Raw genomic sequence first — 57,671 nt, forward strand, 5'->3', positions numbered from 1 at the left:
TCGGCCACACAAAAAAGAGTGACGAACGCAGCGCGAGACACAGTGATAATAAGGAGTATCAATAAGACTGATTTGGCATTGACGTGATTGTGGCATGACAGACCATCCGTGGTTGTTTGAACCTTTAAAGCGTAGTTCAAAACTGATTTTTTGCTAATTTATGATGGATGTCCAATTTATAGTCTAATTTACAACGCTCAGACTAGACGCGAATAATCATTGAGTTTAATAAAGAAGAGTACAGTTCAGGCATTAGCGTTACTTTGCATATAAGATTCTAGGCGGTCAGTTTCGGTTTTGACCACCTTATAACATTCACAGGATTGTTCTTCTAAACGAGGACGATCAATTACATGTATATGTCCTCTCTTATAGGTAATAATGCCGAGTTTCTGAAGTTTCCCGGCCGCTTCTGTCACCCCTTCTCGCCTAACTCCTAACATATTGGCGATCAGCTCTTGGGTCATAGTCAGATTACGACCAGCTAAACGGTCAAGAGATAATAAAAGCCAACGACACAGCTGTTGGTCAATACTATGGTGGCGATTACAGACGGCTGTTTGTGCCATTTGGGTAATGAGAGATTGGGTATAGCGCAATAACAAGGTACGCATATCGACTTGACTATTAAACTCCTTACGCAACTCAACAGCCGGCATACGGTAAGCCCATCCAGCACTTTGCACTACCGCTCGACTCGGGGTGCTTTCACCGCCCATGAATACGGCAATGCCGACTAGTCCTTCATTACCAATGACTGAAATTTCAGCAGAGGACCCGTCGACCATAACGTAGAGTAAAGAAATTATACTGTCGGTAGGGAAATAAACATAATCTAGTTTTTCACTTGCCTCATAAATTACTTTGCCTAGCGGTAATTCAATTAATTTTAAATGCGGAAAAATTCGATCTTGCACATCAAGAGCAAAGGCGTTGAGTAACCTATTTTTTACTTTATCCATCTTTTATTCAGTGTCCTTTTAAATGTCCTACCGAAACGACTAAAATTCTGGACAATTGAATGGCCTACGGGCTTATCACGAGGCAAAGCTGACTGGTGTTCAGATTGAATTTGATTGGGTGTTGGATCGCTAATTTTCACCTGAGTTATTACCTGAGCCTTTGGCCAATAAGGACTAATCTCTGATTTTTTTAATGTATTAATTTTTCTGTGACTAATGATTATAATGCTGCCACTGTTGTCCATAAAGTTTTATACACCTTGTGTTATACACAGCATCAACTTGTGCCTTGTATTGCTAACAAACTAACAGTCTGGCTTAATTGAATATGTACGCTAGCACACATAGCTTCATGTGTTCGGTTCGTTTTAATTTTATTTTGATTTAAACGGTGGGATTAATCTGAAATATGGAAAAAGCAAGTGTGGCAGCTATGCTTTGAAAATTTTGGGAGCGACCTTGGCAATAACCTGTTTATAAAGAAGTTTAGTCAAACATATCCAATTGTTCGTCTTTTTCTTTTCTGACTAATCGTTCAATTACAGCAGCGCGGTTTTCACCTCGAGAATCTATCCAAGCTAATATTTCGGGTGACAAACGCAGGCTGATACCCACTTTTGGGTTTTTAATTTTAGGGCGACCAGCACCTTGGCGTTTGCCGCCTCGATTTTCTAACTTCATGATAGCAATCAAGTTTCTATATAAAAACCAAGTATTACACTATTCAAAAATAGTGTAAACCTAAGAGGCTAAAGTAAAGATAGTAGAGGATACAATTTATTGTATTACACTATTCATAAATTAATGTAATACAATATTCAAATTATTAAAGGCTCCTCGAATATTGCGTACAGCTAAATATGTTATGTCGTGGCAAATACGCTTAGTAACAAATTAGACTGAGTATTTTGGTGTGGTCGATGGGCAAATTAAGAAAATAACGTTAGTATAATTAGCAATCATTTAGCAAAGATGCTGTCATATCTGTGTCTTTTCCACCTTATTATTAATTACGCGGTTCATGTCAATACTCTTGCTTACTTTACGTCCTTACCATGTTTTAAAAACTATCCTGATAGCAGGCTTATTATTGAGTGTGTCAGCTTGCTCAAGCATGGGCTTCAAGAACGTTTTCTCGGATTATGCTGACCAATTAAAAAGCGTTCGTTCTGCCCAATTAAATGGTGATTTTAAAGCCGCAGCGGCCATGATAGAAACACCCAAATCAACACAAACAAATTACGCTTTAACTTTACTTGAAAAAGGTCGGCTTAGTTTTTTGGCCAATGATTGGACCCAAAGTCGCAAAGAATTTAATTTGGTTTCAGACGTTCTAGAACAAGAGGCAGTTAAAGCTAAGCTTAGAGTCAGTAAGGGGCTAGCTAACGTCACAGCTTTGGTCAGTAGCGACAATGCTATTAGCTATGATATCCCTGCTTACGAGCAAACCATGTTACACAGTTATCAGGCCCTCAATTATTTATTTTTAGGACAAATTGACGGTGCATTGGTTGAAGTGCGCCGAGCAAACTTAGTTCAAGAAAATGCCTTAAAGGAGTATCAACAAGATATCGATAAAGCGACTGAAAAGTTTGATAAAAAAGCGCTAAATGAAGCTTATCCATCTATGTCTGCCATGATTGGTGATGTTAAAAACGGTTTCCAGAATGCATATACGTTTTACTTGTCAGGTTTACTTTACGAAGCGGCTAAGCAGCCAAATGATGCTTATATTGATTATAAACGAGCTCTAGAAATATATCCTGCCAATCGTTATCTACAGCAAGACGTATTGCGTCTTGCGACTCAATTGAACATGGTTGATGATCTGGCACTATACTCCGCTAAATATGGTCCATCTCAATCTGCTGGTAATGTAGATAAAGGAGAACTGGTGATCATTGTTGAGCGCGGCGTGATCCAAGCCAAACAAGAGGTGGCAATTAGCCTGCCGATTTTTACTAATGCTTATCAAGCACGCTTTTTCAATTTTGCTTTACCGGTTTATCAGGGCAAACTTACTCAGCATGCAATGCTCAGTGTCAATATCAATGAACAGCGTTATGCTGCTGAGTCGATTGCTAAATTACAATCTCTTGCATCTAAACAGTTACAAGAACAAGTGCCAGCCTTAGTCACACGGCAAGCCCTAAGATTGGTGGCAAAAGAACAACTACGTCGCACTATGAGTAAAGAAGGCGGAGATATTGGCAACATTCTGGCCACTATTTATAATATGGCTTCTGAGCAAGCCGACACTCGCAGTTGGCTGACATTACCAGACGAAGTACAGATTATTCGGATCCCTTTGGATGCTGGCAAACAGCAAGTCAAGTTGGTTTATGGTAGTAAAAATGAAACCATTGAGCTCGATATAAAGGCTAAGCGCATTACCTTGCTTAATTTAACAACTATTAACCAATTTGAAGGTCTTAAGATTACACAATTATAGTTGAGTCAATTGTCACTAGGACAAAAACAGCTTGTAACAATAATCTGTTTTTCCTCGCTCTTAGCTGATATCAAGTTAAATTGGCCTCAGGTAAAATAATAGTAATTCAATCTCAATACAGTGGTAGCCAAATTAGGTTATCAATAAAGGATAGACAGGATAACGTGATGAAAAAAATACTTTTAGTTAGCGCCATAGGTCTTTCGTTAAGCCTGTTGTCGGGCTGCGCCAATAAACCCGTAGTACGCTATGGAGATGCAGCCGCTATTGAAACGACAGACATTAACTTTGGTTCGACAGACTTGCAAAAAATCGCAAATGAAATGACAGAATCGCTTTTGCAATCGCCTGTGGTGGGCACTATGACGGCGAATAAGCGTCCTATCGTATTTGTTGATGAGGTTAAAAATAAAACCAGTGAACACATTGATACTGAATCTTTGACCGATTCTGTTTCCACCCAGTTGTTGCGCTCAGGCAAATTCCGATTTGTAGACATGGGCAAAGTCACTGCTGTGCGAGAGCAGTTGAATTATCAAAATGACGGTGGTTTAGTTGATCCCAACAAAGCCATACAGTTTGGTAAGCAAGTAGGTGCTGAATATATGTTGTACGGCAATTTATCGAGCATCGTAAAAACCAATGCTGATAAGTCAGATGTATACTATAAATTTACCATGCGTTTAATGGATTTGGAAAGCGGCTTAGTAGAATGGGCTGACGAAACCGAGATCCGCAAAACCCGAAGTAAAGAGATGGTGGGCTGGTAAAAACAAGGTTGTTAAAAAGTTAAATTAACAATGAGGAAAGGATCATGAAATCGTTGCTGGTGTGTATCATGCTATTTATGGGCTATTCGTCCCCTGCTCTGGCCGATTATCAGCGCAACGAAGCGGTGCCCGTTGATAAAGTTTTATTCGGCAAAGTCAGATCAATACGCCAAATTACGCAGTCAGAATTGATTGAAGATCGCAATCATGGCTGGGAAGTATTTGGCGGAGCTTTAATTGGCGGTACGATTGGTAATCAATTTGGTAGTGGTAGCGGTCGGGTTCTTACCACAATATTGGGTGCCATGTTGGGAGGCTCGTTAGCTGATGAAGGCAAGCAAAAACAACAGCAAGTCACCTTGCAATTAGTTGAATTGATTGTTGCTATTGATGATGGCAGTGAATTTATGGTGGTACAAGATTTTGACCCTAATATGGTTTTTCATGCAAAAGACAAAATACGTATGATTTATTTAGCTGATGGTTCAGTTCGCATTGATAAACAAATGTAGCCTGTGTTTGCGGCTACTTTAACTGCTGAATATCACGCAATATCCAAGTACTATGGTGTTGTTCAAAACCGATTTTAGGGTAGTATTCTTGAGCAAGAGGGGCTGCCAACAAAATCAGATTACAATTTACTTTGAGCTGCTGTTTGGTGAGTCTAATAAGCATCTTACCGATACCCTGCGTTTGATTGTGTTCATCCACCGCTAAATCGGATAAATAACAACAATAATGAAAATCAGTTACTGAACGGGCAATACCGACCAGATTGTTTTTTTGCCAGGCTGTTACCAGTAAATTTGTATTATCTAACATACCTTGAATCGTTGTTGCGTCGCTGAGGGGTCTTCTTTCACCCAAAGAAGTTTGACTTAATAAATCGCAAAACTGTTTGGCCGTAATTGGGTGATTAATCTTGTATTCAATCTTCATTGAAGTTCCTTTCAACAATCAAATCAATAAAAATTATAAGCTCATCAATACATTAACAATTTATGTTAAAAAAGCCATCATCTACAATTTATTGTCCTATTTAAATTGAACTGTGTTTATGCAATATCTATGTGCAAATGAGGAGGTCTACCAGCACCTTGTCTTGTGCTGATACCCTCCTTTATACACTAACTAAAGAATGAATCGATTTCGCGCTTAGCTTCTTCTTTAGTTTTACCATATTTTTGTTGGATTTTACCTATCAACTCTGAACGACTACCGTTGATTTGATCCAACTCATCGTCAGTTAGTTCGCCCCATTTTTTCTGAGCTTTACCCTTCCATTCTTTCCAACTACCTTCGATACGATCGCTATTCATAATCTACTCCTTATATATAATAGTTAACGATTTGCATAATGCACAGTGGTAAAAGCAAAGGTTGAGCCAGCTTTTACCTAAAATAAAAATGCATATTTATCAGTGTATTACAATAAGTTTGACCGTTATGAGATAGCCCGCCGGTCGAAGGCCTGTCAGCACTACACAGCTAATTGTGTAAAATTTACAGGAATGTGTAACAAGTTTATTTGAGCATTGAGTTAACATGCTCAAAATTTGCGCTCAACGCAATTAATCAATAAACACTCAAAGCAGGCTACACTATTGTTCATTGAATTTTTGCCAATCGCACTTTTCGTATTGTTATTCACTTATGGTGTAACTCAAGTCTTTCCTTATCAACGGGATAGCGTTGTCGAAAAAAAGACCAATATAGTCGTACTTAGAGCCTGCTGCAGTAGCAAAAAGATCAAACTTATCTGATAAACAAAGAAATGTGTTTATTATTGTAGCAAAGCTAAAATTGACCTAGCCATGGCAGAATCAGAGAAAAACCAAAGGGAAGTTAGAACCCAAAAAGGTTTTATTTAAAGTAGATGCAGCTGATCTTTTTAGCGTTGTATAAAAGCAGTTATAGCCCTTATCAAAGTATGTTGACTAAAAACCATATTATTTGTCAGTTGCTGATGGGGTTAAAGCAATTACAAGGTAATCATGATATTAATTATCTGGTAATTATGATCAACATTAGTTTACTTGTATAGCCACAGTATCTTTGTCAATAACCACCCTTTACTAACAGCAGAGAAGCTTAAAACGTTATATACTCCAGCGAAATTTTCTACAAAAACGCTTAAAGCGAACAAATCGAGAGCCATAATGGCGATAGCCCATACTCCGTCAAAACTTAGCCTGCCCCAACAAAATCCAGGGGTAAAGACGGTCTTAGAATTCCTTATTCTCAAGTTTCCAGCGATACCCTGTGAGGTTTGGCAGCAGCGGGTTGCCGATGGAAAAGTGCATTGGCATGACGGTTGTTTAATTAATGCACAAAGCGCGTTTGTCGCACAGCAACGGGTTTATTATTATCGTGAAGTTGTTAGCGAGCCTATTATTCCCTTTGCAGAACACATTATCTTTCAAGATGAATTGATTCTCGTGGCATTTAAGCCGCATTTTTTGCCTGTTATGCCAAGCGGTCAGCATGTCGAAGAATGTCTGCAAAATCGCTTACGTCTGACCACCGGCAATCAGCAACTGCAAGCGGTCCATCGCATAGATAAGGGTACTGCGGGTTTGGTTTTATTTGCGACTAAGGCCGAAACTCGGCCACACTACCACAGACTATTTGCAAGCCATCAAGTTAGCAAAACTTATCAGGCAATTGCTTACACAAGTGGCAATACGCCGCTGCATAATCAACAATGGGAAATTAAAAATCGTATAGAGAAATCAGAGCCAAGATTTTTGATGCATATTGTAGAGGGGCCAGCTAATAGTCATTCGCATATTCGCTGTTTGCAACGCGCAGCCGATAAAGCATTATTTGAACTTTCACCCATCACAGGTAAAACTCACCAATTGCGCTTACATATGCAAAGTTTAGGATGGCCACTTTTACACGATAACTACTATCCGACCTTACTGCGTAATAAACCAGATGATTTCTCGAAGCCACTGCAACTATTGGCTCAGCAACTGCAATTTATTGACCCGATTACTCAACAAAAACGGTATTTTTCTAGCAATACTGAACTCAGTTTAAATTAAGCCTAGTCTGTAACAAACCTTGATCTTCTTATTGTTCGAAGGCCACATTATATTTTTTAAGCAACATGTCTTCTATTTTACCCTTTGCTAACATACGCCCTTCATTCCAAATTTTTATTAGCTCTTGTCTTTTAGATACTGGGATTTTCTTAGAGAAAATGGGACGTTCTACCAATTTTTTTTCAAGGCCGGGACGCACAATCTTAAGCTCATTATTTAAATTTAGGCGGTTGAGTACATGCTGCAGTACGAGATCGTTATCTGCATACAAATCAACTCTATTTTCTTTAATCATGCGAAACACGCGGTCTACCACATCATCGTAACCCGCGATCACTTCAACTAAGTTGGCGTTTTTGGGATCGTCAATGTAATTCTGATAATCGATACTCATCGAGCTGTAATCCCAGCCCGGCCCTGTTGCTATGCGTTTACCTTTTATAGATTCAATCCCATTGTATTGCCAAGGATCACTGCGTCTGACGACAAAAGCGGTGGAGTATGCAAAGGTCGCTGCATTGGCATATACAAAATCCTTTTCTAAATTATTAGCAAATAGGTATTCAGGCAACATATCGCACAACCCCTCTGCCACCATGGCTAGCCCTCGCGCTAAAGGAACTTCATAATATTCCAGCGTATAACCTTTTGCTGTGTATATTTGTTCCAACATGTCGATGACAACCCCACGGTCTGAAGACTCATCTGAGGGAAATATGGTCATTGGGGCCCATTGGTCGTAACACACTTTTAAAGTTTCAGTCTCACGTGTTTGGGCGAGACTAACGGCTGGCAGAAAGAGCATAAATGATAATAGATAAACTATATGTTTAGGTTTCAATATACTATTTTTCAACACGATCACGGCCCTTATCCTTTGCCCCATACAACTTTAAATCGGCGCGCTTAAATAGCTCGTCAATCGATTGGTCTTTTTGCTCAGATGAGCTAAGCCCCAGACTGACAGTGTAGCTGACGGTTTTACTGTCAACTTGCAAGCTTGATTGACTAATGGCTTTACGTATTTTATCGGCAAGCTGAAAGGCATCATGTTCGCTTGTATCTGACAGGAATATAGCAAATTCTTCCCCGCCTACTCTGCCAAGTAGATCTGATTTTCTTAAGAAAGTTTGGATGGTATGGGTGAAATGGATCAGCACTTTGTCACCGATAAAGTGACCGTAGGTATCGTTTATCTGTTTAAAGTGGTCTAAATCCATCAAAACAAAGCAAGCTGGCGAATTCTGACGCTGTGACAATACAAGTAAATGCTGAGCCATATCAAAAAAACTGCCGCGGTTTAAGGTACCGGTTAAAGAATCTCTGGTGGCAAGCTCTTTGAGCTTTTTATTTAATATTTCCAGCGCTTCTGTGCGTTTTGCGACTGCGTCTTCTAAGCGATTACGCGTGGTTTGCTCGTCCTCTAATAGTCGCTCTCTATCGGTTTGTATGGCAAAGAGCATCCTATTAATATGTTCCTGAAGCTGACTGAGTTCGTTATTCTCAATATTTGAAAGTTTTATGCGTTTACTCCCATTTTGACTTAATTGAACCTCATCTACTTGCGACATTAACTCTTTCAACGGCCTTGCCAAATAGCGATCAAGCGCCCAAACAAACAACCAAAATAAAATAGATAACTTTATGATTGCGGTCATGGCTATTAAGGAAAAACCAAACAAAACCCGGTCTAAAACCACTTCTGACGATGAATAAATTGTCAACGATCCAAGATAAACGTCTTTCTTATTTAGCGTCCAAATTAGTTCTGATTTGGTTTCGAAGATTGACAAAGGCACTGAATCTAGGGGGTACGAGCGTTTGGAAATTATAATTTGCTCATGTATATCGCCAACATCCACCCCGACAATAATGGGCATCTTAATAAGTCCCGCGATAAGTGCATCTAACTGATTTTGGTTGTATTGCCACAAACTAGTAGCAATCGGCCCACGCACGGTTTCCTCTAACTGTTTTAATTCATTTAAGATGGAATCTTGCGTTTTTAAATATTCAGTTAAAAACTGCATGCTAGTGATGAGGCAAGTTACGCCAAGATAAATTGAAAATATTACACGCAGAACTTTTTTGGATAGATTATTGGGACTTATAAAACTTGCAAACACTAAAACCGACCCTACCCAATAAACATCAACTAAAGACTAAGTTTAGAGCACTATGGCCCCTAATGAAACAAACTTCGCTTTTACACTAGGCCTTAAATTTGTTACCGCCAATAGCACGTTGAAGGTGTTTAGGCCTCTGGCGCATATCATTTGTAGTTGTGCATAGCTAAGGATATGCATCATTGAATGTTCTAAAAAATATAAGAAAAGCTAATCGTGATATAACATTGCGCATCGCTCGAAAGCACAGGAGTTTTAGTGAGGGTAACATTCCTTGGAGAAAGATTTTTATAACATCGACCAGCTCGGACTAACACTTTATTGTGCGTGCGTTTTTCTAATACTGGGTAACATTATTTGCGAATGCCTACCTTTGCTCAAAACAACAGTACACGTTTTATGATACCAGCATCTGTCTGATCAAACTTTCGCAGCCCTCTCTATCTAAGTAACGCGGCACCGCATAAGTAAAACGGGCCTCATTAAGTGCGGCCGCCGCAATCTGCGGAATATCTTTGCGCTGCAAGGCATCTAACTTTTGTGGAATATTAAATTGACGCTGCATTTCGCGAATACGCTCAATAAATGCATCGGCAAGTTCAGCATCAAAGCCATTAGTTGGGCCAATGTTACACGCCTTGGCTAGTTCAGCGAGTCGACGACTACACTTAGACTTTGAAAAATCCAACACGTAAGGCATAACTATGGCATTAGCCAAACCATGAGGCGTATGGTAAAGCGCGCCAAAATTATGGGCAATGGCATGTACGTAGCCTACACCTGCCTGAGTAAAAGCCATGCCTGCCAAATTGGATGCTTTACTCATCGCCTGTCGTGCCGCTAAATTGCTACCGTCATTTACTGCCGTTACCAAGTTAGCCATAATTAGCTGGGTAGCTTGAATGGCAAGCTTATCGGTACGTTGTAATGCATTATGAGAAATGAAAGCCTCTACTGCGTGAGTTAACGCATCCATGCCTGTCGCAGCAGTAATATTAGCGGGTAAACCAATCATGAGTTGACCGTCTAGTGCCGCAGCCACCGGCATTAGTTTTAAATCGATTATTGGTAATTTACTTTGCAGTTTAGGATCTGAAACCACAGCAGCAATGGTAACTTCAGAACCCGTCCCCGCCGTTGTTGGAACAGCATAAAGTGGTAATGTACCGCTAAAATAAACTTTAAAAAGGCCTGCCATCTTGGCAATTGGTTTATTAGTTTTGCCCCGAGCAGCAATAACCTTTGCCGCATCAATAGATGAACCGCCACCAACAGCTAGTACTGCCTCACAACCATTAGCCTTTAATACGCTAACGCCCGCTTCAATTTGTGCAATTGTTGGATCGGGCATTACACCGTCGTAAATCGTAAGCGTGACGCCATGTTTTGCTAATTCCGCCTTCATTCCATCTAACAATCCCAATTTGACTAGCATGGCATCACTGACCAATAGCACTTTTTTGTGCCCCTGGGCAGCAATGTGCCGACACAATTCAAGTGAAGAACCCGAACCCTCAAAAATTCTTGGCCACTTAAATGGCAACATAAAGGTGATGCATTTAAAAATAAACATATAAATTTTTAAGAAAAATACTTTGAAGGCAAACATTAATGATCCTCGAAAAATCGTTTTATGCAGGGTTGAATGCGAAGATACTCATTGGGTGTTTGATAGACACCCAGACATCAAGACTAAAGCGGCCCAATATAGTTTGAATTTTCTATAGATGTTGGGATAAAAACACCAAGCTTCGACCTAATGCCAAGGCGGAGGCTTGCTGGTTGTACATGGCAGGACGGCCCCAACAATTAAAGCCGTGATCAGTCGCTGCATAATCGTGAAAAATAGCATTATTATGTTTAGCAAATGCGGCTTTTACTTTTTGCACAGCATCTTGCGTAATATGGCCATCTTGCATGGCGTAATGGAACATAATTGGCTGGTTTATTTTATCTGCAAGCTGCAGGCAACCATCAATACCGCCCCCGTAAAAACATATGGCAGCATCGACATCACTTAAAGCAGCAGTGCGAAAGGCTAGCTGGCCTCCCATACAAAATCCCACTACGCCAACCTTAGCAGTGACTGCGGGTAAAGCCCGTAAGGTGCTAACAGCATCAACTAAGTGTTCAGCGGCATCAGCAAAATCTAATTTACCATACAAACTAAAAGCTTGTTTATTACCGCCATCATCGTAATCCAAGTTAACTCGATGCTCTAATTGCCAGAAAATATCGGGGGCGAGTACTACATATCCAGCTAAAGCATATTGATCGGCCACTGCTTGAATATGAGCGTTTACTCCCCAAATTTCTTGGATCAATATTAAACCTGGACCGCTACCACTGGGAGGAAGGCTTAAATATCCTGAGTACTCTTTATTTTCTTGCTGTTTAATTGTGAACCAATGACCATTCATAATAATTCCCCTTATAAAGCGATTGAGTTTGCTAAGTTTAGCTGCGAGTAGTTTTTAAACCACCAGGAAATGAGTAACGTATAATACGCCAAAATACGGTTAAGTACTGACCTATAAAGCTGCCAGTATTGTAAGCAATGCCATATTTCTTTGCGAGTTTTTGTACTTCAGGCGCAATTTTAGGGTAGTAACGAGCTGGGATGTCAGGGAATAAATGATGCTCAATTTGACAACTCAAGTGGCCTGTTAATATGTGCAACCAAGTGGGTCCGCTAAAGTTAGAGGAGCCTAACATTTGACGATAATACCAATGGCCTCGACTTTCATTTTTGCACTGAGCCTCACTAAACGTGTGTACATCCTGGGTAAAATGACCACAAAATATGACCGTTGACGTCCACAAATTACGGATTAAATTAGCCAATAGGTTACCCGCGAATACCCATAAGAACATCGGTCCAGCAATTAGCGGGAAAAAAATATAATCCTTGAACAACTGCCGTGCCCCTTTATTAAAAAAGGCTTTCTTTAAAGCTGCGTCACTTATTTGTGAGTGACGTTCGGTTTTTTTTCTCGTACTAAAGACCCGTTGACCGGCTAATTCGTGGTAAGAAATTCCCCACTGAAATAGCAGACTTAACACTAAATAAGTACCGCCTTGCCATAAATTGCGCACTCGCCACGATAAATCGTTACTCAGTCTCAATAAGCCATAACCAAAGTCACGATCTTTACCAATAATATTGGTATAAGTATGGTGTTCAAAATTGTGAGTACGTTGCCACGAACCTGAGTCACAAGCGATATCCCACTCGTAGCGTTTTGAATGTAACAAGGGATCATTCATCCAATCGTATTGACCGTGCAGTACATTGTGACCAATTTCCATATTGTCTAAAATTTTAGCGAATGCCAAAACAAATACACCCACTAACCATAGCCAAGGCGTCACAAAACCCAAGACCAACAAAATTCGTCCTGCAATAGCACTCAGTCGCTGAACAAGCATGACCCGTTTGATATAACGGGCATCACCTTCACCAATTTGTTGTTGAATAGTGTGTTTTAATGCATCCAAGTCAAATTGTAAGGCATCTAATTGTTGTGCGTTGGGAGTCATTTTTATTACCTTAAAGTTGTATAACAAGTTCACTAACAGGTTGACTGATACACAGTTGGATTTGCTCTTCACCATGACCACTTAATAATCCACTGCGTATATCTCGGACTTGGCCAGAGACCTTTTGACAAACACATTGAAAACACACCCCCATGCGACAGCCAAAACTAGCTTGCAAACCACCTTGCTCTGCCCCTTGTAGCAAGCTTAAACCCTTTGCCATCAGGATATTTTGCGCAACCCCGGCCTGTACAAAGGTCGCCTGTATTTTTGTTATATCATCACTTGAAAGGCTTGGCGCAGGTAAACCAAATTGTTCTTGGTGAATACAGTCTTTGCTCACACCTGACGTAATTAGTGCATGGTGAATGGCCTGCATAAATGGAGCTGGACCACATATATAATATTGTTGTGTCAGGGCTAAGGAAGCCACTTTACTGGCAAAGTCAGCAGCGGATTCTGTGTGACTTTGACTGAGGTTTATGCTTAGCAGTGGTTGTTGGGCAGCCAGCGTTTGAAGCTCACTTAATAAAGCTGCATTGCTTGCATCCTTGACTCGATAAATCAGGGTGACTGGGCTCGACCAATGATCTTGACTCAACAACATGGCGGCAATTGGCGTAATACCAGAACCGGCAGCGATAAACGTTGTCGACTGAGGGATTTTCTGCCAAACAAAATCGCCACTGGCCACTGAAATATTTAGCTTGTCGTCAGTCTTAAGAGTTGCCAATAGGGGGGTAAAAGCGCCGTCTTTTTGGATTTTACAACATAACTTCACTTGCCGATGTGTTTGCCACAGCGCAGTCGATGAGCATAGACTAAAAGTTCGGCTCAGCCATCGTCCATTACGATTAAAAGTTAAACTAATATGCTGCCCGGCAATAAATCCGGGCCAGCGCTTAGATACTTTCAAATGTAAGTGCAGCACGTCCTGCGTTTTAATTTCAGCACTTAATACCTTAGCACCAAAACTGCCCGGTAAATAATTAGGCTTCATAAAATTAATTATGGGCAGCAGATAACGAATTAGTGAATCTTGGTTACCTAACATCAGGCAAAAGGAGCACCACAGTCGGTGCAAAAATACATTCATAGTTGGCGCTTCTATGGATTAATTAATTTGAGCGCACAGTTGTACACCAAACCAAGTGGTATGGCCAGTTAAAAATGCAATCAAAATAACAAAATAAACATAAAACATTGTTTAATATATAATTAATTAATTTTTACTTAAATATATTAAAGACATCTCAGGGTACACCTGTATTTTTTAGCTTTGTTCAACTTATATTGCATTTAAGTTTAGGGCACAAGAGATGAGTATTTACTGAAATTAACAACCATCTACAACTTATCAGTTGTTTTTGTTGTAGGTGCAGTTATCCAATCGGCTTTATCTACTTGCCAATTTCTTGCCCAGTAAATAAAAGGGGTATCAGCGATGGCAATGATGACTTTAAATAGGTACTTTGCCATCGCTAATTGCATGGCAGTTATAAAATCAACTAAACCCCACCACACAACAACACCATAGATAAGCGTATCTACCGCTTGTGATAACATGGTTGAAACATTGTTTCTTAACCACAAATGTTTACCTTTAGTTTTTGTTTTAATGAAGTGAAAAATCCATACATCAATATGTTGGCTGATAAAGTAGGCCAATAATGAACCCAATACAAAGCGTGGGCTAAAGCTAAAAAGACTCTCGGTAGCTTGATGAATTTCTAGGGCAAATGCGGCCGTATTAGGCTGAGTTGAGGGTAAATACAATAAACTGATGCTGGTCATGATAATAAACATCACGCTAACAAAAAAACCAATCATGACCGCTCTATTCGCTTCTCGTTGTCCATAGCGCTCACTGAGTAAGTCAGTGGCAAAATAAATACTGGAGTAGAGGATCACGCCCATACTGGTTTGTAGACCAAATATTTCAGTGAGTTTAGGGCCCTGCAAATTAGCTAGCACTAAACTGATGATAATACTGGCGTATAGTCCCTGACGCCCAAAAAGCTTGAAGAGTAAAACGGCCAAACCCAAATCAGCCACAATAGTGAAAAACCACAGCCATTCTTGATGGATAGAAAAAAACTCAATCAGACTGTGGGGTAACATAGGATAAAATCTTTTGCAGTGGCTTAGGAATTAGACTTACGATTATCTAAACTAAAAGGACCAGTTCCCCTCCCCACTAAGACTAATAAGCCTGCCATAATTGCCATATTTTTTACAAAATTCTGCGTTTCGCGGGCTACATCCCCGCCTTCAGGTAAGTTCCAGAAGTTATGCATATATACACTAATGACTAGGGTTAAACCGGCTAACAAAAAGGCAGCAAATCTTCCCTTATAACCAATTATGATAGCCAGCCCGGCACTCAGCTGGATAATAATGGTTACGACTAATAACAGAGAAATCATTGGCACTTTATGTTGGGCCATGTATTGGCTCATCATGTCAAAATTGGTGATTTTTTGTAAGCCTGGCACTATAAAATATAAGCCCAGTAATAGGCGTCCTGCCAACAAACAAACATTGTTAAATAGTTTCATACTTATCCTAGTGTGATGATCATGTTGTAAAAAACAACAAGATCCGTTTAAAGTAAATTAATGCTAGCAAAGTCTACTAGTAAAAGAAGCAGAATTTTCACGCTGCGATTAGTCAATTTGTTGTAAAAACTGATCAATGGGCGCAATAATCTGACTCAACCACGGTTCAAATAACCAAAAAGGATGGGCCGTATTATCTAAATTGATTAATTCAACTTTAATTCCAAAAGAATGAAGCTTCACTTGAGCTAATGCAAAACCTGCCTTAAAGCGACGTTGGCCACTACTAATAAACAGCAAGGGCGGCGAATCGGCAGTGATGTATTGTGGCACTGACGCTTCTTGCCAACGTGCAGTCATATTGGCGAAGTTTCCACCTAGCCAGCGGGCTAAGGCCGAATCTGACATACCGTTTTTATCCTCTGCTATCAGCCCTTCGCCAGATGCCACTTCTAGTATACCGTCCATATCAATCACAGCCTTAACTTGTAGCTTATTAGATTCAGGCAAATAGACATTGTGAATAGCACTGAACCCAACTAGTGCCGCCAAATGGCCGCCAGATGAACCACCTAAAATACTGAGTTTATTGCTGCTAAAATTTAATGACTGCGCCTTTGATTTTAGCCAAGCTATGGCTTGATATATATCGATTATTGCCGCAGGATAAATCGCTTCAGGGGATAAACGATATTCAAGTGTTGCCGTTAGGTAGCCTTTTAACGCAAGTGCTTGGGCAACGGATTGCATATGACTTTTATTACCAGAACTCCACCCACCACCGTGGATCAACAAAATTGCGTTATTATTAGCCTTATGTAATGGCCTATATATATCAATATGCAAGTCTCTACCTAATGCTCTACCGTAAACCTGATCGAGCATTATACTCAAGCTATGTTCTTCAACCACCTTGCCTAAGGTAATGTCAGGATACGTTTGGCGATATTTAAGTAAGCTACCCGCCATGGTATAACTCTTGTCATCTGCATGAGTTTGCTTACCTTGTAAGTGCTCTGCAACTACCGATGGGCTAAGCAAAATCATCATGATGACAAAAAACCAATGGACATTTAAATAAGTGACTAACAAATTATTTACTCCAATAAAAAAGGGTAACGCGAGGCTACCCTTTTTAGGTGAAATTAATTGAAACTAAGCCTATTCGGTATATTGAATGCGCAAATTATCAAATATCACTGTTGCACCTGTTTCCGTTCTGATCTGTAAAAACGACGTTGAGGTAGCAATAAAACCGTCTATTTCTAAAGTCCCAACCGTCAGAGTACTAGCATCCACAGCATAAAATTTAGACGCACCACCGTGCATAGACTTACTGCTACTAGAAGTGTTGTTATCCACATAGACTTGAAAGTCTTTAGTGGTGTCATCACCGCCAACACTGATAATATCCATAATCACTTTATAAGGTTTACTTAGGTCAAACACTCCAGCACCTGCAAGATCATCGGCCGTCGTCTCAAGCGTCGGTGTAGCATGACCAACAGTAAAACGTGCACTAGCTAAGCTGATTTGGCCGTCAGTAATCGTGATACCACTGCCGCCACCGGTAATGTTATACATGGGGCTAGCGGCATCATCAGGTAAACCTTTATAGTCAGCAGTGAAGAATGTTGCAGCATCCGCGGCACCAAAATCTTCAGAGTACAAGGCATCAGGCGGCAGATATTCAATACGTAGATTGTCTATTACTACTGTAGCGCCCGTTTCGGTTCTAATTTGTAAAAACGAATTAGCGGTAGCCACCAAACCATCTATTTCAAGCGTACCCACTGTTAAGGCACCGGCATCTACAGCATAAAACTTAGAAGCACTGCCTTGCATGGATTTACTGCTACTCGATGTATTATTATCAACATAGATTTGGAAGTCTTTGCTGGTATCGGAGCCACCCACACTGATGATATCCATCACTATCTTATAGGGTTTACTAAGATCAAATACGCCCACCCCTGAGATATCGTTAGCCGTTGTTTCAACCGCCGGTGTGGCATGACCAAGAGTGAAACGAGCACTGGCTAAGCTGATTTGCCCATCTGTAATCGTAATGCCACTGCCCCCGCCAGTAATGTGATACAGAGCTACAGTGCTATCTCCAGGGACGTTTTTATAATCTGCACTGAAGAACGTCGCCGCGTCCGCAGTACTAAAGTTTTCACCGTAAGGTAAACTGACATCAGTATCTGTAGGCGTTTGGCCAGCATTATCAATGGCCGGTATATCTAATCCACTTTGGTCAAGTTTACCGATACCAGACAAGTTAATAACATTAGTTTTAACTACTTCAGCAGCTTCAAGTTCATAGTCATAAGGTACTACGTAACTGCTGGTTGATTGGCCATCTTGAGCATTTATTTCACCCGTACCCGGCGTAGTCCAAGTAACCCCCTCACCTAGTATGTTACCCGACAAGTTCCAATAACCTACAACGTCGGTATAAAAAGACACAATGGGATTTTGTGTGTTTTCAAAAACGTTGTTTTCTATCAACAATTCAGCCTCTCTACGGGAATTTATGCCAGTAGAATGGATTTCATTGTAATAGTTATTATACAAATGCCCATGACCATATCTGAATAAAGGCAAACGTGATTCTATGTTTTCAAAACGATTGTGATGAAAGGTGATATTACGATCGGTATTACTGCTTGCTGTATCAGGTTCAGTATGACCATGTAACGAAGCCTTCCAATGATCATGTAGATAGTTATATGAAATAGTAATGTTTTTAGCACCACTCTTAGTATCAATTAAACCGTCATAATAATCCTTATCCACACTCATTGTGCTGTACAACTCGTTATGATCTATCCAGATATTTTCAGTGGTAGAACCATCGTTATCACCTTCAATAGAAATGGCATCTTTACCACCAGTAAGCACATGATGGATCTTGAGGTTTTGAATAATGATGTTGTTGGCACGACGAATTTGTATGCCTATCCCATCAAACTCACCACGATCAGCCACACCAATAATAGAAACATTATCCATATCTTTGATATCAATAGACCTACCCTGGCCCCCGCTATTTGCATCAGTGATTGTGCCGTCAACATAGATGGTGATGGGCATATTGGTATCACTGGCTTGTTCTAAGGCGTTGATCAGTGACACCCCATTATCAACCGTTACGGTTATGCCACCGGCACCACCAGTAAGATCAAAGTTATAACCTGCAAAACCAGTATCAGTCAGAATTACACCAATGATTGGTGTATTGTCAGCAGCAGGATCCCATCCTTGATTGCCGTTATAACTGGCAAAGATAGATTCGCGATCACTTAAGTTGGCAACGTCAGCTTGTTGCATTAAATAACCACCTACACGTGCAGAAAGATCTAGGGCGTTACCACTCATATCCATGCTGCCGTATTCACGCCAGCCACTTGTAGCTGTTGGCACTGCTGGATTCGGTGCAGGTTGACTATTAACACCCAATACTGCCCATCCTGACGTTGCGATATGCGTATCAAACTTGTTATTAATCAAGGTAACGTTGTCGTAATAGGAGCTGTTGCCGCCACTGCGAGCGATATAGGTTGAATTATCTAATACATCGTTTCCAATTGGACCTGGACCATGAGTAAATTCGCTGTTTAAGAAAATAAAGCCTGGATCAGTAGATACGGGGACTCGTGCTTGCAGGATATAACCGCCTGAGGTATCGGTATTGGGATCGTTATTTTTAGAATCGCCAATGGTTCTGATTTCACTTTCTTCAAACAAAGCAGTAACTGGGTATCCCCAAATAAAGTCAACATTACCGGCCACTAAGGTGTTATAAAACCAGCTATAACCTTTTAACAACAAGGTATCTTGTTCGCTGATGAAATTGGCATCTTTAGCGACTAAACGGTAATTACTGTTGAAGTAAATGGTTTCAGCTTGGGCTGATCCCGGGCTCGCTCGCAAATGGGTGTTTTTCAAGGTCAGATTAGTTAAGGTTAACAAATCCGCGCCTTCAACTAAAAATACGCTACGTCCACCCGCTGGCGCACCTGCACTTGGAGCTTCACTCGTGCCAGAACCACTATTTTTGCTTTCGTAGTTGTCATACTGAATAATGGTATTTTCACGGCTTTCACCTGTGATGGTCAGATTGTTTTTATCCCGTAAATACAGTAATTCATTATAGGTTCCATCTTTTACCATAATGGTAGAAGCAGCATCTTTAGCTACATGTTGCATGGTGTAGTTTAAGGCACCTTGCACAGTTCTAAAATCAGCCGCACCATCATCGTCAACCGTTAAGTCGTTAGTACTTGGCGCACTGGCTTTGGTGGCGAAATACCAATTGCTATTTTCACCAAGGCCAACAAAATCAACTCCATTTAATTGTGTGCCACCGACCACACCATCACCAATCACTACATAATAGGTCTGGCCATAATCTAACAGGCTATTATGTGGTTTAATGTTCAGGGTATTACCATTGACACTGAGGGAATTAACGTTGACTCGACGGACTCGTTCTTGACCGGCATAACCCAGGGCGTCAACTTCATTTCCCACATTAATGGTATCAACTAGAGTATTGTTACTGGCATCATAAACTCTAACTTCACCAATGGAGCCCAACGTGGGGGCACTGTCAAAAGTAATACTCAAGGTGCTATCAATATACTCGTCTGTCATACCCACCGTGGGGGTGACTTTAGCGCTAAAATCACCATAACTTTGAGTCGGCATGACAAAGCCTTCCGCGACAGTCACGTCGATAGTGCGCACTATCGTGTTATCTGAACCTGACTTTATATAAATATTACTGGTGCCAGCTGTTAAGGCTTGCAAGGATAATACACTACCATTTAATTGGGCAGCAACTACGCCGGAGTCTGATGATTTAACGGTAAAACTATCTGCCGTCACACCATCATTTTTTACCGCTGTAATATTTATCACTAAAGGATCTGCGCTGGTCGATGTACTCCAGACCAAATCTTTGTAATCAAGTGTCAGTTGCACCGGTTTAATACTCGGATCACCCACTTTAATATCGTCTATTTCAAAGGAACGATTATTAGTGAACATGCCTATTAAACCTTTATTGGTATAGGTTGAATCACTTGTGGTGCCCATTAATTCACCGTTTAAATATACGCTTAAATCACTGCCTATCATTTCAAAACGCACGGTATACCATACCCCGTCTATACCGTCTTTCTCACCTAATAAAATAGGTGATTTACTTTGTACTGGACGAGATAACGAAGTGGCAACACTGACAGCGACTTCTACCTGAGTACTGCTTGAAGAATTTTGCACATTCAAACCACCCGCATACCAGTTACCTTCACTTTCGTAACGGCCTAACAAATAGATTTGTTTATTGGCAGTTTTACTGTTTTGTCTTGGACGAATACGCGCTTCAACAAAATAATCAGCACTTGCAGGTACATTAGCCATGGCTGAATCTTTGAATAACATGATTTCGCCCCCTGCATCACCCGCTGTATAGCGCAACACGACATTACCATCGTCTTCGAGCGTATCAAAAGAACCAATGGCACCGGTGGTATTATTAGACATTGCTAACAAATCATAATTAGCCACACTGCCATTATTAAAGTCATCACAAAAATACAACTCAGGTGCGTCGGCACAACTAAATATTTTGGCGCCCGGATCGTCTTCGGCCAAATATTCGATGCGTAGATTATCAATAACAACCACACCACCACTTTCAGTGCGGAACTGCAAGAAGGAGGATTGTGTTGCCAAATACCCGTCTACCACCAAGGTTTCTCCAGGCACTAAAGACAGGATCAATTCTGAATAAAACTTGGAATCACTACCATGTTTAGACTTACCACTACTGCTGGTATTGTTATCCACATAAATGAGTAAGTTGTTATTGGCTTCTAAGTCTTCTGTGGCCACAACATCAAATATGATTTGATAAGGACGACTTAAATCATAGATACCTGTGGTAATAGTATCGTCAGCGGTGGTTTCTACTGCAGGTGTTGTATTACCTAAACTGAAACGCGCACTATCAATCTTTAACTGTCCGTCAGTAATAGTTAAACCACTACCACCGCCTGTAATATGATACACCTCTGTTGTCGCATCGCCCGGTAAGGCTTTGTAATCAGCTGTGAAAAATAGCTCAGTGGTGGTATCAAAATTTTCAGAGGTGAGTAAATTTTCATTTAAATATTCAATACGAATATTATCAACTACTACCGTTGCCCCACCCTCCGTACGTATCTGAATGAATGAGTTAGTGGTACCCACAGTACCAGGAATCGTTAAGGTACCAAGGCTTATACTACCCGCTTCTTCATTGTAGATGCGTGAAGCACCTTCGTGGATGGAATTGGCACTGCCACTGGTATTGTTATCCACATACACCTGAAGCTTTTTAGTCGCGTCAGTGAAACTAACGGCCACTATATCCATAACAATATTGTAGGGACGACTTAAATTAAACGCACCAGTGCTAGCGGTATCAGCGGAAGTTGAATTTGTTCCTGGAACGGTATTACCAATAGTAAAACGTCCGCCATCTAATTCTAAACCGTTTTCTACTACCGTGACTGAACCACCCGTATTAGTAAACATGGCGACATCAAGGTCAGTGGCATCTTTAATCGAAGCATAACTGCTACTGAAAATATCCTCTGTTACACCAGCAAAACCGGCAATAAAAGGTAAATTTACCTTTGGAATAATAACAGGTGGTTCTGGCTCTTCCGGCACTTCAGGTTCTTCTGGCTCTTCTAGTGGCACACTATCAGCCACCGTCTCAACTTTCAGATTGTCGATTACAATGCTACCTGCGCTGTCGGTGCGTAATTGAAAGAAAGAATTTTTTATGGCAGGGTTAAGAATGCGGGCTGCTGGATCACTTGGATCAAGCCCTGTCACATCTGCCCCCGGTACATAAGTATAGGTAAAACGCTGTCCAGCAGGTGTATTTTCTTCACCAATCGCCAAGCCATAAAATTTGGATGCGGCACCTTGCACAGAATTATTTTGACTGGTGGTATTATTATCCACATAGAGGTTTAAGGTACCACCACTATTATGTTCGATAACGTCAAAGCTTAGCGTAAACCCTTCACTTAAATTAAAAACCCCAGAGCCTACCGTATCGTTTGCCGTTGTTTGTACGCTGGGCGTAACGTTACCAATGCTAAAACGTGTACCGGCTAAGATAAGGTAGCCTTTAGTCTCATCAATTGCAGTACTTCCACCTGTTTTGGCGTACATGCCAACATTGGCATCATAATCCAATAGTGTCTTGTAACCACTACTAAAAAAGTCATTAGTTGTGACATTGAAATCTTCATCCAACGCCGCCGCTATGGTATTGGCTTGTTCCTCAAGTTTTACCACTTCTTCATTTGCTTGTTCTTCGGATAAGACCAGCAAATTTGTTTTTTTATCTTCTTTACCGTCACAACTTGCAACAGCTGAGGCAATACCTTCAGAGCCATTAACCGTACATAAACTGTAAACTTGGTCTACGGTATTATAAGACTTTGCAATGATTAGGTTTGTCTCAGTGTCTGTGCTGAGTTTGATAGCTCTGCGTCCAAAAACAAACTCATAGGTACCGATTTGTGTTGTTTCACCACTGCTAATAGAAAAACTACCGCTTTTAGCTGACTCCCCAGGGGTAAACGTAATGGTGGCTAAATTTGCTGTTTTACCGCTTAAAAAAGGATTGTAAATGGTGCCGTTAAACTGTTCTAGATCAAAGGTGCTGCCAATCAATGTGCCAAACTCAGACTCTAAATAATTGACAAAATGCTCTAAAGCACTATCAAAAGGCGCTAAGGTTGTTATAGCACCACCAGAATTCGCTAGCCAAGGTTCGACATCTGCGGCAAATTCTGCCGCCGGTCTATCAAAAAATTGTTCAACCGTCTGCCCCTCTGCCAATAACATTGAAGCAGCGGCAGCTGCGTTGGGACTGATTTCAATGCCATTTGATGGATCGCCATCTACATCTAAAGCTTGTAATAAACGCAGCGTATTAGCCACAGATTGATTGAAAGGACTGTCTGCTTCAAACATCTTAAGGGGGGTTAATATACTTGAAGCTGGTACACTGGGAAATTCAAAATCACCAATATGAAAGGTAATAATCTCCCCGCGAAAATAATTAAATTCGCCACTGGCATTAGTGGTGCCATTAGGTACGGATTCTGAACGATAACCTAAACCGCTAACTGGACTATCAATAAAGCGTCCTGTGAGCGCTGGATCAGGCGCTTGTTTAACATTGATAGTGCTTTCAGCACCACATCCAGCCAAAACAATGGCGCTTAACGCACTGATGGCTATTTTATTCTTAAAAATCATAATCACCCTCCCAAGGATGAGAAATTACTAATTGTGCTTGCTTCCCCCCTTAAGGGGAGAACACAAATACCCAAGTATTTAATTTCTGAATTACTGGTTAATTAATAAAATTTGTAATTGAGACCAAACTGGAACGTCCTACCATATTCTTCTTTTTGATAAAGAATTGGGCCGCCACTTTCGACGTTACCTGCAAAATAACGAAGGTCGACTTCATCAGTTAAATTAATGGCGTCAAAGTACACAGATATTTGCTTATTGATGTTGTATTGAGCTTTAAAATCAATACTTTTGATGGCATCTTGATAACGGTCAGCCCAACTTTTACAAGTGTCTGAATTAGCTGGACAAGAACCAACTTCTTCTAATATTTTTGCCCTATGATTGCCAATTAGGCGCACTGAATAATCGTCATTTTCCCAACCTAAGGTAAGGTTAAACGTTGTGTCGGCTTGGTCTGGCAAGGGCACTTTATCAGCACGAATAGACCTATCAAGCTGAGCTTCACTAGACAACAATGTCAAATTACTTTGAATAAAAAAGCCGCTGGCAAAATACTGGTTGTAACTCAGTTCCATGCCCAATACAGTCGCTTTTTGACCATTTAAGGTAATATTGACGTCGTTCAATACAAGGTTTTGCGGAATAACAAATTCGGTTATTTGATTAACAGGCAAGGATAAAGGTAAATCAGGCAATGCCATGCTTATGCCATTAACATCAACGATAAAATTATCGATGTTTTTATAAAAAATTGAGGCTTCCATAAACAAATCTTTGCTCGGATACCAACCGATTGACGCATCATAGTTAATTGATGTCATCGCTAATAAATTGGGGTTGCCTACATCCAGGGTATTGTTAGAGCCCAATATATAATCTTGCAGTTGCTCAACATTCGCACCACCTTGCGAATCATCACAGTTGTTACTTTGTGGTGGACAGAGTTCAATATCACTATCAAATTTGGCAAATGCCCGTGCTTGTTTAAACGAAGGGCGGGTAAAACTAGTCCAGATAGCCCCACGCACTAAAATGTCTTCATGGGGCTCATAACGCAAATGTACACTGGGGAAATATTCACTGTATTTTATTGAGGCTTCAGGCAATGGTACGGCAATATCTAAACTACCCAAACCAGCGCCATTAAATTGAAAGTCATCATTTTCTAATGATAGGAAACCGGTAGATGAAAATTCAGTTTCCACATAACGTACGCCGCCTGACATCACTAAATCATCGGTAATAGGCATTTCTGCCATGATATATGCCGCTTTAGTATCTTCTGTTAAGGTGTAATCTTCTTTAGTGCTGTCAATGGATAATTCGCCTTGTGTTGCAGCATCACGAGTCATCGCTGAGCGTTCAACGATATAATCTATTCGGTCTTGATCAACAAAAGGGTAAGAAAAGTTACTGTCTTTGGGGATTGAGCTGGGGTAGTCAGAATGCACTGAGTTGACCACGCTTATACAAGTTTCATCACCACCACAATCTGCAGCACTGGGGTCGTAACTCGCGCGGTTTTTGTCGCGCACATATTCACGTTGGGTAACAGCCGCACCGACTTTTACATAACTTAAATGCTCATAATAAAAATCTTTGGTTAAATTGATTTTGCCACTTTTTATACTATCATCGCGGGTGCCATCTTCTAAGAATAGGTTGTCAAATTCCCAATTAGCTAAATTACTTGCATCACCGGACTCTGAGGTACCAAAGGTACTGATATCCAATCCGCTTAGCGCAGCTGTCTCCTCTTGACTCAAGGCTGCACCGTCTATGTTATCTTTACTGCCGCGGCCATATACAATGTTGTCTCGTTCACGAAATTGCACCCGTCTGTCATTGTTAGATTCTTCATATGACCTGGATGAAGCTAATTCGTAATCTAAGGTCCAGCTTTCAGCAATGCGATTTTCACCCCCGAGACTAAATGACTTTGTGGTGTTATCCCCGCCTTGGATAAAGTATTGGTGAAAAATATCCACATCACTGATGACAAACTCTTTGGTGGTATTATTGACATACAGAACTTCATCACTACCCGCATCTTGAAAATCAAAAAATTCACGCAAGGCCACATCAGAGTCAGTAAACTGAGTAACATTGCCGCGGATATAATAGTAACTGGATTCGGTCGGCTTAAATTCAACATTTAAAGATGCAGCTTTGCGGGTACGGCCAGCAATTTCACGCCGTTTTTCTAGTTGCACCGGTCCCAATATTTCTGGCCCTGCAGCAATTTGTTGTGCTGCCGTTGAAATAACATTGCCATCAGCATCTTCAATATCACTGAATCCCTTGTCAGCTTGATAGTAGCGCATCTCAGTGGTGCTATGATGACGGGTTTCGTTAACCTGCGATTTACGCTCTTCTTGTGATAATGCAAAACCGATCCCGATCTTTTTATCTAAGAAAAATTGCGTGCCATCGATACTAAACTTAGGAGAATGTTCTTCCCGTAAGGTACTGTAGGAATCTTGCACCTTTGCTTTGAGTGTTGATTTTCCCCGATCATAAGCTGAAATAGCATTAACGTTGACCGTCCCGCCGATAGAGTTTAAGTCTTGATCAGGGGTTAAAGTTTTTAATACTTCGATTGAACCAAGAATATCGCCAGGAATAGCGTCAAGTCCGACTTTTCTATCGTCACCTACCCCAGACATGGCTGAGCCGTTAATATTGACAGAAACAAATCCAGGACCTAAGCCTCTTACACTGACAAATTTACCTTCGCCCTCTGAGCGCTGCAATGTGACGCCAGGTAGGCGTCTTAATGACTCGGCAACGTTTTGATCTACAAAATTCCCTAAATCATCGGTAGCAATAATAGAGCTAAAGCTTTTATTTAAGCGCTCTAAATCCCTTGCTTTAATATCTGCTTGTCGCACCCCTGTTACTTCAATGACTTCAAATTCACTGTTGTCATTTTGATTGCCAGATACATCGCTCGTTGAGTTTGCATTAGGTGGAAGTTCATTGGGTTCTGGACTAACTGGCTTGGCTTGCTGAGCATAAGCGGGGATAGCCATTGACATTGCAATCGCTAAAGCCTTCAGTTGAAAACTTTTCATTTCGGATTTTCTCCTAAGATTTTCATCAAAAAATTATTGGTGAAGCTATTAATTAACTTGCCACCGGTGGCACACTTTAAAGGGCAGGCTATGTTCGAGTTGCCACCGGTGGCATTCTACTGTGGCAAAAAGTAAGATGTCAATACATTGTTAATAAAAACATTCGTTTGTTAAATATATGAATTTTACAGCTCATTATTCGATGGCTGGACCATCTTTTTGATGCTTGAGCAAGGTGGATATCAGGCCAACTATGCTAGCGAGTTAGCCGTGCTGCTTAAACTGCAAATACCCTTAGTTAAACTTGCCGAGCTCATCAATCCATTGTTGTACATCTGAGTAGCTAGTTTGACTTATCGCTGTGGTCATATCCTCAGATGAGAACTCTAATGCGTAATCGTCCCAACTGCGAATAACTTGCAGTTCAGAATCAATAATGCCATTCGATATAGCAGCACTACCCTGAGCAATTTCAGTCAGTATTCGTTGGTCAACTGAGTCTTGAAAGTAACCCTGGCGCACTCGATTGGCCCCCACTTCTTTATCTATAACTAAGTGGGCATAACTTTGCGCTGCGCTGCGCCCTTTTGATATTAAGCTTGTATTATCTTCGAAGGGCTGGCTAACTAAAATTTTGATTTTTAGCGCAAGGGCCTCATCTAGCGCGATGTTCTTTTCATTTTTGAATTCCACAGCTAATTGGTTATTCTGGCTTTTGTGTTCATCACCGGTCATGGTATTGCCATTGATATACATTTGGCCAAGATCGGTTTTTCCATCTGGGAAATTAATTTGAAAGAAACGCGCTTCGCTCTTGGCTGGGCCTTGTTTGTAAGTATTATTAACGAGGTTTACTCGCCCACCCTCGTTGCCGTAGGTGCTGTTATTTGACCAGTTATAGATAACATTATTACGAATATCGACCAACTCCCCTGTCGCAGGGTAATTGGGTTTGAGGCGGTAACCATTAATACGGGGATTACGACTGGTATGATGGGCCAATACGTTATTAATAAAACTGGCACGTTGCCCGCCCCAAATTCCACCATAACCATGACTGCCTTTTTTATGGCCGGCATTATTCAAACTTTCACTAATAATACTGTATTGTAAGGTAAAATCAGTATTGTTATAAAAAGAAGCCACTTCGTCATTTGCCCAGCTCATAGAGCAATGGTCGATAATAATATTACTCAAACGTTTTGCTGTTACCGCGTCCCCTTGTTCGTGGGCCGAACCAGGGCGAAAGCGTAAGTAACGAATAATAACCTGATTTGCATCAATTTGAGTTTCTGAACCGGTAATCACAATGCCCTGGGGTGATGTTTGCCCTGCAATGGTTACAAAATCTTCTTTAATTTCTAGGGGTTTAACTAGATGAATAATGCCAGAAACATTAAAGACCACTATCCGCGGTCCCTTTGCCTTCAATGCGTAACGTAAGGTACCTGGTCGTGCTTTTACACTGTCTTCTAAGGAGTCAACGATAATGACTTGTCCACCGCGCCCCCCGACAGTATATTTGCCATAACCCTGAGCTTCAGGAAAGGCCAGTGTTGGTTGTGCAAAACTTACTGAGCCACATGAAAAAATTAGCACAGAGCAAAACAGCAAGGTAAATTTGTTAAGCAATTTCATGATAGTTGGTTCGCCATAAGGAACTCACCCATGCACTCTTTATCAACAATCGCACCTTTATGGCCAATAACATAAGCTGCGACTTTGGCACCATAACCCGCGGCATATTGTTCTGTTTTACCAGCAAATCTTGCCGCCAAATAGCCGCCATTAAATGCATCGCCTGCTGCAGTAGTGTCGACTACCTGAGCCACTTTATGCGCTGGGATAATACTATGTTGTGCTTGTGAAAATATTTGAATACCGTGCTCGCCATTTTTAATGACCATTTCTTTGACCCCGCAGTTTGTTACATGCTGTTGAATATCGCTAATACTGTTGTGCCCATATAAGACGCGATGATCGTCACAACCAGGAAACGCGATGTCAGCTAATGCATAAGCTTTATCTGTCCATAGTTGGGCTTGTTGCGCAGACGTCCATAATTGCGGTCGATAATTGGGGTCAAAGATAATACAGCACCCCCTTTGTTTTAATTCGAGTAGCATTTCCAATAAGCTCTGTTTATCTTCATCACTTAGAATGGCTAAACTGATGCCAGATAAAAAAACACTCTTTATCCTGGTTAAATCTAAGACCACTTGACCTTGTTTAAATAAAGATACAAGGTGTTTAGCCGCTGAATCACTGCGCCAATAAGAAAAACTGCGTTCTCCTTTGTTATCTGTATCGATCATATACAAACCTAGTGTTTTATCTTCACTAGTAAATGCTAACGAGGTATCGATGTTTTCTTCATTTAGCTTTTGCATAAACTGCTGGCTGATTTTATCTGTGCCTGCGGCTGTCCAATAACTGATAGTTTGTGCTGGATTAGAGCGCTTGAAATAAACCGCCGTATTGAAAGTATCTCCAGCGAATGTCTGATAATAAGTGTGTTGTCCACGACCGGACATCTCCACCATGCATTCGCCGATAATTATATGATGTGTCATCTGACAGACTCTCTTTTTGCTTACTTGGAAAACTATTTGTCAATCAAAATACAAGTAAATATACGAAACCTGGGCCTATAAAAAGGCCTCTAATGTTTCAGTAACGTTATCAGCGTTTAAACGAGACAAACCTAAATATGCATGACAAATGCCATCAATAAAAACAGTATTATTCACCAACGGAGTCGGAAATACCTGCTCAATGCCTAATAAACGCGTGACATCCTCCTTTGACTTACCATCACATAGTGCGGCACATCGAATTAATTTATCTGCTAAGGGATCAACTAATGGAAAATTTGTTTGTGCAGCGCTCACTAAAAACTGCAACCACGCCGCAACGCCTATGCATAATAAAGAAATAGGCTGCCCTTGAGCCAGATTATCTTGAATACTACCTAATAATCTGAACGGGAGTTTTTGCGAACCGTCCCACGCTATTTGAGAGAGTAAATGTCGAATATGGCGATTGTTATAGCGCAATAGAATGGCGTCAATATACTGATCGACGTTCATCTCTGCTGGGGCAGAAAAAGATAAACTAACTTGTTCTTTTAAGAGAGTTTCAATTAATTTGAATAAAGTTGGATGGCTGATCGCTTCATTGACCGTTTCCTTACCACAAAGCAAGCCTAAATATGCCAAGGTTGAATGACTGCCATTTAACAAACGAAGTTTAGCTTTCTCATAAGCACTCACATCACTGGTAAAGGTAACACCCACTTTTTCCCAAGCCGGTCTGGGACCACTAAAATTATCTTCGATAACCCATTGAGTAAAGGCTTCTCGTTGAATAGGCCAGTTATCTTGTAGTTGAATGGCTTGCGCGACTCTGGCTCGAAGTGCTTCATTAGTCGCAGGGGTAATGCTATCTACCATGGTATTGGGAAAAGATATTGTCTGTTTAATCCAAGCAGCTAAGACTGGATCAACATGTGTCGCAAATGCGATGATAGCTTTAGCTAATTTAGTGCCATTATCAGCCAAATTATCACAACTAATAATGGTTAGCTCTGCTGTGCACTCTTGGTGACGAAAAGCTAATGCAGTAACAAGTAAACCAATAGCACTGCACGGAATTTCAGGATTAGCTAAATCATGTTTTATATCTGGATGAGCTAAATCAAGCAAACCGTCGCTGGTTAAACAATAACCTTTTTCCGTAATTGTCAGACTGATGATATGGGTAGTGGCAGCCGTCAATTGTTGCATAACTAGACTGCGCTGTTCACTTAATACCAAAATTTGTTTAATGGCTGAAATTAATTGATAACTAGGATTTTCATCCAGTACAGCCAAGGTGTATAGATTGTCTTGTGACGCAAGTTCATCTCTCACTCCCGAGCTACGCATCGACACGCCACATATGCACCAATTACCACCATATTCCATGGCGTTATCTGTAAAAACTGCTTGATGAGCTCGATGAAAGGCACCTGGTCCCAAATGTACGATACCAATTTCGCTATTGAGGGCTGTTTTATTATGCAAAACAGTACTGGGTAATTGTCTCAAGGTATTTCTATTTAATTGTTGCATGTCGCTTATTAATCCAACTTGTAGGCTTTTTTAGCTAGGTTGTAGCTTAAATCGAAGGCCAATTGCACTGCCTCATCCTCATTAATACGGTGTTGTGCCACCAAGTCAGCTAGAAAACGACAATCAATTCGTCGAGCCACATCATGACGAGCAGGAATAGATAAAAAAGCGCGGGTATCATCATTAAAACCAACTGTGTTATAAAAACCAGCTGTTTCAGTAACTTGATGACGAAAACGCAACATACCTTCAGGGCTATCATGAAACCACCACGCAGGCCCAAGTTTTAAGCAAGGGTAGTGGCCTGCCAACGGTGCGAGTTCGCGGGCATAGGTGGTTTCGTCTAAGGTAAATAAAATGATGCTTAAATGAGGATCATTACCATATTTGTTTAACATCGGTTTAAGAGCTTGAACATATTCCGTTTGCGACGGCATATCAGCACCTTTATCGCGACCAAAATGCTGGAAAACGAGCGGGTTATGATTTCTAAAAGCGCCAGGGTGTATTTGCATCACCATTCCGTCTTCAGTGCTCATTCCGGCTAACTCAGTTAACATTTGTGCTCTGAACAACTCTTGTTGAGCGCCACTAGATTGACCTGTTAAACACATAGAAAATAGAGCCTCACAATCACTAAGTGACAGATCTGCAGTTTGTGCCGTAGGATGACCATGGTCAGTCGCAGTGGCTCCAAGACTTCTAAAGTAACTGCGTCTCAGTCTTAGGGCTTGTAAATATCCAGCCCAAGTCTGGGTATCTTGCCCAGTCAATTCAGCTAATTTTTGCACATTTTCAACAAAATCGTCACGGGATGCATCCACCACGTCGTCGGGTCTGAAACTGGTAATCACACGGTGCTGCATAGGTGTGCCCTGCATCGCTTGATGATGAGGTAAGGTATCCAACGCGCCTTCAGTAGTGCAAATTAACTCAATATTGAACCTATCCATTAGGGCTCTTGGCCGGTAGGCGGCGGTACTTAACTTGGCGGTAATTTCGTCATAATATTTGTCAGCGGTTTTTGCGCTTAATAATTCGCGCATGCCAAAAACGTCATGAAAAACCGTGTCGAGCCACATACGAGAGGGGGTGCCACGGAATAAATAGTAATGTTTAGCTAAGATGTGCCAAATTTTACGGGGATCTTGTTCCACCGCGACGCCATCTTGGCGACGAATGCCAAGGGATTCTAAGGGGATCCCTTGGCTGTATAACATTCTAAACACATAATGATCAGGCCGAATAAGCAGTTCTGTGGCATTTCCAAACGTCTCATCTTGAGCAAACCAACGTGGGTCAGTATGACCGTGGGGACTAATAATCGGTAAATCTTTGATTTGTTGATATAAATTACGCGCAATAGCTCTTACTTTTTCGTCACTTGGAAAAAGTCTGTCTGGATGAAGTTGTAAAATTGTTGAATTAACCATTAAAGGCTCCTTGCATATTCATTAGAGCGTTACGCCTCTTTTCCAGATAGCGATTTCGCGGCAATCGTTTATTTCATTTTTGGTCAGTTGACCAGAAGCAAATTGCAGTAATTGATTAAAAAATAAGTCGGCACATTCATCCATGCTTACACCATCAAGAACAGTACCTGCATCAAAATCAATCCAGTGTGGTTTGTGTTGAGCAAGGTCAGAATTAGAAGAAATTTTTACCGTTGGAACGGGAAACCCTAAAGGTGTGCCGCGACCAGTGGTGAACAGTACTAAATGCGCGCCACTGGCGGCCAATGCAGTTGAAGAAACTGCATCATTGCCCGGTGCTTGCAATAAAACCAGGCCTTTATTTGCTACAGGCTCGCCATAATTAAGCACTTGTGTTATCGCGGCTTGCCCACCTTTTTGAATGGCACCTAAAGACTTTTCTTCTAAAGTGGTGAGGCCACCCGCTTTATTGCCCGGTGAAGGATTCTCATAAATAGGCTGATTGTGGTCGATAAAATATTGCTTAAACTCGTTAACTAAATCGACTATCTGGCCATATACCTTTGCATTGGTGGCCCGATTCATTAAGATTTGCTCTGCACCAAACATTTCGGGCGTTTCGGTTAAAATGGCGGTACCACCAATATTAGTGATTTTATCGGCCATACGGCCGACTAATGGATTGGCCGTAATTCCACTAAAGGCATCTGAACCACCGCATTTCATGCCTAGTACCAGTTCACTTGCCGGACACTCTATGCGTTTATCTTGAGCCAGCAAAGGCAACATTTCTGCAATGGCATTGACACCCTCTTCAATCTCATCGCCAACTTGTTGTGAATTATAAAATCGTAGGCGGCTGGGATCATAGTCACCGGCTTGCTCTAATAGGGCCGCCATTTGATTGTTTTCACAACCTAAACCCACTACCAATACAGCACCCGCATTGGGATGGGTTAATAGTGAGGCTAAAATAGCCCTGGTATCTTTTAGATCATCACCCAGTTGAGAACAACCATAGGGATGAGTAAAAGCCACAAAAGCATCAGCCTGTCCAAAAAAGCGTTGACTACATATTTGAGCAATTCGCTGTGCTGTGCGGTTAACACAACCAACGGTGTTGATTATCCAGACTTCATTGCGAATACCTATCTTGCCATTAGCCCGGCGAAAGCCATTAAAGGAGTGCTCCTTCTGCGCCGGTGAATGCTTAACTGCAATGGGGGCATACTGATATTGAGTACCATCCTTAAGATTAGTCTTTAAATTATGGCTATGCACATGGCTACCAGCAGCGATATCTTCGAGACTTCCACCGATTTCAAAGCCATATTTAATAACGTTCCCCAAACGTGCAATATTGACCAAGGCAACTTTGTGACCGCGGGGAATATCCTCAATTAAGGTTAAAGCAAACTCTGGAAATTCTTCCCCTGTGGCAAGGTCCCGCGTTGCCACAGCCACATTGTCATTATGATGAATTTTTAATAAAGGTTTCATGTTGGCGGCCTTATAAACTAACTAAATCTTTGGCTAAAAGTGGCATGTCACCGACAAACACATCGTCTAAGGTGAGCTGTTTAACATGCTCTACTACATGGGGTTTTTTAACATTATTAAAATGACAATTAGAAAGATGCAAACCGACTATAGGCGCACGTTCAAAGCCTTTAATAAATAGCGCACGGGAAGCATTATCTACGCGTAAATTATTAATATTAATGTTTCTAACTTGAGGATCGAATTGCCCTGCATCACCTTCTTCATAATAAAAATTGATGACGATAGCGTCCTTTACTTGACCCACCTCTACATTATTAACATAAATATTTTCAATCAGACCACCGCGCACCGAATTAGTCTTTATGCGAATGGCTCTTTCTAGCTCTGGGCTGCTCATTTGACAATTATCTAAATAGATATTGCGTGCTCCACCAGAAATTTCGCTGCCTATCACTAGGCCACCATGTCCGTCTTTCATCTTACACCGGCTGACTAAGACATTTTGAATAGGTGCATTAATCCGTCGCCCATCTGCATTTCGACCTGATTTTAAGGCGATACAATCATCGCCCGTATCAAAGGTACAATCTTCAATCAAAACCCGATTACAAGATTCTGGGTCGCAACCATCATTGTTAGGGCCATGACTACGACAGGTAACATTGCGCACGATAACGTCTGCACATAACACTGGATTGATTAACCAAAAAGGTGACTGGGTTAGTGTTACCCCTTCGATTAATACTTTTTTACATTGGTAGGTTTGAATCATTGGCGGGCGTAAATACGCCCCTTCAGCGTAGACACGGTCTTTTACAGGCACGCCTGATTCAGCGTCAGTAAACAGTTGATCTCGTGCTGCTTTTTGATCTTGATCACTTATTATTTGCCAGTGTGCTTCTTTATTCGGCCCTTTCCAGGGCCACCAAGTATTATCATCTGCGCCACCGTGAATCGTACCATTGCCGGTAATAGCTATATTTTCTTGTTTGTAGGCATAAATTAACGGCGAATAACCCATTAGTTCAACCCCTTCCCAGCGAGTTAATACAGCGGGTAAATACCGTTCTGGCTCAGGGATAAAAAATAGCGTGGCACCATCAGCTAAATGAAAGTTAACATTAGATTTAAGATGGATAGGTCCTGTTAAAAATTGACCTGCAGGCACAATAACCCGTCCTCCTCCAGCAAGGTGACAAGCCTCAATCGCCTGTTTAAAAGCCATGGTATTGTCAAACAGTTTATCCCCTAAGGCACCAAAACGTTTAACCTCAAAGTCGCGCTTTGGAAAAACGGTTGGGACAATACTATTGCGTAACTGTGTAATGTCATTTTCAAACTCGCTTAGGCTAAACGCCCCTGCTGTTTGAACCTTTTTATATTGCAATGAGCAACTTGGCAAAGCGGCCAAAACGCAGAGGCTTAATGTAGATTTAAGAAAAATTCGTCTTTGCATTAGATGTTTACTTCCTCTTTTGACGCTTTGTCTCGACGTCACTAAATGGTCAAATCAAAGCAGTAATAAATTAACAAATCTGTACATATGCCACCGGTGGCATTTTATGGCTATAATAAGCTAATGTCAACGTCACTAAATAACTGTAAGGCCGAAAGACAATGAATTCGAGCGCTGGACTAATAGGCATACAGTCCAAATAGCAAACGGCTACCGTCTATCAGCAGCCAATTGCCCTTAAATCTATTAACAAAATGCTCACACCTTAGCCGCTTTCTGGTCATTTAACCTGTCTTTGCTAAGTATATTGCCGACCTTTTATTTGTGCTTACTAACAAATGTGCTGGTTGATTCTCGGATAATGAGATGGGGTTTAACCAAGAAATCACTTTCAGGACCTTCCACAGTATGTTTTTCAATTGACTGAATAATTTTGTATGCTGCCAGTGACGCCATTGCACCTACTGGCCGCTGTATTGTTGTTAATGAGGGAATGATGCGTGATGCTAATAAGTTGTCATCGAACCCTGCAATGGATAGCTCTTGTGGAACTTTGATCCCAAGTTCAACAGCGGCTCTTAAAACTCCCGCGGCCATTTCATCATTGTTGGCAAAAATCGCGCTTGGTCTGTCATCTCGCTGTAACAATGAGGTTGCGACCTCTATACCGCTTTGATAGTTATTTTTGCCCTCAATAATTAAATCATCCTTTAAGTTTAAGCCTAATTTTGTTAAGGCAGAGCGAAAACCTTCAAGTCGCTCTTTCGACGAATAATAATTCAGTGGTCCAGTAATAAAGCCTATTTCTCTATGACCTAGAGAATAAATATATCGAGCCATTTCACGCATCGCGGCTCTATCATCAGAAACGACCACATTTGTATGATCATCTAAATCAACAGAAGCCATACGCACATAACAATGCTCCCCAGCTCTGAGCGCAGCTGCAAGCTCTTTGGACTCTGAAACAGGAGGTAACACGATAACGCCATCAATATTTGAACGACGAATAAAACTTAAACAGTTTTGCACCACATCTGCGCTGTTGTATTTACATGGATGAACAACTAATTCGTAACCTTTCTTAGAACAAATGTCTAAGACTCCACGTTGAACCTGATCAATATACAGAGCATCTGGGTTATCGTAGATTAGCCCTAGTAGATAAGAGCGGCTCGACGCAAGCCCCCTCGCCTGCTTATCTGGTGAATAATCTAAGCGCTTTATTACTGCTTGAATTGAAGCTAAGGTTTTGACACCAACACTGCTTGAGCCATTGATGACACGTGATACCGTTCGTTTTGATACCCCTGCTTCTCTGGCTACATCATTTATTGTTGGCTTTTTTTCACTCATTATTATTCCTTGATTTCAGCGCCTACCCGGCAAATACTCTTTTAGTGCCCTGATAACATTTAAAGTTTTTTCATTGTTAAACATCTTGTCGAGTTTAAGCAAACATTTCTTTTTAAACCATAAACTTAGTCATAACTCGGCCCTTTCTTAACAAAATGAAAAAAATAATATAATTATTGATTAACCGGTCTTACTACGTTGGTTTGCTTCTAACTGATAAGCGTCTTTATATATTGCACAGGCTGCTTCTTTAACTTGCGCGGCAAAATGTGGGATCTGCGTTTTAGTAAAGGAGCTCGCAGGGGCTGTTATACCAATTGCAGCAACTACCACACCTCGGTTGTCTCGCACTGGCGCTGCAACACATCTCACATCGGGGTGGTATTCTTGATCATCTACTGCATAACCTAATGCCATGACTTTTTGTAATTCTTTACGCAATTGAGGGACATCTGTAATAGTGTTATCTGTGCATTTTTCCATAGTTTGTTCAGCAAAAATTAAATCAATATTGTCATAATATAGAAAAGCTAAGAAAACTTTACCCGTGGAAGAACAATGCATTAATGCTCGCATACCTGGTCGACTGGCCACTTTCAATGGATGGGGACTATCAAACACTTCAACAATAAGCGCGCTGCCGTGATGAGGTACGGCTAAATGTGCGGTGTGCCCCGTTTTTAAAGCTAAACGCTGCACATGTGGAATAGCTATTTGATGCAGACGGTCAGCACTAATTACTTGTAGTCCTATATTCATTAAATCAGCGCCGCAGTAGTATTTCTTTTCCCGCTTCTCTAACATTTGTTGTGCACAAAGAGTACGTAATAAACGAAATACAGTAGTACGTGGCAAACTTATGGCACTTTCAATTTGTTGTGATGTCATGCCAGTACCGTGCTTAGCTAACAAACGCATCACTTCACAGGCATGTACAACACCAGGTATTAAATAACGTTCCATAAATTACAATCCTAACCAACGGGGAAAAGCCTCGCTTACCCAAGGGACAAAAGTCACCAACATAAGCACCACAAACATCGCAAAATAGAGGGGTATCAAGGGTTTGATAATGTTCTCTAATTTGGTTTTGGCAATCGCACAGGTGACGAATAATACCGCACCTACGGGCGGAGAACACAAGCCAATTGAAAGATTAAGTACCATCATGATGCCAAACTGTAAAGGTGACATACCCAGTTGCATCGCCACGGGTAAGAAAATAGGGGTAAATATTAATACCGCAGGTGTCATATCTAAAAAAGCACCGACAACAATTAATACGAGATTAATCAGTAACAAAATAATGATAGGATTATCACTAAGGGCAAGTAAAAAATCGCTAAAGGTTTGTGGAATATTTTCAAATGACAGCAACCATGACATAGCCGTTGATGCGCCAATTAACAGTAATACGATGGCAGTGGTTTCTGCTGACTTGAGTAACAAGCTTGGGAACTCGCTCATTTTGACTTCGCGATAAACACCCATAGACAAAAACATTGAATAAAACACCGCGATTGCACCCGCTTCTGTGGCGGTAAATATACCACCGATAATGCCACCAATTACCAAGAAGATTAAAAATAGGCTAGGAACTGCCGCTAGACACTTTTGAGCAACCAGTCTTAAGGGCAATCGGTCTTCGGTAGGGTAACCTTGACGCTTAGCGTAAATCATACACACTACCATTAGTGATAAACCCACTAGGATACCGGGTAGATACCCCGCCATAAACAGTGCAGCGATAGATACACCACCACTGGCAATAGCATAAATGATAAGAATATTACTTGGTGGGATCAGCATGCCAGTAGTAGCTGCCGCAGCTGTTACTGCAGCACTAAAGTTTGGATCATAACCTTTCTTTTTCATTTCTGGCAGCATAAAGCTACCAATAGCGGAAGTTGCCGCAACCGCTGAACCTGAAATAGCACCAAATAACATGCACGATACTACGTTGACTAAGGCTAAACCGCCAGGCAACGCACCAATTAGCGCCATCGCACATTCAATCAAACGTTTAGCAATCCCTCCTTTGCCCATGATTAAACCTGAAAGTACAAAAAATGGAATGGCCAGTAAAGCAAAACTGTCTAAGCCGCCAACCATACGCTGTGCAATAGTAGTAACCGCTGGAGTCAAATCCATGCTCACAAGCATAGTAACTAATGTTGCAATACCAATACTAAACGAGATAGGTACACTCAAAATAAGTAAGATAAAAAACACGAAGAGTAATACAAAAACGGTCATGCCCATTACACCGACTCCTGAGTAGTGGTTTCAAGCACTTTGCCACTGAATAAATTGCTTAGATTAACCAATGAATAAATGATCAGTAATATGCCCGAAATAGGTAATACAGCATAAACAATACCCATATTGATACTAAGCGCTGCTGAAATTTGCTTAAGTTCCAAGGTTAGGTCTACCAATTCATAACCGCCAAAAACTAAGACTAAAGCTGAAAAAACGATGACTAACAACTGGATCAATACTTGTGTCATCCTTTTGTAAACAGGAGACATTTTATCCAATACCAAGTTTAAGCCAAGATGACTGTTAGTCCGATAAGCATATACCGCTCCCAACATACCAACCCAGATAAGTAAAAAGCGAGCTAACTCCTCAGTCACTGAGCTGGGGTCTTTTAACATGTATCGGGAAATAACCTGCCAACTAACACACAGCAGAATACTGGCCATAACCAGCATAAGTGCTGCAGCTAGCGTTTTATCTAAATACTTAATCACTGAATTCATTAGTAAGCCTACATTTCTTCAATTTGTTGCATGATCTTGCCAACTTCAGTTCCAGTAAAAGACTCATGGAATTCTTTTACTGCATCTCGAAATAACTGTTTATCGGGGTAAATAACCTCAACCCCTGCAGCCTTTACCGCTACTAGGGCTTCGTCTGAAGCTTGTTGCCAGAGCCTTTTTTGGTATTCCACTGAATCAGCCATAGCTAGGGTTAACCATCCTTGCTGCTCTTTGGTAAGTGAATTCCAAACAGCTAAACTGGCTAACATAACATCAGGTACTGACGTATGTTCATCTAGCGTGTAGTAACGAGAAATTTCATAATGACGTGACAAATAGTAGCTAGGCGGGTTGTTCTCTGCGCCATCAACAACGCCCTGTTGCAAGGCAGTATAAAGCTCACCCCACGAAACTGGGGTTGCTGCGCCTCCAAGTGCTTGAACGGTTTTAACTGCTGTTGGACTATTTAGGACTCTTATTTTTTTACCTTGTAAATCGGCCGGCGAGTTCACTGGTGTATTAGTAGTATAAAAACTACGACTCCCTGCATCATAATAACCTAAGCCTTTTAGTCGTACCTTTTCAGTTCCTTTTAACAGTGACATACCTAATTCACTGTTTAGTACTTTCCAAAAATGCTCTCTATCTCGAAACACATAAGGAATACTGAACAATTGCATTTCCGGTACAAAACCTTCAAGTGGACTGGCTGATACTTTTGTCATCGCCAAACTACCGATTTGCAAAAGCTCTACCATTTCACGTTCAGAACCTAATTGACTGCTAGGATAGATAAGCACTTTCATTTTGCCTGCTGAGTATAAATCCAGTCTTTCTCCCAAATACACCATGGCTTTATGCACAGTGTGTTGTGTGTCGAGTGAATGACCTAAGCGCAAAATAACCGTATCATCATGTTTACTGCAAGCACTTAGTAAACACAGTAAACCTGTCAGCGTAATAGTGACGCCAAGCCTGAAGTACTTCATTTAATTTATCCTCAGTTGATTAGTCATCAACGCAATTGGTCCGCTTGGTATTTATCCATATCGTCATAATCAAGGTTTTCACCTGCCATGCCCCAAATGAAGGCATAATTTCCAGTACCCACACCACAATGAATCGACCAAGGGGGAGAAATAACAGCATTTTCGTTAGCAACCCAAATATGACGAGTTTCTTTGGGCTCTCCCATAAAATGACAAACCGCTTGATGTTCGGCTAAATCAAAATAGAAATACACTTCGTTGCGTCTATCATGTTGGTGAGCCGGCATGGTATTCCACACACTGCCCTGTGCTAAACGAGTCAAGCCCATTTGCAACTGGCACGTTTCTACCACGGTATTAATCAAAAGCTGATTAATGTCTCTTTCGTTACAGCTTGCTTGGCTACCTAGGTGTAAGACATTAGCGTCGGCTTTACCCACTTTTTTATGGGGATAGGGATAATGGGCAGGAGTGGAGTTGAGGTAGAAACGGGCTGGTTTTTGTGCATCGACGGAGCTAAAGCTCACTTTCTCTGTCGTTTGTCCCACATAAAGAGCTTCCTCTGACGCGAGCTCAAAGTGTGAATTACCTACGGTAACCACACCTGCTCCACCAACATTAATGATACCAAGTTCGCGACGACCTAAAAAGTGTGCTGACTTGAGAGGATCAATTGTTTCTAGAACCAAAGTATGACTGACCGGTACTGCACCACCAACCATAAAACGTTCATAATGACTGTAGACCCAATACACTTTGTCATCTTGCATACAGTTTTCAACTAAGAACTCTTGCCTGAGCTGTTGAGTATCGTACCCTTTAACTTCTCTTTGCCCTACGGCATAGCGTACTTCGAAACTTGTAGTCATGTTGTCTTTTCCTTATCTCGCCAACCAACCACCGTCAACGGCAAGAATATGCCCGTTGACATAATTACTGGCTTTACTCGCTAAAAATACCGCAGCGCCCTGCAAATCTTCAGGCTCACCCCAATATCCCGCTGGAATTCGTTGCGTAATCTCTTTATTACGTATCTCATTACTTTGTAGAGCGGCGGTGTTATCCGTTTTGAAATATCCTGGTGCAATGGCGTTGACCTGAATGTTGTATTGCGCCCATTCGTTGGCTAATGCTTTAGTCACGCCTGCAATAGCATGTTTACTGGCGGTATAGGCTGGCACTGTCATGCCACCGCTATATGACAACATAGAAGCAATATTAATTATCTTCCCTTGTTTTTTTGCAATCATTTCTTTGCCAAGTAACTGACTTAACAAAAAAACCGAGTCTACGTTTACCTGTATCACTCTGCGCCATTCTTCCATGGGATAATCTACTGCAGATTGACGAAAGATCGTACCGCCGTTATTTACTAAGATATCGACTCCACCTGATACTTCTAATGCATCAACTGCTAATTGACGAACAGCAGATTCATCACTTAAATTTGCTGATAAACCTAATGCAGTGCCGCCGGCCTCTTTGATAGCTGCAATAGTTTGTCTGCAACCATCGGGTTTCGAACTGGCGCAAATAATGTTAGCCCCTGCTTGCGCCAACCCGAGAGCGATTGCTTGACCTAAGCCCCGACTTGCTCCAGTCACTAATGCCCATTTATGTTCTAAAGAAAAACCTGATAAATTCATTTTTTCATTCCATGCCACTTACATTGAGTGCTGGCTATATTCTCAACTTAATTCAAATAGTGATAATTAATATTCAAATACCAACATAAATATTCATATTTGAACATAATACTTCTATTCGTTGATCTCATAATTTTCGGCTTAAATTAACATAGTTATTACAATACACTTATTTTTTGCCACCGGTAGCAAATTGTCAAACAATTTTTACTTAATGTATAGGCACCGAGTTAAAGCCATACCTATTGCTTCTGGGTTGTATAGACTCATAATGAGGATTAATAGATTACGCTGAACGGCCCTGACAAATAGACCTAATATATTATAAGGTCGCTTTTAATAGCGCACAGCCACAAAAAAGGGATAATACCAACGCACTTTTAAACGTCGATGTTTATCCTTTTTACTTATGACTTCTCACCTAACGCTCAAGTAATTTTGCTATTTGAATCCCTGCTAATATAAAAGCAAAATTACCTTTAATATCGTTTTTGACCACCGGCTCACTCATATAATACTGGTAGCTGCCATCGCGACCAAATCCAAGACCAGCCACATAACATTGATTGGTCATGCTTACACTGCCATCTGCATGCACTAACATAAATTCTGTCAATAAGCCTTGATAAGCTTGTGTGGCAACATCTTTATAGCTCGAAGGTAAATAGCCCTGATTGACCGCTTTAGCAAAAAAATAAGTAAACATGGCAGAGGCTGACGACTCACGGTAATTGCCGGTCGCCATAGGTTTATCCATCACCTGCCACCAAGTATGTGTAGCGGGATCTTGATATTCAATTAGGGTATTAGCTAACTCAGATACCATGTCGAGTAACACTTGTCTTTGCTGAGGGTTTTCAGGTGGAATATAGTCAAGAACATCGACTAAAGCTAAGGCTAACCAGCCTACCCCTCTGCCCCAAAAATGTGATGACAAACCGGTTTTTGGATCAGCCCAGCTTTGTTGTTTCGACTCATCCCAAGCATGATAATATAAGCCAGTTTTTGGGTCTCTTAAGTATTTACGGGTTAGTTTGAACTCATTAATAACCTCTTCAAAGCTATGTCCTTTTTCAAATAAGGCAGAATATTCCGCTAAGAAAGGCATGCCCATATAAACCCCATCAAGCCAAAGCTGATTGCTATACTTTTGCTTGTGCCAAAAAGCACCTTCAGAGGTTTTTGGTTGGGATGCTAGCTGATTACGTAATATATCTGCCGCTTTTTTATATTTTTCATAACCCGTAAGTTGATATAAACGCAGCACTGCTCGGCCTGGTGCGACAGCATCAATATTGTAGTTTTCAAGTTTATATTGGTGAATATTTCCATCTTTCTGAATAAACGATCCGGTTACCTGTTCTAACACTGCTTTGTATCGAGGATTGTCTAACTTTTGCCCTAAATCATCATATGCTAGGGGATTTAAGCCTACGATGTCATATTCAAATTTGGGTTTGCGTTGACGATTAACATCCCAACCATCATATCGATAATCCAATGTTTTACGCCGTAATTCTGAATCGGCTAATCGTTGGCTCCAACTTAGCGCTTGTTCTGGGTCTATCTGTATCTGGGAACTGAGAATGCTGCTTTGGGTTTTAAGCCTTTGTCGTGGTGGGAGAGTTAACTTTTCAGCCTCTTGCTCTAAGTAGTGTTCAAAAGCGTCAAGATCATTAATGCCACTTTCCACAGCCCAAACAGCCGCGAAATAATAATCTAACTCGTGCGCTTCTTGATTTGTACTGTTTGGCTTACCCTTTAGGTTTAATACGGCAATATAGTTTGATTCATTCTGGGTAACTTTGTCTAAATCTTCTTTTAAAAAGAAAACTGCCATGCCTAAATTTTCACCGCTTAAGCTTTGCTTACCCCAACTTGCTATATAAGTATAGGCCTTGCCTGTAATGTCGAGTTCACCTTGGATAAATGTAGTATCGGGATGTTTGACCACACCAATTGCTATATTATCAACTGCTTGAGTAAAATTTAGCTCAACCTTAGCTAGGCGACTGCCACCTAACATAGCAAAATTAGCCGTAAAATCTTGTTTGCCAAGTTCACTTTGCCAATCTTCATATTTGATTTTAAATGACGAGCGTAGATTACCATTTTCAAGGATTTCGGCATTCAAACTGGCTGTTTTCTGAATTAGTGTTAACTGGTCATTATGCCAAAGGCCAAATCCACCGGCACCAAGTGAATCACCCACTTTTAAAATATCCATACCCCAGTTTTCTCTATTATGGTATGACTCATATCCGTCAAGTCCTACTTGTTGTAAGACTGGTTCAGGGATCAGCTTGCCAAAAATATCAAAACCATTGCGCCAATCCAGATAAATTCGATACCCCACTTTATCTGACTCAATACCTGGGCCTTCATAACGGATCCAATTAGAGTGATCAGTATATTGAGATGGAGGTGTGACTGACTGAACGTTTTGAAATGAACCGCCAACATATTCCTGAAATTCACTATCAGGTTGTTTAGAGTGCTTAACCCATTCTCCGCCTGTTTTTACTGATATTTCAGCCTGAGTTAATTTTGTCTGGCTAATAGCAAGACTAGTCTCACCTGAATATATTTCGTAGCTTTTGAGTGCCCCTGGCTCTAAGTCAGTCAAAAATAAAATGCCATCCGGCGCCCCATCGAAATCCCAATCCACCTGCTGAGAATCCAAAGCCTTACCATCAGCAATGACAAATAATCCAGCTTCTGCCTGTTTATCGCTTAGGCCCAGATCGTAATAACTAAAGTAACTAGCTTGTTGCTCGCGGGTAAACTCTGATGGATTTTGTAATTCAACCATTGCAACAGCAATAGCGCGGCCAGCCGCCACTTCAAGGTTATCTTTTTGTTTGCTTTGTTTTTCGCATGCCATGAGCGCAAGACAAGCTAGAGGTATTATTGACAGTTTCATATGTCTTTGACTAATCACGAATTTGTCTCCTATTAGATTGTACAATTTGAATACCACGGATAGTGAATTTAATTTTTAAGCAAATCATAAAACGTTCTTGAGGTCTAAACTCATGAGTTTATCTTGCTCCAAATATTTGCTACCGGTAGCAAATGAAGCTATCACTGCGTTCTTTCACCTGTCAATCAATACTCGTATTTTTGTAAAAATAATTAACATAAGGATTAGAACGCATACTTCTCGCTTAATATTGGTCAGTTTAGCGAGCTTAAACACTAAAATGTATTTTGTACTTAGCCGAAAATACATTTTTGCAACTTACATCTATTCAAATATGAATAATTTGTTATTAAGTTCCGTTTGATAATGACTACTAATCGATAAATTTATGACTAACATTAGCACTTAAATACCTTTGCAAAACTCTTAAGTTATTGTTTTAAAGCGTTTATAAAAAGATAATCGACAGTTTAAGCCGCTTTTTTAAATTAAATTGCCACCGGTAGCATCAGGTAGTAGCATTATTAACGCAATACCTGAACCTTATTAACAAGTTTTCTACACCTTTTGTAAAAAGGTTAAATTATCACTCATTCTGTTCGATTATTGACTTAATAGCTATGAATGTAAGGCCTAGCAGATATTTGCAGTTAAGGATGGATATCAAATCCAAATGAAAACACATTGACTACACACAATAGGACACGAATATGAACCAGATCAACGTTTTTGCTAGAAGGCCACTGGCCTTAGCTATGAGCAGCCTATTAATGGGACTAACAACTTTAAGTCTATACGCTGAAGAAATACCAGCACCTATTGATGAAACAGAAGTCATCGAAGTTACAGGTAGTTTTAGAGACAGCCTCAATAGAGCTTTGCTCGATAAGCGGTCATCTATTGGTTCTGTTGACGCAATATTAGCGGAAGATATAGCCGATTTCCCTGATTTAAACTTAGCAGAATCTCTACAACGCATCCCAGGTGTTACGATAAGTCGCGCTGCTGGCGAAGGCCGTCAAATATCAGTTAGGGGCCTTGGGCCTGAATTTACTCGCGTAAGAATTAACGGTATGGAAGCCATCGCAACGAGCGGTGGAACAGACGCGATTGGTGGTGCAAACCGTGGTCGTGGTTTTGATTTTAATACATTTTCTTCTGACTTATTTAGCTCCTTAACTGTCAGAAAAACAGCATCTGCAGATGTTGAAGAAGGCTCTTTAGGTGCAACCGTTGATTTAAAAGCATCTCAACCTTTTGACTACAAAGGCTTCACCATGGCCGCTGCTGGCCAGCTAGGCTATAACGATATGTCTGGTGATTCAGATCCAAAGGCCTCATTTTTGATCAGTAATACCTTTGCAGATGGAAAGTTTGGTGCTTTGTTTTCGGCTTCTTATTCACAACGCAACTTAGAAGACAATGGTGCAAGTACTGTTCGTTGGGATAATTCAAACGATTTTGGAACTTATAATGGTGCGGGTGATGCGATTGAACTCACTTCTCTTAATGAAGCGTTCCGTCCTCGTTTACCGCGCTACGATTCATATTTGCACGAGTCTGACCGTTTTGGTTTCAGTGCTTCGTTTCAAGCCAGACCAACAAGCGATACTGAAATTAGTTTCGATTTGCTTTATTCAAAAAATGATTCATCTCGACAGGAAACATTTTTGCAAGGCATTTTAAACAGTTCTTCTTTGACCAGAGTGATGAATGTAACTGCTTACGAGATTGACGACAGTAATACTATGACTTACGGCGCCTTTGAAAACGCCACAGTTAGAGCAGAAAGTCGCTATGACGAATTAACGACTGAGTTTAGTCAATTTACCTTATCGATAGAACATACTTTTTCAGATCGTTTAACCTTAGATGCCATGATAGGACTTGCCAAGTCTGAATTTGATAATCCAGTTCAAACGACAATTGTGATGGAAAAGCGAGGTGTAGATCTCACTTATGATTATCGAGCAGGTTTGCGCCAAGACCCGATTTTAAGTTTTGGTTCAGAAGTGTTTGATAAAGATGGTTGGAATTCAAATAGTTTACGCTTACGTCCTTTGGGAGCTGAAAATAATTTTGACTCTGCCCAAGCAAATTTAAACTACGACTTAACTGACGAATTAACGCTTAAAACTGGCCTGCATTATAAGAAGTTTGAATTTGATACTTTTGAAGCGCGTTTGAAATCAGAAGGTGGTGCAGCGGCAGTAATTTCTGTAGCACCTGAGTACTTAACCAGTTACGACTCAGGTTTAGGACCTAATCCTATTTGGGTTATTCCAGATCGTAACGCAATTTCTGACGCTTTTAATATTTATAGTAATACTGGCACATTTGAAGTCAGTGAACAGAACCGTTTAGCTGACAACTACTCAGCAAACGAAAAAACCACAGGGGCATTTGCTCAACTTATACTCGATACTGAGCTAGGTGAAATACCAATGCGAGGCGATTTTGGTGTTCGCTATGTAAAGACAGATCAAAGCTCTACTGCTTGGGCGAAAATAGGTGGTGCTGATGAATTAGTTACTGCAGTGCACGACTATTCTGAATTTCTACCCTCTATGAATTTGGTATTTGAACTCAAAGAAGACGTACTAGTGCGGTTTGGCTATGCGGAAGTAATGGCTAGAGCAGGTTTGCAAAGCATACGCCCCAATGTATCTGTATCTGTCTCTGGGGGTTCACGTACTATCAGTGGTGGTAACCCAACACTAGAACCTACCAAAGCAAAAACTTATGATTTAGGGCTTGAATGGTATTTCGAAAATGAGGGCGTATTTGCGGTCGCATTATTTAGAAAAGATGTAGAAAGCCAAGTTCAAAATCTTCGTCAAACTAAAACTTTCCTAGAAACAGGTTTACCTGTGCAAGCTGCTATAGATGCTTGCGCAGCTGGCCCTGGCTACGGAGCGGAGTTTGGATGTGACGAATTTGTCAATTGGGAAACAACGACTCCACTTAATGGTCCTGGCGGTGCAATTAACGGCTTTGAAATCATATTTCAAACACCATTTAGTTTTTTACCTGAGTTTTGGCAAGACTTTGGCATAATGGCTAATTATACCCAAGTGAAAGGGGAACTTGATTACGTTAATACCGCCGGAGAGGTGCTAGCTACACGCACCTTACAAGGTCTTTCTGAAAAATCTCAAAGTGCCACTGTGTATTATGAAAAAGAGGCTTTCAGCGCTCGCGTATCAATGGCCTATCGCTCTGACTACTTAACGAATGCAATTGGTCGAAATGGCAATGATATGGAAGGGACTAACCCAACCACTAACGTTGATGCAGCGATGAGTTATAAAATTAATCAGCAAGTGCAAGTTACCCTTGAAGCATTGAACTTAACGGATGAAGTGGACGATCAATGGGTAGACTCAGAAGGTAATCGCTTGTCCTACTACCACAGTACTGGTCGCCAATATTATCTAGGTCTAAAATATAAATATTAAAATGTGATTTAAATATCAATAAAGACAAAGTTTACTGAGGTAAGCTTTGTCTTTTTTTATGGGTAGCTTTATTATTCAAAACACAACGTCAATTATTACTTCCCTCGATTAATATATCTTCTTTTATTCATTTAATTTAACGAATTTATTAACTAATACAAGGCAAAATTCAGTGGAATTACTGGATAATTATTTCAAATCTATCGTATTACTTTTTCAAGAAGCGCCTTGGGCACAAACCATTGGTTTGGTGGCCTTGGTCGTTGGCTTGAGTGCCTTTTTGCAAAAAAGTGATTATTTATTAAAGCGCAATCTCACAATATATACCCTATTAATGGGCATTCAATTTTTAATGCTAGATTTATGGGCGAGTGCCCTCGCCGCTTGGCTTGGAACCTTCAGAACCTATGTTTCAATGCGTTCACGCAGCACCGCGGTGATGTGGAGCCTGATTGCTATTGTATTAATATTTGCACTTCCTACTGTTAGAAGTGTTACTGAGGTTCTGCCTATCATAGGCAATATTCTTGGTACATGGGCTATGTTTAAAGAACAAGGATTACGTATGAGAGCCCTTATGTTTGTTGGTACACTTTGTTGGCTAACTCATAACTATTTGGTGGGCTCTATCGGCGGTACGGTGATAGAAGCACTATTTTTAGTCGTCAATGCAAACACAATGTACGGTTTCATTCGTCAAGAATTGCATGAGTCCAAAAAAGAATAGTGCACATTAAGTTATCCTTATTTCATAAACTCTACTAGGTAAAATCCTGCAAACAAGATGGGTTGATGTATCAAATAAATAAGCAATGAATGACGCCCAAGAAAAGCTAGCCCCCTAGCCGTTTTATTCGGTTTAAGCTGAGGTAACAGTCTATAATGCATCGCGACACTGCCTAACAAAACAAGTGCAAACCAAGGAATAAAGCTCACTAAATCAACAGTATGTTTTGGAATACCCCAATTGACCACCGTCCACTGCCAAATAACATTAAGTGTCACGATATCGCTGAAATAGCCAAGCAAGAAGACAACTGCTAGCAAAATAGAAAAACGGGGCCAATGCAAAAACAGGACAGATAGCGGTAAGGCGACTGCAATAAAATGGATAATGCCAAAATATACCCAGTGATTGGGGTACATATAGTAACTACTCAATGATATCAACGCAGACACTGCGACTAATTTCGCAGTACTGAAGGCTAATTTTTGTTTATTTAATCTCGAATAATAAGCCACATAACTACTCATACCTACGGCCAACAAAAAGGCACTAACAATAATGGCTCTAAATACTCGCCACTCAATATCTGCATTGGTGTCGTACTGCGCATAACCAAATACAGTGAGATCATAAGCAAAATGGAAAAGTACCATCAGCACAATCGCACACCCACGCAATACATCGAGGGCTAAGAGCCTATTAGCCTGCAGTGTTTTATTGGTATTAAGGGTTATTGTCATATTACTTTTTATTGTCTTTAAGCCATTCATTTAGCAGTTTAATTTGGCCACATTTATAGGCCGCATAGGTTATGCGTAACGCATTAGAAAGCACTTCACTATCGGTCCAACCGGTTTTAGCACTGATTTCTTTATAACAATCCATCGCCAAAGGTGTGACGTAGCCACGTACTTGTTTTTTACCTAATTCTTTTTGTTTTAAGCGGAATCGCTTTTGTTTTTCAGCGTTAGCCGACAATTTCTTATTCATTATTTAACCCAAAAATGCTTATTTTCTATTATCTTGGTAAACTATCTGCCAAATTATTCAAATATATCACTGTTCAGAGTTGTTTAGCTTACAAGTGTTCGCTAAATTACCCGCTGAATTCATTAAGGCAGTTTATACAATGACAATACAACAAAACAGTTTTACTCGTGACGATCTTTTAAGTTGTAGTCGCGGAGAGTTATTTGGACCAGGTAATAGTCAACTTCCAGCCCCTAATATGTTAATGATGGACCGCATTGTTGAAATATACGAAACAGGCGGAGAACACGATAAGGGCTATATTGTTGCTGAGTTAGATATTAGCGAAGATTTATGGTTCTTTGCCTGTCATTTCCCTGGCGATCCAGTTATGCCTGGTTGCTTAGGTTTAGATGCGATGTGGCAATTGGTTGGCTTTTTCTTAGGTTGGTGTGGTGGCCCTGGTAAAGGTCGTGCATTAGGTGTAGGTGAAGTGAAATTTACTGGACAAATTTTACCAACAGCTAAAAAGGTAACCTACCGTATTGACATGAAACGCGTGATCAAACGTAAGCTTTTTATGGGCATGGCTGACGGGACGGTAGCAGTAGATGGTCGGGTTATTTATCAGGCTAAAGATTTAAAAGTCGGTTTATTTCAAGACACCAGTAACTTTTAATTTATCACTCTAAAAATAAAGCCCCTTTTAGGGGCTTATTACTCAACGATTAATTAATCCTACACTTCGGTCACCAATGGCTTCACGCCATCCGCCTAACCATTCAGAGCGCGCAACTGACGCTTGAAAAGGACATAGTTCTTTAGAACGACCCACAATACCAGCTTGATATCCTTTTGAGTGTGCTCTTGAAAGTTTATCGCGTTTTTGTCTCTTCATTGAGTTTCCTCTTATGCTGTTGAATTAGCTGTGATCAATTAGATCACTCTATACAGATAGTGGAATAATTAGCTAGGTTCAACGTCAAAATCAAAGTAAAACAATTGACAAATATTAACTCATTGAATCGTTTCTAGATTTTTCTATAAACTAAATTTTTATAAAAAAACTCAATTTTCACAAAATTGAAATATAAAAAAACCTCAATGTGGTCAGCATTAAGGTTTAGTTCGTAATCACATTTTCAACATTAACGAAATTAAGCGTTTCGTTGGTATTTTCTTAAGCCAAAACCTATAAATGCTAATAAAAGCAACCAGCTTGAGCCTGCGCCTTGCCGTGGAAGATTGATATCATCAACCGCGTTACATTCTTCAACACTTCCACCCTCGATGGGGATGAGCTTAACCGCCACAACAACGTCAACTTCAACTTCTAAGCCATCAGAGTCGAGTACAACTTCTCCCCTGACATTGGTGCTCTTACCTTTCTTTAATGCCGTAGCAGCGATTTCATTGTTGTCGTTTATACCATTTGCATTTTGAATGGAGTACGGAGAGTCACAAGCAATAAGCGTATTTATGTCTGTAAAAGTTTTATTCACATCATTATATAGAAAACCTGCATTGCGACGGTTACCGATGGATGACTCAACTTCACCATATCCAACAACCATTCCGTTATTGTTCATGCTACTGGGCACTGTAGATGAACCAAGGAAGAAACCATCTTGATAGCTTGTCACATCAGTATTGATGTTATGCACGAACATCTTTTTACGTAAGACACCGTTAACTTGTTTTTGTACATAACCCACCGCAATATCGTCATCATTGATGTCAATGGCTGTGCTTGTGAAGTTGTCAACATCGCTATTAATAGTGGATACTTGATCACCAATAAAAAACGCAGCAGCGCCGTTGGTATAATTTCTCCCTCTATAAACAGTATCAGCTGAAGATTCTCCAACCGCGATACCATTGTTATTAATCGCTACTGCAGTGCTACTAAATATACGTGTATCATCTAACTCAGGTTGTAACAATAAACCTAACTCTTTAGTACTGAGCAAATTACCTTGGTCGTCTAACTGCCAAATTAACCCGCGACGTTGAGCATAAGAGCCAGGACTGCTATTCAAAGCAATATTTAGGGTACGTAAGCATGATTCGATTGGAATATCAGTACGAACCGTATCATCAAGACAGTTATCAACACTGGTTTGAAATGTTGCGGAGGCGATGTCTGTGGTGCCATTACCCACTACTTGATTATTACTGTTGATATCAAAAGCATCACTCAACCCCCCCACTGTTGTATCGGGCGGTGGCAATTCAACTACGCTGCCGTTTACTTGGACAAAGGCACGTCGGTAAAAATCATTGAGCACATAAGTTCTTTCAGTTGCATCTTCAAGAACATAAGGAAATTTATAAAAGCCGCCTTGCCCTGCGCCAACAGCATAACCAAAGTCATTCAAGCCACGAACAATAGTAGAAGTACTACCATCATAAACATCGTTTGAAACTGTTTTTAAATCAAAACCAGGCAACAGGGTCGCCATAGTTTCACTGCTAACAAAGCTTTTTCTTTGGGCTATTTGTTGAAATGCTTGGTTTTCACGATTGGCGGTAACAAAGGAATACAGTATTAGGTAATCTGCAGCATTTAAATTACCAGCCTTTGCCGCTTCTATATCCGTTAAGTTATTAATAAGCGACTCAAGTTCAAAATTGATCAAAGACACATCAATAACAGGCAGATAAATGTTCTGCACATTGGCTGAAATAGTGCCACTATTGTTAATATCTGTAGGGAAAGCACTCTGCCCTATTTCACTCATGGGTAATTCAACCACTTTATACTGAGCGCTTTGCGCCGCTAAAGTGATCAATGAACATGACAATAATACTGCCAGTCTAGTTTTTTTCATTTAACATCCTGCTTACTGCTAGTTTTATTATTTGAGCATATTCTCTAATTCATCCCATCTTTCAAAACACTGATTCAACTCTTGTTCTGCTTGAGCCAACTGTGCAATGGTTTGGGCTGAACTAGCTGCTTCTTGTTTAAAAAATTCGGGGCTATTTACCGTCAATTGTAATTTCGCAACTTGCTGTTCCAAGGAATCAATTTTTGCCGGTAAAGATTCTAATTCATGTTGTAACTTAAAGGATAACTTTTTACCTTTAGAACTCACGTTAGTCGTTCTAGGACTATCGCTATTGCTATTAGTTGCACTTTGAGAGGTTTTTTTTACCGCCCGCTGAGAATCTTGAGCCTGCTGAGCATACCACTGGTAAATATCCGTGCAGCCTCCCACAAAATCTCTAATTTCTCCCTCGCCTTCAAAAAACAAACTCGTGGTCGCCACGTTATCAACAAACTCCCTATCATGGCTAACCAGAATGACCGTACCAGGGTAACTTGACAAGGTTTCTTCTAACAATTCTAGGGTTTCCACATCTAAATCGTTAGTCGGCTCATCGAGGATCAGCAAATTACTGGGTTTGAGCATTAATTTAGCGAGTAATAATCGATTTTTCTCTCCACCCGATAAAGATTTGACTGGTGAATTTACTCTTTCAGGAATAAACAGATAATCCTGCAAATAGCTCATGACATGTTTAGTGCGGCCATTTACTGTGACTTCACGCTTGCCATCAGCGATCGCATCGATAACCCGTAGTTCGCCGTCTAGTTGCTCTCGATGTTGGTCGAAATATGCGACTTCAATATTAGCACCTCGTTTAACGTCTCCACCGCTTGGTTGTAAGTTACCCAATAACAGTTTTATTAGAGTACTTTTGCCACAACCATTGGGGCCTACAAGTGCTAATTTTTCGCCGCGCAATACGGTGGTGGTTAACGATTTAACAATTAACTTGTCTTCGATTTGATAAAACAATTCATCAGTTTCAAAAACAATTTTGCCTGAGCTCTTAGACTCACTCACGCTGACCACGGCCTTACCTTGACGGTTTGCGCGCTGTGAACGTTCATCGCGTAGGGCTTTAAGAGCTCGCACTCTTCCTTCATTACGTGTACGTCTGGCTTTTACCCCTTGTCTTATCCACGTTTCTTCAATACTTAATTTTTTATCAAATAAAGCGTTTTGACTTTCTTCAACTTCAAGATCATTGGCTTTCTGCGCAAGGTAGGCATCGTAGTCCCCGGGATAGCTAACTAAACTACCGCGATCTAAGTCGATAATACGGGTCGCTACTTTACGAATAAACGCCCTATCATGACTGACAAAAACCACTGCACCATTATAGCTTTTAACCGCTTCTTCCAACCACTTGATCATATCAATATCTAAATGGTTAGTCGGCTCATCAAGTAGCAATATGTCAGGATCACAAGCCATTGCTTTAGCCAACGCCGCCTTACGACGCCATCCACCAGAAAGGCTACTTAATTGCATAGTAGGGTCTAGATTTAAGCTAGTTAGTACTTGTTGAATACGCTGCTCTAATTGCCACGCATTGTGATGATCTAATTCGTGTTGCAAACGCTCTAATTTATTTAGATTGGCTTCACTTGGGTCAACGGTGACGACTTCAATCTGATGAAAATAGGCTTTTAAATACTCGCCTGCTTCAGCTAATCCCTCAGCCACATAGTCAAACAAGCTGCATTCGACACTTTGCGGCGGATCTTGCGGTAAACGAGATATTTTAACGTCTGAATTGACCATACGTTGGCCATCATCCAATATCACCTCTCCCGCAATAACTTTAAGTAAAGTGGATTTCCCGCAACCATTGCGACCCACTAAACATAATCTTTCTCCAGGCTGAATAACTAATTCAATGCCATTCAATAAGGGGGGATGTCCAAGAATAATGCTGGCATTTTTTAACTGTAATAAACTCAAGATACAAACTCTATTAATTGTGATAATTCAAAAGGCCAAGCTAATTCTTGTTGATTGTTAGCTTTCACTAAAACCGGAATTCTTGCACCGTATAAATGATAAATTTGTGGGTCCGATTTAACGTCAATTTTTGTTAATTGATTGATTTCAATATTGGTTTGCCCTAACAGTGCCAGAGCTTCGTCACACAAACAACATTGTTGGCCGGAATAAAATATAAATTTAGACATAGATAAACCTTCAACTTTCCTTAGTGAGTAACCAACAATGATGGATCTTAGGATTGCGTTGAAAATCTTCAGGAATAGTTTGTTTGGTTAAATCACTAACTGCTAATCCTAGGTCACCCAAGGCGGCTTCATCCAATTTAAATTGTCGCAAATTATTTGAAAACAAAATGCTACCATTTGTATTCAAACAAGCCACAGCATCCTTAACCAAATCCAAATAATCCCGTTGCACATCCCAAGTACTCTCCATACGTTTAGAATTTGAGAATGACGGTGGATCGATAAAGATAAGATCATATTTTTGCTTGTGTTGTCCTAACCATGTTAAACAGTCTGCCTGCTCAAAATGATAAGCTCCTTGCAATTTATTTAACTGAAAATTCTCTTTTGCCCAATCAATATAGGTATTTGACATATCAACCGTAGTAACCGATTTGGCACCACCAAGCGCTGCATGCACTGATACACTGCCGGTATAAGCAAATAAATTTAAGACATCCTTACCTTTGGACTTTTGTTGAACCAATTGACGGGTAATTCTATGATCTAAAAACAAACCCGTGTCTAAATAGTCTTTCAGGTTAACCTTAAATAAGGCTCCATTTTCAAATACTTCAATCATTTGCCGCGTTTGTGCAACTTTTTGATACTGATTTTTACCCTTTTGTTGCTCGCGAACTTTGAGCACAATATGATCAGGATTCACTTTGGTCACTTGTGGCAACGCTGCAATGATTTCATGCAAACGTCTTTTAGCGACATGTTCTGGCACATCTTTGGGCGCAGCATATTCCTGCACGACCAGCCAATCAGCATAACAATCAATAGCCACGTTATACTCAGGCAAATCGGCATCATAAATACGATAACAGTTGGTGTTTTGTGATTTAAGCCACTTCTTACTGCGCACAAGATTTTTAGTTAAGCGATTAACAAAATCATTTTGAATTAACTTCACTTCACGCGCTTGGCAATTCTGTTGGTCTAAAACGTAGTTAACCAGTTGGCACTCAAGCTTGCCATTCATCAACTGATATTCTTTTTTAGCGTTAAGCTTCATTTGCCGCAATAAGTCACGATTGGATGTGAGCAGCGACATATGCCAATCGACAAAGTGTTGTTTTATCCAAGCGCCCCATTGTTGGAATAATGGAAATAGTTGAGCGCTATCACTCAGCCGCTCGCCATAAGGCGGATTGCACACAATGTAACCAGGTTCTAATTCTTCAAGCTTAAAATGACTGACGTCTTGGTGACTGAACTGAATAAAATCAAACACGTCAGCATTGTGGGCATTTTCTTTAGCTAAAGCTAACACGCCAAGGTCAATGTCATTGGCATAGATCTTAGTCTGTGGTTTGCTAATTTGTTGTTTAGCATGGCTGATTAATGCCTGCCAAATGCTCTCTTCATGCTGTTGCCATTGGGAAAAACCCCAATAGTCCCGTTTTAAACCAGGAGCAATATTGGCGGCCATTAGTGCTCCTTCAATAACGATGGTGCCCGAGCCACACATAGGATCTAACAGAGGTAAATGTTGATTCTTGCTCCAACCGCTGCGGATTAACATTGCACAGGCAATATGTTCTTTAACCGGCGCTAATCCCGTTTTGCTGCGATAATGCCTTTGATGCAAACTTCGACCAGACATATCTAAATAGATACTCAGATTATCTCGCCATAAACGGGCATGAACTCTAATATCGGGCGCTATTTTACTAATAGAAGGACGCTCATCAAAAAAGGTCGTAAATTGATCGACAATCGCGTCTTTAATTTTTAACGCACCAAACTGGGTATTATTTATTTGTTGATTTGTACCATTGAAATCAACCACAAAAGTATTTTTAGTGCCAAAATGAGTTGGCCAATTAACCTTGTCAGCAATTTTATATAAATCTTCAGCGTCGCTGACAGGGCCATCACTGAGTTTTAGAAGAACTCGGTTAGCTAAACGTGACCAAAGACATACTTTGTACGCATCCTCAATTTCAGCAAACATTATCACCTGGCCAGGCTTCGATTTTAGCTGACTATCAGGACAGATTGATGACAACTCTTCTAACAAAAGCTCATCAAGCCCTTTTGCTGCTGTAATTAAAAACTCTAACATTCATGCTACCTAAGAAATAAATCGGGCGGGATTATACGGTAAATCACAGTTCGGCGCATAGTTAATAGCACATAAAAGCGCTTTATTTTGACATGTTCAGCTATTAACGCTTTAGGCCGTTTGAGAAAGTTGCTTTGCTGGGGCGATATAAGGGATCAATCGATTTTTCATTACCTTTACTAATTCAAATTTCTGCAATTGTTTGTTGGCATTAAGAATAAGGCTCTGGGATATAACCATGCAAGTCGCCACATGTTGTTCTTGTTCTAAGATCAGTACATTGCCCTTTCCATCTTGGTTTTCAAGGCTGGCCAATTGGCGAATAGCTCCCGCATGATTTT

General features: G+C 40.7%; 44 protein-coding genes and 1 pseudogene (1 of these 45 running past the window's edge). 7 read left to right on the plus strand and 38 right to left on the minus strand.

Annotated elements, in window-relative coordinates:
- From ABKW31_RS15435 to ABKW31_RS15445, 3 genes and pseudogenes are all read right to left on the minus strand, one after another.
- Positions 1-96, minus strand: a pseudogene (locus tag ABKW31_RS15435) (Type I secretion system protein TolC); the annotation flags it as partial.
- Between the two features lie 149 nt (positions 97-245).
- Positions 246-962 (minus strand): Crp/Fnr family transcriptional regulator, encoded by a 717-nt coding sequence (locus ABKW31_RS15440; protein WP_348617460.1) that lies wholly within the window; start codon positions 960-962, stop codon positions 246-248.
- Between the two features lie 486 nt (positions 963-1,448).
- Positions 1,449-1,643: a hypothetical protein gene (locus ABKW31_RS15445; RefSeq protein WP_348617461.1), complete on the minus strand. Its 195-nt coding sequence runs from the start codon at positions 1,641-1,643 to the stop codon at positions 1,449-1,451.
- A 340-nt stretch (positions 1,644-1,983) separates the two neighbouring features.
- Between ABKW31_RS15445 and ABKW31_RS15450 the strand changes: the two genes are divergently transcribed.
- The 3 genes from ABKW31_RS15450 (at position 1,984) to ABKW31_RS15460 (ending at position 4,696) form a co-directional block, all read left to right on the plus strand.
- Positions 1,984-3,414: a hypothetical protein gene (locus ABKW31_RS15450; protein WP_348617462.1), complete on the plus strand. Its 1,431-nt coding sequence runs from the start codon at positions 1,984-1,986 to the stop codon at positions 3,412-3,414.
- Positions 3,415-3,581: 167 nt separating this feature from the next.
- A complete protein-coding gene (gene lpoB / locus ABKW31_RS15455; protein WP_348617463.1) occupies positions 3,582-4,184 on the plus strand; it encodes a penicillin-binding protein activator LpoB in 603 nt (200 codons plus the stop codon).
- Positions 4,185-4,228: 44 nt separating this feature from the next.
- Positions 4,229-4,696, plus strand: a complete 468-nt coding sequence (locus ABKW31_RS15460) for a glycine zipper 2TM domain-containing protein (protein WP_348617464.1) — start codon at positions 4,229-4,231, stop codon at positions 4,694-4,696.
- A gap of 13 nt (positions 4,697-4,709) precedes the next feature.
- On the opposite strand, the gene ABKW31_RS15465 is transcribed toward ABKW31_RS15460, so the two are convergent.
- Together ABKW31_RS15465 and ABKW31_RS15470 are read right to left on the minus strand one after the other, a co-directional pair.
- Positions 4,710-5,123, minus strand: coding sequence for a GNAT family N-acetyltransferase (locus tag ABKW31_RS15465; protein WP_348617465.1), 414 nt, complete (start codon positions 5,121-5,123; stop codon positions 4,710-4,712).
- A gap of 188 nt (positions 5,124-5,311) precedes the next feature.
- Positions 5,312-5,503: a CsbD family protein gene (locus tag ABKW31_RS15470; protein WP_348617466.1), complete on the minus strand. Its 192-nt coding sequence runs from the start codon at positions 5,501-5,503 to the stop codon at positions 5,312-5,314.
- 840 nt (positions 5,504-6,343) lie between these two features.
- Between ABKW31_RS15470 and ABKW31_RS15475 the strand changes: the two genes are divergently transcribed.
- A complete protein-coding gene (locus ABKW31_RS15475) occupies positions 6,344-7,234 on the plus strand; it encodes a pseudouridine synthase (protein ID WP_348617467.1) in 891 nt (296 codons plus the stop codon).
- A 28-nt stretch (positions 7,235-7,262) separates the two neighbouring features.
- Here ABKW31_RS15475 and ABKW31_RS15480 read toward each other — a convergent pair whose 3' ends face one another.
- The 25 genes from ABKW31_RS15480 to ABKW31_RS15600 all read right to left on the minus strand — a co-directional run bounded on the left by ABKW31_RS15480 (position 7,263) and on the right by ABKW31_RS15600 (position 45,055).
- Positions 7,263-8,120, minus strand: a complete 858-nt coding sequence (locus ABKW31_RS15480; protein ID WP_348617468.1) for a transporter substrate-binding domain-containing protein — start codon at positions 8,118-8,120, stop codon at positions 7,263-7,265.
- Positions 8,080-9,360: a diguanylate cyclase gene (locus tag ABKW31_RS15485; RefSeq protein WP_348617469.1), complete on the minus strand. Its 1,281-nt coding sequence runs from the start codon at positions 9,358-9,360 to the stop codon at positions 8,080-8,082. Before ABKW31_RS15485 ends, ABKW31_RS15480 begins: the two co-directional genes overlap by 41 nt.
- Positions 9,361-9,757: 397 nt before the next feature.
- On the minus strand, positions 9,758-10,969 hold the full coding sequence (locus ABKW31_RS15490) for an iron-containing alcohol dehydrogenase (RefSeq protein WP_348617470.1): 1,212 nt from the start codon (positions 10,967-10,969) through the stop codon (positions 9,758-9,760).
- Positions 10,970-11,081: 112 nt separating this feature from the next.
- The gene (locus ABKW31_RS15495; protein ID WP_348617471.1) at positions 11,082-11,780 is read right to left on the minus strand and encodes a dienelactone hydrolase family protein; all 699 of its coding nucleotides are present in this window, start codon (positions 11,778-11,780) and stop codon (positions 11,082-11,084) included.
- A gap of 37 nt (positions 11,781-11,817) precedes the next feature.
- Positions 11,818-12,900 (minus strand): acyl-CoA desaturase, encoded by a 1,083-nt coding sequence (locus ABKW31_RS15500; protein WP_348617472.1) that lies wholly within the window; start codon positions 12,898-12,900, stop codon positions 11,818-11,820.
- A 10-nt stretch (positions 12,901-12,910) separates the two neighbouring features.
- A complete protein-coding gene (locus ABKW31_RS15505) occupies positions 12,911-13,996 on the minus strand; it encodes an iron-sulfur cluster-binding domain-containing protein (protein WP_348617473.1) in 1,086 nt (361 codons plus the stop codon).
- 251 nt (positions 13,997-14,247) lie between these two features.
- A complete protein-coding gene (locus ABKW31_RS15510; RefSeq protein ID WP_348617474.1) occupies positions 14,248-15,021 on the minus strand; it encodes a queuosine precursor transporter in 774 nt (257 codons plus the stop codon).
- Between the two features lie 23 nt (positions 15,022-15,044).
- A complete protein-coding gene (locus ABKW31_RS15515) occupies positions 15,045-15,458 on the minus strand; it encodes a DoxX family protein (protein ID WP_348617475.1) in 414 nt (137 codons plus the stop codon).
- Between the two features lie 108 nt (positions 15,459-15,566).
- Positions 15,567-16,550, minus strand: coding sequence for an alpha/beta hydrolase (locus tag ABKW31_RS15520; RefSeq protein WP_348617476.1), 984 nt, complete (start codon positions 16,548-16,550; stop codon positions 15,567-15,569).
- Between the two features lie 69 nt (positions 16,551-16,619).
- A complete protein-coding gene (locus ABKW31_RS15525; RefSeq protein ID WP_348617477.1) occupies positions 16,620-23,795 on the minus strand; it encodes a pectin methylesterase in 7,176 nt (2,391 codons plus the stop codon).
- Positions 23,796-23,896: 101 nt separating this feature from the next.
- Positions 23,897-26,872 carry a TonB-dependent receptor gene (locus tag ABKW31_RS15530; protein ID WP_348617478.1) on the minus strand — a complete coding sequence of 992 codons (2,976 nt, stop codon included), beginning with the start codon at positions 26,870-26,872 and terminating at the stop codon, positions 23,897-23,899.
- A 294-nt stretch (positions 26,873-27,166) separates the two neighbouring features.
- A complete protein-coding gene (locus ABKW31_RS15535) occupies positions 27,167-28,510 on the minus strand; it encodes a pectate lyase C (protein ID WP_348617479.1) in 1,344 nt (447 codons plus the stop codon).
- Complete coding sequence (locus ABKW31_RS15540) at positions 28,507-29,445, minus strand: sugar kinase (protein WP_348617480.1); 939 nt, start codon at positions 29,443-29,445, stop codon at positions 28,507-28,509. The genes ABKW31_RS15535 and ABKW31_RS15540 overlap by 4 nt, the downstream gene beginning before the upstream one ends.
- Positions 29,446-29,520: 75 nt before the next feature.
- Positions 29,521-30,984 carry a mannitol dehydrogenase family protein gene (locus ABKW31_RS15545; RefSeq protein WP_348617481.1) on the minus strand — a complete coding sequence of 488 codons (1,464 nt, stop codon included), beginning with the start codon at positions 30,982-30,984 and terminating at the stop codon, positions 29,521-29,523.
- 8 nt (positions 30,985-30,992) lie between these two features.
- Positions 30,993-32,417 carry a glucuronate isomerase gene (gene uxaC, locus ABKW31_RS15550; protein WP_348617482.1) on the minus strand — a complete coding sequence of 475 codons (1,425 nt, stop codon included), beginning with the start codon at positions 32,415-32,417 and terminating at the stop codon, positions 30,993-30,995.
- Positions 32,418-32,438: 21 nt separating this feature from the next.
- Complete coding sequence (locus tag ABKW31_RS15555; RefSeq protein ID WP_348617483.1) at positions 32,439-33,917, minus strand: altronate dehydratase family protein; 1,479 nt, start codon at positions 33,915-33,917, stop codon at positions 32,439-32,441.
- 10 nt (positions 33,918-33,927) lie between these two features.
- Entirely contained in the window at positions 33,928-35,376 is a 1,449-nt protein-coding gene (locus tag ABKW31_RS15560) for a glycoside hydrolase family 28 protein (protein WP_348617484.1), read from the minus strand.
- Positions 35,377-35,694: 318 nt separating this feature from the next.
- Positions 35,695-36,732 carry a LacI family DNA-binding transcriptional regulator gene (locus tag ABKW31_RS15565; protein ID WP_348617485.1) on the minus strand — a complete coding sequence of 346 codons (1,038 nt, stop codon included), beginning with the start codon at positions 36,730-36,732 and terminating at the stop codon, positions 35,695-35,697.
- Positions 36,733-36,912: 180 nt separating this feature from the next.
- Complete coding sequence (locus ABKW31_RS15570; RefSeq protein WP_348617486.1) at positions 36,913-37,695, minus strand: IclR family transcriptional regulator; 783 nt, start codon at positions 37,693-37,695, stop codon at positions 36,913-36,915.
- A 3-nt stretch (positions 37,696-37,698) separates the two neighbouring features.
- The gene (locus ABKW31_RS15575; RefSeq protein WP_348617487.1) at positions 37,699-38,994 is read right to left on the minus strand and encodes a TRAP transporter large permease; all 1,296 of its coding nucleotides are present in this window, start codon (positions 38,992-38,994) and stop codon (positions 37,699-37,701) included.
- On the minus strand, positions 38,994-39,497 hold the full coding sequence (locus ABKW31_RS15580) for a TRAP transporter small permease (protein ID WP_348617488.1): 504 nt from the start codon (positions 39,495-39,497) through the stop codon (positions 38,994-38,996). Before ABKW31_RS15580 ends, ABKW31_RS15575 begins: the two co-directional genes overlap by 1 nt.
- Positions 39,498-39,505: 8 nt before the next feature.
- Positions 39,506-40,486: a TRAP transporter substrate-binding protein gene (locus ABKW31_RS15585; RefSeq protein ID WP_348617489.1), complete on the minus strand. Its 981-nt coding sequence runs from the start codon at positions 40,484-40,486 to the stop codon at positions 39,506-39,508.
- Between the two features lie 26 nt (positions 40,487-40,512).
- Positions 40,513-41,355, minus strand: a complete 843-nt coding sequence (gene kduI / locus ABKW31_RS15590) for a 5-dehydro-4-deoxy-D-glucuronate isomerase (protein ID WP_348617490.1) — start codon at positions 41,353-41,355, stop codon at positions 40,513-40,515.
- Positions 41,356-41,367: 12 nt separating this feature from the next.
- Positions 41,368-42,132, minus strand: coding sequence for a 2-dehydro-3-deoxy-D-gluconate 5-dehydrogenase KduD (gene kduD / locus ABKW31_RS15595; protein ID WP_348617491.1), 765 nt, complete (start codon positions 42,130-42,132; stop codon positions 41,368-41,370).
- 421 nt (positions 42,133-42,553) lie between these two features.
- Positions 42,554-45,055 carry a glycoside hydrolase family 88 protein gene (locus ABKW31_RS15600; protein ID WP_348617492.1) on the minus strand — a complete coding sequence of 834 codons (2,502 nt, stop codon included), beginning with the start codon at positions 45,053-45,055 and terminating at the stop codon, positions 42,554-42,556.
- Between the two features lie 710 nt (positions 45,056-45,765).
- Here ABKW31_RS15600 and ABKW31_RS15605 point away from each other — a divergent pair.
- Positions 45,766-48,513, plus strand: coding sequence for a TonB-dependent receptor (locus ABKW31_RS15605; protein ID WP_348617493.1), 2,748 nt, complete (start codon positions 45,766-45,768; stop codon positions 48,511-48,513).
- Between the two features lie 172 nt (positions 48,514-48,685).
- Positions 48,686-49,240 (plus strand): YgjV family protein, encoded by a 555-nt coding sequence (locus ABKW31_RS15610; protein WP_348617494.1) that lies wholly within the window; start codon positions 48,686-48,688, stop codon positions 49,238-49,240.
- A 17-nt stretch (positions 49,241-49,257) separates the two neighbouring features.
- Here ABKW31_RS15610 and ABKW31_RS15615 read toward each other — a convergent pair whose 3' ends face one another.
- Positions 49,258-49,980 carry a heparan-alpha-glucosaminide N-acetyltransferase gene (locus ABKW31_RS15615; protein WP_348617495.1) on the minus strand — a complete coding sequence of 241 codons (723 nt, stop codon included), beginning with the start codon at positions 49,978-49,980 and terminating at the stop codon, positions 49,258-49,260.
- 1 nt (position 49,981) lies between these two features.
- Positions 49,982-50,230, minus strand: a complete 249-nt coding sequence (locus ABKW31_RS15620) for a hypothetical protein (RefSeq protein ID WP_348617496.1) — start codon at positions 50,228-50,230, stop codon at positions 49,982-49,984.
- A 139-nt stretch (positions 50,231-50,369) separates the two neighbouring features.
- On the opposite strand from ABKW31_RS15620, the gene fabA reads away from it, so the two are divergent.
- Entirely contained in the window at positions 50,370-50,888 is a 519-nt protein-coding gene (gene fabA, locus ABKW31_RS15625; protein ID WP_348617497.1) for a 3-hydroxyacyl-[acyl-carrier-protein] dehydratase FabA, read from the plus strand.
- Between the two features lie 42 nt (positions 50,889-50,930).
- Here the strand turns inward: fabA and rmf are convergent, their stop codons facing one another.
- The 6 genes from rmf to ABKW31_RS15655 form a co-directional block, all read right to left on the minus strand.
- Complete coding sequence (rmf, locus tag ABKW31_RS15630) at positions 50,931-51,107, minus strand: ribosome modulation factor (RefSeq protein WP_348617498.1); 177 nt, start codon at positions 51,105-51,107, stop codon at positions 50,931-50,933.
- A gap of 259 nt (positions 51,108-51,366) precedes the next feature.
- Positions 51,367-53,040 carry a DUF3466 family protein gene (locus ABKW31_RS15635; RefSeq protein WP_348617499.1) on the minus strand — a complete coding sequence of 558 codons (1,674 nt, stop codon included), beginning with the start codon at positions 53,038-53,040 and terminating at the stop codon, positions 51,367-51,369.
- 27 nt (positions 53,041-53,067) lie between these two features.
- Positions 53,068-54,987 carry an ABC transporter ATP-binding protein gene (locus ABKW31_RS15640; protein ID WP_348617500.1) on the minus strand — a complete coding sequence of 640 codons (1,920 nt, stop codon included), beginning with the start codon at positions 54,985-54,987 and terminating at the stop codon, positions 53,068-53,070.
- Positions 54,984-55,217 (minus strand): glutaredoxin family protein, encoded by a 234-nt coding sequence (locus ABKW31_RS15645; RefSeq protein ID WP_348617501.1) that lies wholly within the window; start codon positions 55,215-55,217, stop codon positions 54,984-54,986. Before ABKW31_RS15645 ends, ABKW31_RS15640 begins: the two co-directional genes overlap by 4 nt.
- Before the next feature lie 10 nt (positions 55,218-55,227).
- Positions 55,228-57,330 (minus strand): bifunctional 23S rRNA (guanine(2069)-N(7))-methyltransferase RlmK/23S rRNA (guanine(2445)-N(2))-methyltransferase RlmL, encoded by a 2,103-nt coding sequence (rlmKL, locus tag ABKW31_RS15650; RefSeq protein ID WP_348617502.1) that lies wholly within the window; start codon positions 57,328-57,330, stop codon positions 55,228-55,230.
- A gap of 111 nt (positions 57,331-57,441) precedes the next feature.
- A protein-coding gene (locus ABKW31_RS15655) for a cell division protein ZapC domain-containing protein (protein ID WP_348617503.1) crosses the window boundary here: on the minus strand, positions 57,442-57,671 show its 3' portion. The gene runs 298 nt beyond the window's last position; only the last 230 of its 528 coding nucleotides appear in the window; the start codon falls outside the window, past its right edge; its stop codon occupies positions 57,442-57,444.

Origin of the sequence: Paraglaciecola sp. 25GB23A, assembly GCF_040012495.1 — a bacterium.
Lineage (GTDB): Bacteria > Pseudomonadota > Gammaproteobacteria > Enterobacterales > Alteromonadaceae > Paraglaciecola.

Coding starts and splice junctions, on each gene's coding strand:
- ABKW31_RS15440 (WP_348617460.1), bottom strand. CDS start 962: ATGGATAAAGTAAAAAATAGGTTACTCAACGCCTTTGCTCTTGATGTG.
- ABKW31_RS15445 (WP_348617461.1), bottom strand. CDS start 1,643: ATGAAGTTAGAAAATCGAGGCGGCAAACGCCAAGGTGCTGGTCGCCCT.
- ABKW31_RS15450 (WP_348617462.1), top strand. CDS start 1,984: ATGTCAATACTCTTGCTTACTTTACGTCCTTACCATGTTTTAAAAACT.
- lpoB (WP_348617463.1), top strand. CDS start 3,582: ATGAAAAAAATACTTTTAGTTAGCGCCATAGGTCTTTCGTTAAGCCTG.
- ABKW31_RS15460 (WP_348617464.1), top strand. CDS start 4,229: ATGAAATCGTTGCTGGTGTGTATCATGCTATTTATGGGCTATTCGTCC.
- ABKW31_RS15465 (WP_348617465.1), bottom strand. CDS start 5,123: ATGAAGATTGAATACAAGATTAATCACCCAATTACGGCCAAACAGTTT.
- ABKW31_RS15470 (WP_348617466.1), bottom strand. CDS start 5,503: ATGAATAGCGATCGTATCGAAGGTAGTTGGAAAGAATGGAAGGGTAAA.
- ABKW31_RS15475 (WP_348617467.1), top strand. CDS start 6,344: ATGGCGATAGCCCATACTCCGTCAAAACTTAGCCTGCCCCAACAAAAT.
- ABKW31_RS15480 (WP_348617468.1), bottom strand. CDS start 8,120: ATGGGGCAAAGGATAAGGGCCGTGATCGTGTTGAAAAATAGTATATTG.
- ABKW31_RS15490 (WP_348617470.1), bottom strand. CDS start 10,969: ATGTTTGCCTTCAAAGTATTTTTCTTAAAAATTTATATGTTTATTTTT.
- ABKW31_RS15495 (WP_348617471.1), bottom strand. CDS start 11,780: ATGAATGGTCATTGGTTCACAATTAAACAGCAAGAAAATAAAGAGTAC.
- ABKW31_RS15500 (WP_348617472.1), bottom strand. CDS start 12,900: ATGACTCCCAACGCACAACAATTAGATGCCTTACAATTTGACTTGGAT.
- ABKW31_RS15505 (WP_348617473.1), bottom strand. CDS start 13,996: ATGAATGTATTTTTGCACCGACTGTGGTGCTCCTTTTGCCTGATGTTA.
- ABKW31_RS15510 (WP_348617474.1), bottom strand. CDS start 15,021: ATGTTACCCCACAGTCTGATTGAGTTTTTTTCTATCCATCAAGAATGG.
- ABKW31_RS15515 (WP_348617475.1), bottom strand. CDS start 15,458: ATGAAACTATTTAACAATGTTTGTTTGTTGGCAGGACGCCTATTACTG.
- ABKW31_RS15525 (WP_348617477.1), bottom strand. CDS start 23,795: ATGATTTTTAAGAATAAAATAGCCATCAGTGCGTTAAGCGCCATTGTT.
- ABKW31_RS15530 (WP_348617478.1), bottom strand. CDS start 26,872: ATGAAAAGTTTTCAACTGAAGGCTTTAGCGATTGCAATGTCAATGGCT.
- ABKW31_RS15535 (WP_348617479.1), bottom strand. CDS start 28,510: ATGAAATTGCTTAACAAATTTACCTTGCTGTTTTGCTCTGTGCTAATT.
- ABKW31_RS15540 (WP_348617480.1), bottom strand. CDS start 29,445: ATGACACATCATATAATTATCGGCGAATGCATGGTGGAGATGTCCGGT.
- ABKW31_RS15545 (WP_348617481.1), bottom strand. CDS start 30,984: ATGCAACAATTAAATAGAAATACCTTGAGACAATTACCCAGTACTGTT.
- uxaC (WP_348617482.1), bottom strand. CDS start 32,417: ATGGTTAATTCAACAATTTTACAACTTCATCCAGACAGACTTTTTCCA.
- ABKW31_RS15555 (WP_348617483.1), bottom strand. CDS start 33,917: ATGAAACCTTTATTAAAAATTCATCATAATGACAATGTGGCTGTGGCA.
- ABKW31_RS15560 (WP_348617484.1), bottom strand. CDS start 35,376: ATGCAAAGACGAATTTTTCTTAAATCTACATTAAGCCTCTGCGTTTTG.
- ABKW31_RS15565 (WP_348617485.1), bottom strand. CDS start 36,732: ATGAGTGAAAAAAAGCCAACAATAAATGATGTAGCCAGAGAAGCAGGG.
- ABKW31_RS15570 (WP_348617486.1), bottom strand. CDS start 37,695: ATGGAACGTTATTTAATACCTGGTGTTGTACATGCCTGTGAAGTGATG.
- ABKW31_RS15575 (WP_348617487.1), bottom strand. CDS start 38,994: ATGGGCATGACCGTTTTTGTATTACTCTTCGTGTTTTTTATCTTACTT.
- ABKW31_RS15580 (WP_348617488.1), bottom strand. CDS start 39,497: ATGAATTCAGTGATTAAGTATTTAGATAAAACGCTAGCTGCAGCACTT.
- ABKW31_RS15585 (WP_348617489.1), bottom strand. CDS start 40,486: ATGAAGTACTTCAGGCTTGGCGTCACTATTACGCTGACAGGTTTACTG.
- kduI (WP_348617490.1), bottom strand. CDS start 41,355: ATGACTACAAGTTTCGAAGTACGCTATGCCGTAGGGCAAAGAGAAGTT.
- kduD (WP_348617491.1), bottom strand. CDS start 42,132: ATGAATTTATCAGGTTTTTCTTTAGAACATAAATGGGCATTAGTGACT.
- ABKW31_RS15600 (WP_348617492.1), bottom strand. CDS start 45,055: ATGAAACTGTCAATAATACCTCTAGCTTGTCTTGCGCTCATGGCATGC.
- ABKW31_RS15605 (WP_348617493.1), top strand. CDS start 45,766: ATGAACCAGATCAACGTTTTTGCTAGAAGGCCACTGGCCTTAGCTATG.
- ABKW31_RS15615 (WP_348617495.1), bottom strand. CDS start 49,980: ATGACAATAACCCTTAATACCAATAAAACACTGCAGGCTAATAGGCTC.
- ABKW31_RS15620 (WP_348617496.1), bottom strand. CDS start 50,230: ATGAATAAGAAATTGTCGGCTAACGCTGAAAAACAAAAGCGATTCCGC.
- fabA (WP_348617497.1), top strand. CDS start 50,370: ATGACAATACAACAAAACAGTTTTACTCGTGACGATCTTTTAAGTTGT.
- rmf (WP_348617498.1), bottom strand. CDS start 51,107: ATGAAGAGACAAAAACGCGATAAACTTTCAAGAGCACACTCAAAAGGA.
- ABKW31_RS15635 (WP_348617499.1), bottom strand. CDS start 53,040: ATGAAAAAAACTAGACTGGCAGTATTATTGTCATGTTCATTGATCACT.
- ABKW31_RS15645 (WP_348617501.1), bottom strand. CDS start 55,217: ATGTCTAAATTTATATTTTATTCCGGCCAACAATGTTGTTTGTGTGAC.
- rlmKL (WP_348617502.1), bottom strand. CDS start 57,330: ATGTTAGAGTTTTTAATTACAGCAGCAAAAGGGCTTGATGAGCTTTTG.